35 protein-coding genes, 1 tRNA gene, 2 rRNA genes and 1 pseudogene (2 of these 39 cut by a window edge) are annotated in these 42,753 nt (G+C 53.0%); 24 read left to right on the top strand and 15 right to left on the bottom strand.

Annotation, left to right across the window (positions count from 1 at the left end):
* The 3 genes from TRICHSKD4_RS11920 to TRICHSKD4_RS11910 form a co-directional block, all read left to right on the top strand.
* Positions 1-1,143 (top strand): 23S ribosomal RNA (locus tag TRICHSKD4_RS11920); it begins 1,581 nt to the left of the window's first position.
* Between the two features lie 246 nt (positions 1,144-1,389).
* Positions 1,390-1,504, top strand: a 5S ribosomal RNA gene (gene rrf / locus TRICHSKD4_RS11915).
* A 114-nt stretch (positions 1,505-1,618) separates the two neighbouring features.
* Positions 1,619-1,695, top strand: a tRNA-Met gene (locus TRICHSKD4_RS11910).
* A gap of 1,091 nt (positions 1,696-2,786) precedes the next feature.
* On the opposite strand, the gene TRICHSKD4_RS11900 is transcribed toward TRICHSKD4_RS11910, so the two are convergent.
* Positions 2,787-3,443 (bottom strand): GntR family transcriptional regulator, encoded by a 657-nt coding sequence (locus tag TRICHSKD4_RS11900; protein ID WP_009467508.1) that lies wholly within the window; start codon positions 3,441-3,443, stop codon positions 2,787-2,789.
* Between the two features lie 175 nt (positions 3,444-3,618).
* Between TRICHSKD4_RS11900 and TRICHSKD4_RS11895 the strand changes: the two genes are divergently transcribed.
* From TRICHSKD4_RS11895 to TRICHSKD4_RS11840, 12 genes are all read left to right on the top strand, one after another.
* Positions 3,619-4,713 (top strand): Gfo/Idh/MocA family protein, encoded by a 1,095-nt coding sequence (locus tag TRICHSKD4_RS11895; protein WP_009467506.1) that lies wholly within the window; start codon positions 3,619-3,621, stop codon positions 4,711-4,713.
* A gap of 112 nt (positions 4,714-4,825) precedes the next feature.
* Positions 4,826-5,839: a TRAP transporter substrate-binding protein DctP gene (gene dctP / locus TRICHSKD4_RS11890; protein WP_009467505.1), complete on the top strand. Its 1,014-nt coding sequence runs from the start codon at positions 4,826-4,828 to the stop codon at positions 5,837-5,839.
* Between the two features lie 29 nt (positions 5,840-5,868).
* Entirely contained in the window at positions 5,869-6,429 is a 561-nt protein-coding gene (locus TRICHSKD4_RS11885) for a TRAP transporter small permease (protein WP_009467504.1), read from the top strand.
* Positions 6,426-7,721, top strand: coding sequence for a TRAP transporter large permease (locus TRICHSKD4_RS11880; protein WP_009467503.1), 1,296 nt, complete (start codon positions 6,426-6,428; stop codon positions 7,719-7,721). Before TRICHSKD4_RS11885 ends, TRICHSKD4_RS11880 begins: the two co-directional genes overlap by 4 nt.
* On the top strand, positions 7,721-9,607 hold the full coding sequence (locus tag TRICHSKD4_RS11875) for a bifunctional sugar phosphate isomerase/epimerase/4-hydroxyphenylpyruvate dioxygenase family protein (RefSeq protein WP_009467502.1): 1,887 nt from the start codon (positions 7,721-7,723) through the stop codon (positions 9,605-9,607). The genes TRICHSKD4_RS11880 and TRICHSKD4_RS11875 overlap by 1 nt, the downstream gene beginning before the upstream one ends.
* Positions 9,604-10,410: a citryl-CoA lyase gene (locus TRICHSKD4_RS11870; RefSeq protein ID WP_009467501.1), complete on the top strand. Its 807-nt coding sequence runs from the start codon at positions 9,604-9,606 to the stop codon at positions 10,408-10,410. Before TRICHSKD4_RS11875 ends, TRICHSKD4_RS11870 begins: the two co-directional genes overlap by 4 nt.
* A 42-nt stretch (positions 10,411-10,452) precedes the next feature.
* Positions 10,453-11,604: a Gfo/Idh/MocA family protein gene (locus TRICHSKD4_RS11865; RefSeq protein WP_009467500.1), complete on the top strand. Its 1,152-nt coding sequence runs from the start codon at positions 10,453-10,455 to the stop codon at positions 11,602-11,604.
* Positions 11,605-11,607: 3 nt separating this feature from the next.
* Entirely contained in the window at positions 11,608-12,264 is a 657-nt protein-coding gene (locus tag TRICHSKD4_RS11860) for a hypothetical protein (RefSeq protein ID WP_009467499.1), read from the top strand.
* A 9-nt stretch (positions 12,265-12,273) separates the two neighbouring features.
* On the top strand, positions 12,274-13,461 hold the full coding sequence (locus tag TRICHSKD4_RS11855) for a Gfo/Idh/MocA family protein (protein WP_009467498.1): 1,188 nt from the start codon (positions 12,274-12,276) through the stop codon (positions 13,459-13,461).
* Between the two features lie 191 nt (positions 13,462-13,652).
* Positions 13,653-14,531 carry a sugar phosphate isomerase/epimerase gene (locus tag TRICHSKD4_RS11850; RefSeq protein ID WP_009467497.1) on the top strand — a complete coding sequence of 293 codons (879 nt, stop codon included), beginning with the start codon at positions 13,653-13,655 and terminating at the stop codon, positions 14,529-14,531.
* Between the two features lie 23 nt (positions 14,532-14,554).
* On the top strand, positions 14,555-15,964 hold the full coding sequence (locus TRICHSKD4_RS11845) for an aldehyde dehydrogenase family protein (RefSeq protein WP_009467496.1): 1,410 nt from the start codon (positions 14,555-14,557) through the stop codon (positions 15,962-15,964).
* A complete protein-coding gene (locus TRICHSKD4_RS11840; protein ID WP_009467495.1) occupies positions 15,964-17,745 on the top strand; it encodes a thiamine pyrophosphate-binding protein in 1,782 nt (593 codons plus the stop codon). The genes TRICHSKD4_RS11845 and TRICHSKD4_RS11840 overlap by 1 nt, the downstream gene beginning before the upstream one ends.
* A gap of 337 nt (positions 17,746-18,082) precedes the next feature.
* On the opposite strand, the gene TRICHSKD4_RS11835 is transcribed toward TRICHSKD4_RS11840, so the two are convergent.
* The 12 genes and pseudogenes from TRICHSKD4_RS11835 to TRICHSKD4_RS11780 form a co-directional block, all read right to left on the bottom strand.
* Positions 18,083-18,919: a DMT family transporter gene (locus TRICHSKD4_RS11835; RefSeq protein ID WP_247642811.1), complete on the bottom strand. Its 837-nt coding sequence runs from the start codon at positions 18,917-18,919 to the stop codon at positions 18,083-18,085.
* A gap of 60 nt (positions 18,920-18,979) precedes the next feature.
* Positions 18,980-19,882, bottom strand: coding sequence for an NAD(P)-dependent oxidoreductase (locus tag TRICHSKD4_RS11830; RefSeq protein ID WP_009467492.1), 903 nt, complete (start codon positions 19,880-19,882; stop codon positions 18,980-18,982).
* A gap of 21 nt (positions 19,883-19,903) precedes the next feature.
* Positions 19,904-20,989, bottom strand: coding sequence for a Gfo/Idh/MocA family protein (locus TRICHSKD4_RS11825; protein WP_009467491.1), 1,086 nt, complete (start codon positions 20,987-20,989; stop codon positions 19,904-19,906).
* The gene (locus tag TRICHSKD4_RS11820) at positions 20,986-22,494 is read right to left on the bottom strand and encodes a UxaA family hydrolase (protein WP_009467490.1); all 1,509 of its coding nucleotides are present in this window, start codon (positions 22,492-22,494) and stop codon (positions 20,986-20,988) included. The genes TRICHSKD4_RS11825 and TRICHSKD4_RS11820 overlap by 4 nt, the downstream gene beginning before the upstream one ends.
* A gap of 7 nt (positions 22,495-22,501) precedes the next feature.
* Complete coding sequence (locus TRICHSKD4_RS11815; protein ID WP_009467489.1) at positions 22,502-23,449, bottom strand: phytanoyl-CoA dioxygenase family protein; 948 nt, start codon at positions 23,447-23,449, stop codon at positions 22,502-22,504.
* A gap of 15 nt (positions 23,450-23,464) precedes the next feature.
* Entirely contained in the window at positions 23,465-25,093 is a 1,629-nt protein-coding gene (locus TRICHSKD4_RS11810; RefSeq protein ID WP_009467488.1) for a TRAP transporter large permease subunit, read from the bottom strand.
* Positions 25,093-25,938, bottom strand: coding sequence for a TRAP transporter small permease subunit (locus tag TRICHSKD4_RS11805; protein ID WP_009467487.1), 846 nt, complete (start codon positions 25,936-25,938; stop codon positions 25,093-25,095). Before TRICHSKD4_RS11805 ends, TRICHSKD4_RS11810 begins: the two co-directional genes overlap by 1 nt.
* 14 nt (positions 25,939-25,952) lie before the next feature.
* Positions 25,953-27,119 carry a mandelate racemase/muconate lactonizing enzyme family protein gene (locus TRICHSKD4_RS11800; RefSeq protein WP_009467486.1) on the bottom strand — a complete coding sequence of 389 codons (1,167 nt, stop codon included), beginning with the start codon at positions 27,117-27,119 and terminating at the stop codon, positions 25,953-25,955.
* A 63-nt stretch (positions 27,120-27,182) separates the two neighbouring features.
* A pseudogene (gene dctP, locus TRICHSKD4_RS31675) lies at positions 27,183-28,030 on the bottom strand (TRAP transporter substrate-binding protein DctP).
* Positions 28,031-28,356: 326 nt separating this feature from the next.
* Entirely contained in the window at positions 28,357-29,127 is a 771-nt protein-coding gene (locus TRICHSKD4_RS11790) for an SDR family oxidoreductase (protein WP_009467483.1), read from the bottom strand.
* On the bottom strand, positions 29,124-30,158 hold the full coding sequence (locus TRICHSKD4_RS11785) for a (R,R)-butanediol dehydrogenase (RefSeq protein ID WP_009467482.1): 1,035 nt from the start codon (positions 30,156-30,158) through the stop codon (positions 29,124-29,126). Before TRICHSKD4_RS11785 ends, TRICHSKD4_RS11790 begins: the two co-directional genes overlap by 4 nt.
* Positions 30,155-31,270, bottom strand: coding sequence for a mandelate racemase/muconate lactonizing enzyme family protein (locus TRICHSKD4_RS11780; RefSeq protein ID WP_009467481.1), 1,116 nt, complete (start codon positions 31,268-31,270; stop codon positions 30,155-30,157). The genes TRICHSKD4_RS11785 and TRICHSKD4_RS11780 overlap by 4 nt, the downstream gene beginning before the upstream one ends.
* Before the next feature lie 267 nt (positions 31,271-31,537).
* Here TRICHSKD4_RS11780 and TRICHSKD4_RS11775 point away from each other — a divergent pair, with 267 nt between their 5' ends.
* From TRICHSKD4_RS11775 to TRICHSKD4_RS11745, 7 genes are all read left to right on the top strand, one after another.
* Positions 31,538-32,275 carry an FCD domain-containing protein gene (locus TRICHSKD4_RS11775; protein ID WP_009467480.1) on the top strand — a complete coding sequence of 246 codons (738 nt, stop codon included), beginning with the start codon at positions 31,538-31,540 and terminating at the stop codon, positions 32,273-32,275.
* Between the two features lie 116 nt (positions 32,276-32,391).
* Positions 32,392-33,306 (top strand): NAD(P)-dependent oxidoreductase, encoded by a 915-nt coding sequence (locus TRICHSKD4_RS11770; RefSeq protein WP_009467479.1) that lies wholly within the window; start codon positions 32,392-32,394, stop codon positions 33,304-33,306.
* 3 nt (positions 33,307-33,309) lie between these two features.
* Positions 33,310-34,179 carry a sugar phosphate isomerase/epimerase gene (locus TRICHSKD4_RS11765; RefSeq protein WP_009467478.1) on the top strand — a complete coding sequence of 290 codons (870 nt, stop codon included), beginning with the start codon at positions 33,310-33,312 and terminating at the stop codon, positions 34,177-34,179.
* A 273-nt stretch (positions 34,180-34,452) separates the two neighbouring features.
* Positions 34,453-35,802, top strand: a complete 1,350-nt coding sequence (locus tag TRICHSKD4_RS11760) for an IS5 family transposase (protein ID WP_009465529.1) — start codon at positions 34,453-34,455, stop codon at positions 35,800-35,802.
* 226 nt (positions 35,803-36,028) lie between these two features.
* Positions 36,029-36,511 carry a YHS domain-containing (seleno)protein gene (locus TRICHSKD4_RS11755; RefSeq protein ID WP_009467476.1) on the top strand — a complete coding sequence of 161 codons (483 nt, stop codon included), beginning with the start codon at positions 36,029-36,031 and terminating at the stop codon, positions 36,509-36,511.
* An 86-nt stretch (positions 36,512-36,597) separates the two neighbouring features.
* Positions 36,598-37,368 (top strand): response regulator transcription factor, encoded by a 771-nt coding sequence (locus TRICHSKD4_RS11750; protein WP_009467475.1) that lies wholly within the window; start codon positions 36,598-36,600, stop codon positions 37,366-37,368.
* On the top strand, positions 37,365-38,492 hold the full coding sequence (locus TRICHSKD4_RS11745) for an ATP-binding protein (protein ID WP_009467474.1): 1,128 nt from the start codon (positions 37,365-37,367) through the stop codon (positions 38,490-38,492). Before TRICHSKD4_RS11750 ends, TRICHSKD4_RS11745 begins: the two co-directional genes overlap by 4 nt.
* Before the next feature lie 5 nt (positions 38,493-38,497).
* On the opposite strand, the gene TRICHSKD4_RS11740 is transcribed toward TRICHSKD4_RS11745, so the two are convergent.
* Positions 38,498-39,514, bottom strand: coding sequence for a substrate-binding domain-containing protein (locus TRICHSKD4_RS11740; protein WP_009467473.1), 1,017 nt, complete (start codon positions 39,512-39,514; stop codon positions 38,498-38,500).
* A 46-nt stretch (positions 39,515-39,560) separates the two neighbouring features.
* The gene (locus TRICHSKD4_RS11735; RefSeq protein ID WP_009467472.1) at positions 39,561-40,589 is read right to left on the bottom strand and encodes a LacI family DNA-binding transcriptional regulator; all 1,029 of its coding nucleotides are present in this window, start codon (positions 40,587-40,589) and stop codon (positions 39,561-39,563) included.
* 178 nt (positions 40,590-40,767) lie between these two features.
* Between TRICHSKD4_RS11735 and TRICHSKD4_RS11730 the strand changes: the two genes are divergently transcribed.
* Entirely contained in the window at positions 40,768-41,850 is a 1,083-nt protein-coding gene (locus TRICHSKD4_RS11730; protein WP_009467471.1) for an ABC transporter ATP-binding protein, read from the top strand.
* Between the two features lie 28 nt (positions 41,851-41,878).
* On the top strand, positions 41,879-42,753 hold the 5' portion of the coding sequence (locus TRICHSKD4_RS11725; protein ID WP_009467470.1) for an extracellular solute-binding protein. The gene runs 454 nt beyond the window's last position; the window shows 875 of its 1,329 coding nt (coding positions 1-875); the start codon lies at positions 41,879-41,881; the stop codon falls past the right edge of the window.

The raw sequence follows: 42,753 nt of genomic DNA, 5'->3' as shown, positions 1-42,753 counted from the left end.
TGGGCAACCACGAGGGGGTGGCACAGACCAGGGGGTGGCGACTGTTTATCAAAAACACAGGGCTCTGCGAAGTCGCAAGACGACGTATAGGGTCTGACGCCTGCCCGGTGCTGGAAGGTTAAGAGGAGGTGTGCAAGCACCGAATTGAAGCCCCAGTAAACGGCGGCCGTAACTATAACGGTCCTAAGGTAGCGAAATTCCTTGTCGGGTAAGTTCCGACCTGCACGAATGGCGTAACGACTTCCCCGCTGTCTCCAGCACAGACTCAGTGAAATTGAATTCCCCGTGAAGATGCGGGGTTCCTGCGGTCAGACGGAAAGACCCCGTGCACCTTTACTACAGCTTCACACTGGTATTCGTAATGACATGTGTAGGATAGGTGGTAGACGTTGAAGCCTTGGCGCCAGCTGAGGTGGAGTCACCCTTGAAATACCACCCTTGTCCTTATGGATATCTAACCGCGGTACAACAATATCCGGGACCGTGTGTGGCGGGTAGTTTGACTGGGGCGGTCGCCTCCCAAATGGTAACGGAGGCGCGCGAAGGTGGGCTCAGAGCGGTCGGAAATCGCTCGTCGAGTGCAATGGCATAAGCCTGCCTGACTGCGAGACTGACAAGTCGAGCAGAGACGAAAGTCGGCCATAGTGATCCGGTGGTCCCTCGTGGAAGGGCCATCGCTCAACGGATAAAAGGTACGCCGGGGATAACAGGCTGATGATGCCCAAGAGTCCATATCGACGGCATTGTTTGGCACCTCGATGTCGACTCATCACATCCTGGGGCTGGAGCAGGTCCCAAGGGTTTGGCTGTTCGCCAATTAAAGTGGTACGTGAGTTGGGTTCAGAACGTCGCGAGACAGTTCGGTCCCTATCTGCCGTGGGTGTAGGAGAATTGAGAGGATCTGTCCCTAGTACGAGAGGACCGGGATGGACGTACCTCTGGTGGACCTGTTGTGGCGCCAGCCGCATTGCAGGGTAGCTATGTACGGAAGGGATAACCGCTGAAAGCATCTAAGCGGGAAACCCACCTCAAAACCAGTTCTCCCTGAAGAGCCGTGGAAGACCACCACGTCGATAGGAAGCGTGTGGAAGTGCAGCAATGCATGAAGCTTAGCTTTACTAATAGCTCGTTCGGCTTGATTACTCTCATTACTCTATGTTCATCTATACTTGCACTGCCGGCCATAGGCCTACTTGAGTGCGAGACCAAAGCGCCCCAGGCGCTTTGAAAAAACTCATCGACAATATAAGACCAGTTCACGACATATTCTCACGGATCCACTTCAAATCAACAGTTTGAAGCGTCCAACGGACGCCGCCCGTCGGGCGCGCATTCGCAGGCAAGCGGCAAAGCCGCGACAAGCCGTGAGAACTATCTGTCCTTCGCCGGCCTGGTGGCCCAAGCGGGGCGCCCCCACCCGATCCCATCCCGAACTCGGCCGTGAAACGCCCCAGCGCCAATGGTACTTCGTCTCAAGACGCGGGAGAGTAGGTCGCCGCCAGGCCCGCAAATGACAGATAATAAAATGCGCTATCGCCTATCGGCTACTTGGGCGCTAACAACTCTTCAACAAAAACTCCCCATTCGACCATAAAGGCCGAAAGGCGGACAGAAATAACGCGGGATGGAGCAGCCCGGTAGCTCGTCAGGCTCATAACCTGAAGGTCGCAGGTTCAAATCCTGCTCCCGCAACCAAATATAAAAACCCGCCATCAAAAATGATGGCGGGTTTTTTGCATGAAAAGCATCAAAATAGCAACAATGAAAGGTTGAGCACGGGAGTGGAAAGGCGCATCAATGTGGCACTATAGAAGGGTGGCGCTATAAGATCCTAACTTCACGGATTTGTGGCGCCTATGCACGCTGTTCTAGCAACAATTCTTTGATCGTAATCTTCTATTTCCGAGTTGAGGTGGAACAGCGGGTTCAACCCAAAGACAATTGCGAATTTGAATTAAAGAGACAGTGTGACCGTTACACCAATGTGACTGAACGATCCACGTTCAACTATACTCCACAAAGAAGAAGGTGCCTTAGCGAATGCTTATCGCTGCATACTTCTGTTGCGACTAGATAGCAGAACTTACGCAATGTAAGCGAGTACCCCGCACCTAACGCGCACGTCGTTGCTTCGCCTCTTGCAGAGTTACGGCAATCAGTCGAATGCCAGATGTCGAAGGAACGAAGCCAAAGAAGTAGTTCAATGCCTAACCGATCTGGTACTTTGACATCGAAAATGCTGAGGTCTGGACACACTAGGGAATTTCTGCATTCTTGTTCCCATATGTGGGACGAGCATATACGCGTTCGACGAGTTGCATCAACGCGACTCGGGGTTCACCGCAGCGGTATTTTGCTGCCGTCTAATTAACTCGATTCGGTACAAAGCCCATACGGTGTTGACCGCCAATATGACGCGCTTGGCGGGCCCGAAGAGCAGTATGAGGACCACGACCGAGTCCTGTGAACTGTCGTAGCCGAATAGCCCTTTCCGGTACCACGTCTTCGCGTTGGCATTCGCCCAGAGCAACATCGAACACCGCCTGGCAAACCAAAACCATCGAAGGACCAACGGTCAAGGTCGAACGTATGAACCGCACGAACAAAAACGCTACCGTACGGCGGTATCATTACAAACCTACGACGGGTTCCGAGACCACGTTGCGACGTTTCTCAATGCCTACAATTTTACAAAGCAAATGAAATTGCTTCGGGGCCTCATTTCGTCCGAGTTAATTGCGCAAAAGTGGTGTTCATCCAGTCAATTTCATCCCGGGACCGAACATTCAGTCCATTTGTGCGAGCGTGTGTTGTAGTCCGTTGTCGATATGGTGCTTGAGGACTTTGGTTGCTTTTTTTGCGTCCCGTTCAAGTGCGGCTTCAAATATGGCACGGTGTTCATTGACTGCTTCTTCGCCGCGTTCTGTCAGAACCAACATCTGGTATCTAAGGTACTTGTCGTAGAGAATGGCATGAAGAGCTAGCAGGTTGGCTGAACCGCAGGCCTGGATAGTCGCGAGATGAAACTCCCAGTCAAAGCGTTTCCACTCTTCGCGACTGGAGGTGTCGCCGGCCAACATGCGCTTTTCCATCAGGTGAAGTTTGTGGTGGGCCGCGACCAAATTGCCTTCCCATTCGGTATCGCCATTTGGAATTGAAAGTGAAAGCGCGTGGCACTCCAACAAGATGCGCAAGTTTGCAACTTCGATCAGGTCTTCCTTCGAAACTGCTGTTACAAAAAAACCACGCTGTTCTTCGGCGGCTACGAAACCTTCGCTGGATAATCGGCTAAGGGTCTCACGCAAGGTTGACATGCTGGCTTCATACCGTTCGCGCAAACGATCCAGTTTTAGTTTAGAGCCGGGCGCCAATTCACCAAAAATGATGTCCCGCTTGATGCGTTGATAGGTCGTGGACCCGACCGTGTTTGGTGATTTTGTCATGCGCCGATCATCTGAAATTCTGTCTTCTGACCTGTTTCTAAATGCTCTGTCATTGCTGCGCAAGATTCAGAGAGAAACTGTTGAATTAAAAAACATCAGATAATATTGAAAACATCATTTATTTAGTTTACGCATCAGAGACTGCTGCAAAGACGCGCAAACTTGGAATGTTGAAATGTCAGAAAAGACCCGCCTCGCTGTTGCCGGATACGGACTGGTAGGCAAGCGCCATGTTGAATCGCTTTCGAGAACTCCTGAAACTGAGTTGGCAGCGATCGTGGAGCCAAACGAATCCGTTCGCGCGAAGGCCCAAGAATTGGGTGTGGCTTGTTTTGAAAGCCTGTCCCAAATGTTCGAGGCAGACACTCCTGACGGCGTGATCTTGGCAACTCCGACACCCCTCCATGTTGAGCAGGGGCTTGAATGCGTGGCTAACCAGTGTCCGCTGCTCGTTGAAAAACCAATTGCAGTCACCTCAGCGGAGGCTCGACATCTGGTTGATGCAGCCGATCGAGCAGGGGTGCCAATGCTCATTGGTCACCATCGGCGGCATAATCCGCTCATTCGCTCTGCCAAAGCAGCGCTCGACGCCGGGGAAATCGGCGATATTCGTGCCGTTCAAGTGACCTGCTGGTTCTATAAACCCGATAGCTATTTTGACGCTGCTCCCTGGCGTAAGCGCAAAGGGGCGGGGCCGGTTTCAGTCAATCTGGTTCATGATGTTGATCTGCTTCGGCACTTCTGCGGCGATGTTATTCGGGTGAGGGCTGTATCGACACCTTCAGTCCGTGAATTTGAAAACGAAGATCTATCAGCAGCTATCCTTGAGTTCGCTTCCGGTGCCGTCGCCACGTTGACCGTGTCGGATTCCATAGCTTCGCCTTGGAGCTGGGAACTGACTGCGCGAGAGAATCCCATTTATCCAGCCACCGATCAAAGTTGTTATCTGATCGGCGGCTCCAAGGGTTCGCTCTCCATACCGGATTTAAGGGTCTGGCATCACGATCAAGGTCCGGATTGGTGGAGTCCGATTTCCGCTACGTCTCTCCTTGCCGATGCTCGAGATCCTCTGGTTTCTCAGGTGTTGCATTTTTGTGAAGTCATCAAGGGGCAGACGAAGTGCCTGGTGTCTGGCGAGGAAGGGCTACGGTCACTGCAAGTTATTGAAGCAATTGAAGAAGCTTCAAATAGCCTCCTTCCGGTTGAAATCGAGAGTTTTCAAGTTTGTTCACCAAATGAAGCGCAGCAAGTAATCGCGTCGATTGCATAATCGAGTATATCCAAAATATCATATATTTTTAAAAAAATATTGCAATTATTAAAAAATCAATTAAGCGTAAGAGTATCTGTTCCCTACGGAACGCTTTTTGGGAGGAACTGAAATGCCCTTGAAAATCTCGCGCCGCACTGTCGTCGCAACGTTGACAGCTTTGGGTCTTGCCACTGGTGCGGCGGTGCCGTCTTTTGCTGCCGATAAGGTTAAACTGCGTCTGGCAACTTCGGGCTCTGAAACAGACCAGCGCTCTGTCGCAATGGCAGAAGTCTTCGCTCCGATGGTTGCTGATTTCGCCACCTATGAGCCAAGCTACAACGGCACCATCTTCGCGCAGGGCACCGAACTGGACGCGATCTCTCGCGGTAATCTGGAAATGTCGATCACTTCAGCGCAGGAACTGGCACAGTTCTTCCCGGAGTTTTCCATCTTCACTGCTGGTTATGTTCACCAAGATGCAGCCCATCAGGTCGCCGTCTTCAACGATCCGTTGATGGATGCGTTCAAGGCGAAGGCTGAAGACGAGCTCGGTGTCAAGCTGCTGTCTGTTATGTATCTTGGTCGGCGTCAGGTGAACCTTCGCCAGTCGAAGGACGAGCTGACCGTCAAGACCCCGGCTGATCTGGCCGGTGTGAACCTGCGCATGCCAGGTACCGATGCATGGCAGTTCCTCGGCAAGGCGCTCGGTGCAGCCCCGACTCCGATGGCATTTGCCGAAGTCTATACAGCTTTGTCGACCGGTGCGGTTGATGGTCAGGACAACCCACTGCCGACCGTTGTTGATGCTAAGTTTTACGAAGTGACAGGCCAGATCGTCCTGACCTCTCACCTCGTAGATCTGAACTATATCGCGATTTCAAAATCCGTTTGGGACGAGCTGTCCGCTGAACAGCAGGCAAAGCTTCAGGAAGCAGCTGATGCAGCGGCAGAATCTGGCCGTCAGAAGCAGCTGGAAAAAGAAGCGAGCCTTGTAGCGTTCTTGGAAGAGCAAGGCATGGCTGTCTACGAGCCAGATCTCGCTGCATTCCGTGATCAAGTTCAAGGCATGTATCTGGAAAGTGAATTTGCTGCCAGCTGGCCTGAAGGCGTTCTGGAGCAAATCAACGCTCTGGGTAGCAAATAAGAGCTGACCATCGCTACGGGAGGAATGCGATGAAATCCGTTCTTAGATTATTTACCCGTGGTGCAGAATTCATCGCCGCCGCTATGTTGGCGGCGATGTTCCTGACCTTTTTGGTTCAGATCTTCTCGCGCTACGTTCTTCTAACGCCCTTTGGCTGGACGCTCGAACTTTGTCTCATCCTTTGGGTCTGGATTGTCTTTTTCGGTTGTGCCTTCGTGGTCAAGGAGAAGGATCACGTTACCTTTGACATCTTTTATCTGGCTGCGCCGACTAAGATCCGAAAGGTTTTGGCTTTCGTTTCTGCTGCAGCCATTGTCATCGGAATGGCATGGTCGTTTCTGCCGACATGGGACTACATCGACTGGATGAAGATCCGGAAGACCACGACGGTGGTAGACCCCTTTACCGGCAAGAAGATCCCAATGAGGACCATCTTCTCAATCTACGCGATTTTCATGCTGGCGGTGATCGTGCGCTATTCATGGCGATTTGTTGATGTTCTGCGCAAAGGTCCGCCGGACGATGACCACGCAATTCCGGGTCATGAATCCGAACCACCGCATCTCAGACACGGGGAGGACGTGGTATGAGTATTGAACTCGCTCTTTGCCTGATCACCCTGTTCGGACTTGCCGGTATCGGGACACCGATCGGGTATTCAATCATTCTGGCATCCCTCGTCTATCTTGGCATGGCGGGTCTTGATGTTGCGCTGGCTGGAGAAAAGATCTTGCAGGGCCTCTATAAGAGCTTTGTTCTCTTGGCCGTGCCTCTCTTCATCGTCGCTGCCAACATCATGAATGCTGGCACCATTTCCGACCGTCTCCTAAACTTCTGTGTCGCTTTGGTCGGTCGGTTTCGTGGTGGCCTTGGTCATGTGAATGTGGTCGCTTCCTTGATCTTCTCGGGCATGTCGGGATCGGCTGTCGCCGATGCTGCTGGTCTAGGCAAGATCATAATCGGCATGATGACAAAGGAAGACCGCTACAGCCGTGGTTATGCAGCCGCCATCACTGCTGCGACGGCAACGATTGGTCCGATCATTCCACCTTCCATTCCAATGGTGCTTTACGCTCTGGTGTCGAACAGCTCGATTGGCGCATTGTTCCTGGCCGGTATCCTGCCCGGACTGGTGATGGGAGCGGTGATCATGGCGATGAACACCTACATTTCGACCAAGCGTGGCTTTGCCATGGAAGCGCCGGTGCCGCTTAAGGAGATGCCCAAAATCACATCCAATGCCTTCCCGGCATTGTTGATGCCGGTCATTCTGCTTTATGGCATCTATGGTGGTGTGACGACGCCTACAGAGGCTGCGGCTGTCGCTGCATTCTATGCCTTGTTGCTCGCGGCAGTGTTCTACCGGGCTCTCTCGATCAAGTCGCTTTACAGCATCCTGGTTGAAAGTGCGCGCTCGTCGGCTGCCGTCGGTGTGGTGATTGGCGGTGCCTTGATCCTGAACTTTGTTGTCATCTCGGAAAATATTCCGGGCTTGATGTCGGAATATTTGAGTGGCTTGGACGTTCATCCAATCGTCTTCCTGCTGGCGGTCAACCTTTTGGTTCTGCTGCTCGGGTGCGTTCTGGATGCGACGACTATCATCCTGGTGATCGTGCCGTTGTTCATCCCAACCTGTAAGGCGCTTGGAATTGATCTGGTTCACTTTGGCGTCTTGGTCGTTGTGAACTCCATGATCGGTTTGATCACTCCGCCCTATGGCATCTTGTTGTTTGTAATCAACGCGGTCACGGGTATTCCGCTCAAAGAGATTATCTCAGAGATCTGGTCTTTCCTTGTTGTACTGATTGCAGCGCTATTGTTGCTGATTATGGCGCCTGACCTTGTGCTCTGGCTTCCACGCTTGTTTGGATATCAGGGCTGATGAGACTGACCGTAGCCACGACTTCGGTTCCGGGAGATTTACCGGAGAAACTGTCTGCTATTGCCGCGGCCGGTTTTTCCGGGGTCGAACTCTATGAACCCGATCTAACGGGCTATGGTGGGGCACCAGAAAACATCAGAGTAATGGCCGATAAACTTGGTCTGAGCATCGATGTCTTCCAGCCGTTTCACGATTTCGAAGGGCTTCCAGGAGCCCTTCGAGACCAGGCTTTTGAGCGTCTTAGTCACAAGCTCGATCTCATGACGGCTCTTGGCGGCAAGATGTTATTGGTCGGGTCGACCGGACACCCGGACGCGCAGGACGACCTTGCTTCTCATGTCGAGGATCTGAAACAGCTTGCTCAGCACGCTCAATCGCATGGCTTGAAGGTGGCTTTGATTGCCTTGCCATGGGCGAAACTGATCCAAACAGATCAGCAGGCGCTCGAGGTTGTCAACGCAGTCAACGAAGACAATTTTGGGCTGGCACTAAACAGTTTCTTTTCACTGGCCGACGGATCCATGCCGTCCCGATTGCGGGATGTGCAGGGAAAGAAGCTCTTCCACGTTCAACTGTCCGATGCACCAGCATTTGACTTTGATATTCGCAAGCTGAAGCGGGAGTTCGGAATGCTGCCTGGGCAGGGCGGCCTGAAACTTGCGGGTTTTGTACGTGTACTTGCTAAGTCGGGTTATGAAGGTCCTTGGTCTATCGCCCGTGTCAGTACAACAACGCTGGCAGGCACTGAAAGCTTCGCCCGGGATGCCTATCGGTCTCTGGTCAATCTGCTGGACGACGTTTCCAGAACCGAACCAACTCTGGATGCGCCAATTGGAGATCTTCCGAAACGGGTACATGCCACGGGTATCGAATTCATTGAATTCGCAGCAGACGCAATCACGGGTGCAGAACTCAAGACAATGCTTGGTTCCATGTGCTTTCGCATGGAAAGGCGCCATATTTCGAAGAATGTTGAGCTGTGGCGTCAAGGCGCTGTCAACATTGTGGTCAATATGGAAACCGAAGGGTTTTCGGCTGAGACCTTCCGGGAACATGGGCCTTCTGTCTGCGACATGGGGCTGCGGGTGGCAGATGCTGCAAAGACGGTTGCCCGAGCAAAGGCTCTCGGGGCACCGGTGTTTTCGCAGCCCGTTGGAACCGGCGAGCTTGACATCCCAGCCATCAAGGGGGTGGGCGGAAATGTTGTCCACTTCATAGATGAAAGGTCAGATCTGCATCGTGTTTGGGATATCGAATTTGATGCTGTTCCAAATGCTGAGGCAATCCAACCTGCTGGGTTGAGGCGCATCGACCATGTTGCGCAGACCATGCGCTACCAGGAAATGCAGAGCTGGCTGACCTACTACACGTCCACTTTTGAAATGGACAAAAGCCCGATTGTCGATGTAGCCGATCCCCTCGGAATTGTTCTCAGCCAAGCGATCTCAACTCCGGAAGGGGAAGTTCGGCTTAACCTGAATGGGGCGGGACAACGCAGAACCTTTGCAGGGGCCTTCCTTGCGGACAGGTTCGGGGCGGGCGTTCAACACATCGCTTTTTCGAGTGACGACATTTTTGAAACATCCGAGCACCTTGAAAAGGCTGGGTTTGAGAGGTTGTCGATGCCCGACAACTACTACGCTGACCTTAAAGCGTGGTTCGGTCTTGAAGATGAGCTGATCAACAAGCTTCAGGCTGGTCACATCCTCTATGACCGCGATGGTCAATCGGAATATTTGCAAATCTATAGCGCGCCGATATTCGACGGCTTCTTCTTTGAAATTGTTGAGCGGCGACGTGGATACCAAGGCTATGGAGCCCGCAATGCACCGATCCGCCTTGCCTCTCAAATGCGCTATCAAAAACAACAAGGCTCAATGCAATGAGTGAAACGAAGGATGCACAGGCTGTTCGCCAATGGTGGCGAACGTCGATTATCAACATGTCGCCCGGCAAGATCGCCTTTCGCGGAACGCCGATCGAAGAGCTGATTGGAAATGTCAGCCTCGGACAAATGATCTGGTTGATGGTCGTTGGGGGAGAGCCCAGCCAGGAACAGGCAGCATTGTTGGAGTGTGCGTTGGTCGCCGGGGTTGATCATGGCCCGCAAGCCCCATCAATTGCAGCTGCTCGCATGTCAGCCACGTGCGGTGTTGGCCTCAACAATGTTATGGCGACCGGCGTAAACATGCTCGGCGATATTCACGGTGGGGCCGGAGAACAATGCGCTGAACTCTACTATGATATCGCGCGCCTGATAGATGATGGCGCGCCATTGGATGAAGCTGTGCGGGAAGGACTGGCGGCTTGGCGAGACGTTTATGGCAAAATCGTTTCCGGTTTCGGGCACCGCTTCCATAGGCCGGTCGATCCACGCGCGCCGCGTCTGATGGAAATTGTTCGTGAAGCTGCGAGAAATGGAACAGTTTCTGGCCGTTTTGCGGGAATTGGCGAAGCGGTTCAGGCGGCTATCGGCAGTGAGCGCAAAGTACCCATCGCGATGAATATTGACGGCGCAACAGCTGTTATCTTCTGCGAACTTGGTTTTCCAGCTCCACTGTCACGGGGTCTTTTCTGTCTGTCTCGATCTATTGGAATCCTGGCTCACGGTTGGGAACAGATCGAGCAGGGCGGCCGCAACAAGGGCCCGATGCCGCCCGCCTATTTGCCGAAATATGAACCTGTGTAATATCTCCTGATCTGACGTAGGGAGAACTTGGAGTATCGTTGGATGGAAGTGTTTCGCATTGGCTTGGTTGGATGCGGGCGGATCAGCGACATCTATCTTAAAAACTGCAAACAGTTTGAAGATCTTGATGTTGTTGCCTGTGCAAGTTTGAACTTGGAAGAAAGTCGAGCCCAGGCAGCGCAATGGGGCATTCCCAAAGCCTGTACACCTGACGAAATTTATACCGATCCGGAAATAGACTGCGTCTTGAACCTGACAATACCCGCCGCACATGCCGAGGTCAGCCGGAACGCGTTGAACGCCGGTATGCACGTTTACTCCGAAAAGCCATTCGTCACAGACTTGGCAGAGGGGCGTGAAATCCTCGATCTGGCCGCGAAAAAGGGGCTCCTTGTCGGCAACGCGCCTGATACGTTTCTTGGCGGTCGGTGGCAGACCGTCAGAAAGCTGATCGATCAGGGTGTGATTGGCGCGCCAACCGGTGTGTCGGCCTTTGTTCCGACCCGAGGAACGGAACGCCATAATCCCAATCCAGACTTCTATTACCAGTTGGGTGGCGGCCCACTTCTTGATCTGGGTCCCTATTACTTGACTGCGATGGTGTTTTTTCTGGGCTCAATTTCCCGAGTGGCAGGCCTGTCGCGGCGAACCTTTGATCAGCGGATGATCGAAAACGGTCCGCGTGAAGGTTTCATCATGCCGGTAGAAGTCGACACCCACTGTTTGAGCCTGATTGAGTTCGAAAGTGGTGTGATCGGCCAGATGATGATGAGTTTCGATGTCTGGGACAGTGAAACACCTCGCTTCGAAATCTATGGTGAAAACGGAACAATCTGCGTTCCGGACCCGGACCCAGTACATGGCGCGAATATCTTTCAAGGCGACATTTGGGTTCGGACACGCGAAACCGCACGGTGGACGCACCAGCCACGCCCAACTGGCCGCGACCACTGGCAAGTCGCCGAGAACACGCACGGTTACAATTATGATGCGCGTGGTCTTGGCCTTTTGGACCTTGCCCATGCTGCCAGAGCGAAGCGTGCTCCAAGAGCCTCCGGTGAGATGGCTTATCATGTCTATGAAGTCATGGACGCCATGTTGAAATCACCCGAGGCCGGGCGCTTCGTCGATATTGCAAGCCGGTGCGCGCGTCCTGAACCTCTTTCGGAAAATTTTCCAACCAGCGAAGCCTGATCCATGTCCATCCAAACTCTGGAATTTGCAGAGCCGTTTTTTACCGTCCGGCTCATCACTGATGAAACCCACCACTTGGTTAGCGGCAAAACTATCGTCCTGAACCTGTCTGACGACCCGATTCGCATACGGGAGCAAAAACTTGCCCATCTTCAGTCGGTTGTTGTCGCAGATGTCGAGTTGGAAGATGTGACCCATGCCGTCGTGATCGAGCGGTTTGCAGATCACGCCGATGACGACGAGCTCTTTACGAAGGTGAAAGAGATCTGGCCGTCCGCTTTTGAAGTCCGTCAGGAAGAGCGTCTACGCGGTGTAAGCCATTACATGTCTCCGAAAGTGTGGATCGGAAATTTGGGCCTTACCATGTATCACTCGGGTTCCGTTCCCTTGAAAGTCGGTCTTCACCAGGATCATGCTTTTTGCCCCGTCCCTGGTTTTCGGGAAGTGCACACGCAAATCGTTGGATTTGGAGTCATGCAGCAATGCCGCGAGAAGGATGTTTCTACACTCTATCTGGAAGAGCCAATGGCTCCGGGGACCACACATCGTCCCATGTACGACGAACACGGCAACTACCCGTGGCACCAGTTTGAAACAATCACCCCATCCATCTTCATGGCCGTAGAAATGCTGCCTGAGGGCGCAACCCCACCAGCGTGAGGCCTTGTCATGACACAAAAACTATTTGCTTCTGCGATTGATCCGAACGGCCCCTTTCCTAAGTTGACACGTCGTTTGCGGCTTGGGGTCGTTGGAGGAGGCCGAATTTCCGGGATGCAGGCAACAGCTGCCCGAATGACCGATCATTGGGAAGTGGTGGCAGGTGCGTTTTCATCCAAACCAGAAAAAGCAAGGGCGGCTGCGGCTGACTGGTTTGTTGATGAGGAGCGCAGCTATGCGTCGTTTGAGGAGATGGCGAAGGTCGAAGCTGACCGGCCGGACGGTGTTGATGCAGTGATGATCACCACACCCAATCATCTGCATTTCGCAGGGGCCAAGGCTTTCCTTGAGGCAGGTATCGACGTCCTTTGTGACAAACCGCTAACGAATGATGTTGCAGAAGCTGACGGCCTTGTCGAATTGACCCAAAGAACAGGGCAGATTTTCGCGGTCGGCTATGTCATGTCCTGCTTTCCGATGATCCGTCAAGCGCAGGAAATTGTCGCGAACGGAGGGGTTGGCAAAATCAATCAGATCCATGTCGAATTCATGCAGGATTGGATGACACCAGAAGGTGTTGCTGATGCTCCACACGTGAAATGGCGGCTCGATCCAAAAGTTTCAGGGCCTACAAGCTGTGTGGGCGACATTGGAACCCATGCGGCTCACCTTGCCAGCATGGTGTCTGGTCTTGAAATGACGGACCTGCGAGCTGAATTTCATGTCTGCGGCTCGCCCAAGCCGCTCGAAGACACTGCGTTCATGATGACCCGGTTTGTGGGGGATGTTCCAGGGACCTTAATGGCAACTCGGTTGGCTCCCGGAAATCGTGGTGGTTTGCGGCTGCGCATTTTTGGGTCGGAAGGTGGTCTGGAATGGGACCTTGAGAAGTCGGAACAGTTGAAATTCAACAGATTTGGAGAGCCGGATCGTGTCCTCAGTCGGGGTCAGGGACACGGTGTGTCACCTTCGGTAGAGAGGTTAACACGGACTGCGCGCGGGTTTCCGGAAGGCATTATTGAGGCTTGGGCCAACCTCTACACAGAGTTCGCAATCGCAATCGCAGCACGAAAAGATGGTGTGACGTTGCCGAAGGGGTACCTTGGAATGCCTCGCGTTGCGGACGGCGCTAATGGTGTTCGCTTCATCGATGCAACTGTTCGTTCCAACATGAGCGGGGAGTGGGTACAGCTCTGATTTTCCTGATAGTTTGCAAGTGAATAGGGCCTTCCAAGTGGAAGGCCCTTTTTTGTTGGCAAGACCCACCAGCTTTTATTCGGATGTCTGGGGTATCCGTAAATAGAAAAGTTGATGAAATAGAAAATATCTGATATTTTATAAAAAATAATCTGAAAAAGGCTCTATGAGCCCGAGCGGGAGCTTCTGCCATGCCTGGCAGACTGAACGATAATCAGTCCGAACCTTTGTATTCGTTGGCGCATTTGACCTTGATTGGCGCAACAGCGCCTGAGCTCGTCTATATTGCCGCACGAGCCGGCTACGATGCGGTTAGTCCGCGTTTCATCAAGATGAATGTTCCGGGAGAGTTCCCGGAATCGCCGATTGATCCGTCGCAGGTGCAGGCAACCAAAACGGCGCTTGCGTCAACCGGCCTGAAGGTCCTCGACATCGAGCTTGCCCGCGTTACCGAAGACTGCGATCCGCGAAATTTCGAGCGTGCTTTGGAGCTCGGCGGCGAGCTTGGGGCCAGCCGCATGATTATGAGTGCATGGACAAAAGCGCGGGACGACAGGAACTTTATCGTCGATGTCTACGCAGAAACTTGCGACATCGCCGCGCCTTACGGTCTATCTGTTGATCTCGAGTTTCCGAGCTTTTCACGCCTCAGAACGCTGGATGAGGCGCTGGATATCGTCCGGGCGGCGGATCGGCCAAACTCCGGCATTTTGGTGGATACGCTTTATCTCCACCTCAGCCGTGTGGATCTCGGCGAGTTGCTGCACGTACCGCCGAACCTTCTGCATTTCCTTCATATTTCAGACTGTCTGCCCGGTATCGCCGACACGCGCGAAGGCATGATCCAGCTGGCCCGCGATGCGCGCCTTTACCCCGGTGAGGGCTGGATCGACTTTGCCGGCATCATCGAACGCATTCCGCCGGTCGACTACTCCATCGAACTTCCGAACCAGAGTCGCGTGGCCGAACTCGGCTACGAGGAACACGCCAGACGTTGCCTGACCCACGCAAAGAAAACCTTCGGGCAGGCCCGATCCAAACGCCGCACCCTTGAACAGGTTGCCGCCTGATTTTCAAATGAAAGAGGGACCCCATGGGGAAAGAACTGACTGACGACGAACGTCAACTCGTCGACGATATGCTGGTACGCGCAAGAGCGGCCATGGCCGAGATTGAGGACTGGAGCCAGGAGAACCTCGATCGGCTCAGCCAAGCAATTGCTTGGTATGCGGGGAACGAGAAGACCTTTACCCGGCTGGCCCAGCAGGGTGTGGATGAAAGCGGCATTGGCGACCGGGACGGGCGCCCGGCAAAGCGTTTCAAGATCCACATGGTGCTGCGCGATGTACTTCGCACCCCATCGACCGGCATTGTCGAAGTGGATGACGCCAAGGGTCTAGTCAAATACGCAAAACCTGCCGGTGTCATCGCGTCCCTGATCCCGATGACCAACCCGGCCATGACCCCTCCGGTGACCGGTGTCTCCTCCGCCAATGCACGTAACGCCGTGATTTTCTCGCCGCATCCGCGCACGGCGCTGACCACTTACGAGATGGTGGAAGCAATGCGGGCTGCTTGCCGGGCTGTCGGCGCTCCGGAAGATCTGTTCCAGTCGATCCGCAAGCCCTCCATTCCGATGACCAACTATCTAATGTCTCAGGCGGATCTGACACTGGCAACCGGAGGCAAACCTATGGTGAAGGCCGCCTACAGTTCGGGTCGCCCGGCTTATGGCGTTGGCGCAGGTAACTCCTCCATCGTCATCGATGAAACAGCTGACATTGAGATCGCAGCGCAGAACACCCGTATTTCCAAAACCTCCGATTTTGGCTCGGGCTGCTCTGCAGACGGCAACATCATCATCCAGAAGTCCATCTATGACCAGATGGTCAAGGCACTGGAAGCTGAAGGCGGATATCTCTGCAGCTCGGAAGAAAAGGCCCTTCTGGAAAAGGCCATGTGGGACGAGAAGGGCAACCGGACATTCCCGACCATTGCCTGCCGCCCACAACAGACAGCCGAAGTTGCCGGGTTCTCAATTCCGGACGACCGCAAGTTCCTGATGGTTGAAAATCAGGGCCAGATTGGCCCGGAGCACAAATTCTCCAAGGAAAAGCTGACCACCTTGATGGCGCTTTACCTCTTCGAGACATTTGATGATGCTCTGGAAACCGTTCGTCAGATTTATGAAACAGGCGGCAAAGGTCATTCCTGCGGCATCTACAGCCACAATGACGAGAACATCGACCGTCTGGCCCGTCTCGCTCCTGTTAGCCGTATGATGGTTCGCCAGCCGCAATCCAAAGCCAATGCTGGTGCCTGGACAAACGGCATGCCGATGACCTCATCGCTCGGCTGCGGCATCTGGGGCGGCAACATCACCAATGAAAATGTCACCATCAAGCACATGATGAACTACACATGGGTGAGCCGACCAATCCCGGAAGATCGCCCGTCCGAAGAAGAGCTGTTTGGTGAGTTCTTTGGCAGGGAGGTTGCGTGATGCTGGACAAGACATCGACAGAACGAACTGTTGCCGAGCATATCGTCAGCTTTCTGGAACGCCGGGGGGTGGAGCATGTCTTCGGCCTCTGCGGCCACACGAACATCGCCGTTCTGGCGGCCCTTTCTGAAAGCCCGATTGATTTCGTCACCGTTCGCCACGAACAGATCGCCAGCCACGCCGCCGATGCCTATGCCCGGGTGAAGGGCAAGGCATCCGTGGTTCTGTCACACCTGTCTCCGGGGCTGACCAACTGCGCGACCGGCGTTGCCAATGCAGCATTGGACTGCATCCCGATGGTTGTTATCGCCGGGGACATTCCGACCCACTATTACGGCAAGCATCCGCATCAGGAGGTAAACCTCCATGCCGACGCGGCGCAGTGGGAGATCTATCGTCCCTTCGTGAAGCGCGCCTGGCGCGTCGACCGTGCCGACCTGATGGCGGAAATCCTTGAAAAGGCATTCCATCTGGCCGAAAGCGGGCAGCCGGGACCGGTGCTTGTCAACGTGCCGATGGACACCTTTTCGGAAGTGATTTCCTCAGAGAGCTTTGACCGCATCCTCGATAACACCCGCGCCCTGGTGAAGCCGTCTCTCGACGATGAAACCGCCCGCGAGATTGTAACAGCGCTGGCTAATGCCAAGGACCCGGTTGCCTATGTTGGCGGTGGTATTCTTCTTGCCAAGGCATCCGAGGAGTTGCGCGAGTTCGTTGATCACATGGGTCTGCCGATTGCACACAGCCTGATGGGAAAGGGGGCTCTGTCGGATGCCCATCCGCTTGTGCTCGGCATGACGGGGTTCTGGGGCACCGAACTGGTCAACCAGAGCTGTCTCAATGCCGACTACATTTTCGCCATCGGTACTCGCTTCAAAGAAGCCGACTGTTCCAGCTGGTATCCGGGCTACACGTTCAACATCCCCGGATCTAAGGTGATCCATATCGATATCGAGCCGTCAGAAATCGGGCGTAACTACCCGACCGAAATCGGCGTGGTCGCTGATGCGAAATCCGCACTCAAGGTTCTGACACGGGTGGCGAAGGAACTGTATCCGAACGGCTTCCAGCGTCCGGACCTAGTAAAGAAGATTTCCGATTTCCGGGCAAGCTTCAAGGCAGGAAATCAGGAGATGGCAACGTCTTCCGCGTTTCCGATGATGCCGGAGCGCATCCTTGCGGATGCCAGAAGTGCGCTGCCGGAGAACGCGATCATCACGACCGATGTGGGCTGGAACAAGAACGGTGTCGGCCAGCAATTCGATATTCTGACACCGGGCTCGATCCTGACACCGGGCGGCTTTGCGACCATGGGATTTGGCCCTCCGGGCGCCATTGGTGCCAAGTTGGCAGCGCCCGATCGGATCGTCATCAGCCTTGTCGGTGATGGCGGGTTTGGTCAAAATCCGTCCATGCTGGCAACGGCTGTCGAGTTGAACCTCGGTATCGTTTGGCTGGTGATGAACAACAACGCGTTTGGGACTATTGCCGGCCTTCAAAAGGCGCATTATGGCCTAACCTATGGAACGACGTTTCCGGGTACGGCGGCCGAGCCGACGAACGGTCCGAGCTATGCTGACATTGCCAAGGCATATGGTGCGGTCGGTGTTCGCATCAAGAGCGCTGAAGACCTCCTGCCGGCGCTGCAAGTTGCGATCGCCAGCGGCAAGCCGACGGTGTTGGACGTCCCGATGATCAACAACCCGACACCAACCACGGGTCATTGGAACATTCTGGACATCTATTCTCCGGACAAAGACGTTTCGCACGTCTCAACATGACACAATCAACAGAGGCGATGGCACAATGACCATCGCCTCGAAGCATTACAAGTCTCAGCGCAATCAGGCTCCCGCAACCAAATACAAAAACCCGCTATCTCAAAAAGATGGCGGGTTTTTTGTCTCTTTGCAGAACCGAATGTCAAACCGATATCACCAAGAAAGAATTGAACCAGCAATCTGGGTAAGGCGACGAAATTGTCGAAAAAGCCAACATTGCCAGAACAAGTGAGCAAATCATGCATGCTAAAAAAGGGCGCGCGGAGCCGAACGAATTGATGCTCCCTCCGCGATTGTGCGGTTTGGGGAGAGCCCAATAAATGGGCCGCATATGACACTATCCCCTCTGCAGTTCGCGAGCCCAAATAATCAATCCAGCAACGACAATGACGAGTGCGCCAATTACCGTCCAGAAATCGGGTAAGGTGTCGAAGACGACGTAGCTCCAAATAGTCAGATAGATAATAAACGAATATCCAAATGGCATGAGCAGATTAGCTGGCGCGTGGCGAAGGGCATTTGTGAGAAGCTGATGCCCTGCCCAACCGAAAAAGCCTAATGAACATAATACAAGCCACTGAAAGGAGTTGGTGGGATTTTGCCATTGGAGGAGGGCAAATGGAGCCAAAATGATTGTGCCAACCAAACCGGCATACATCTGCTGAGTATCGGTCGATACTCTGTTTGCCAATTTCCGGGTCAGGATCGAATAGAGGGCAAACATAAACGCTGCGCCCAGAGAGAGGAGCATGGCCCAGTGAAAACTCTCTCCGAGCGGGCGGATGACAATTATTACCCCGCAAAACCCGAGAATAATGGCTGACCATCGAAACATGCCCACCCGTTCCCGCAACAGTGGCCAGGATAGTGCACAAATCAGGAGCGGGGCGGAAAACAGGATCGTGGAGGTAACGGATAGGGGCAGATGCCTCAGTGCTACAAAGTTCAAAACAGTTGAAGCGGTGAGAAACACAGCTCGAAGCAGCACCAAAAACGGGTCCTGACATCTGAGTGTGTCGGCAGACAATCCCGACGTTCCTGCGAGCCCAACGGATATTGCTAAATGTCCCAAGTAGCGCACAAAAGCTAGTTGCAATGCTGGCAAACCCAATAGGGCCAGCCACTTGGAACCTGTGTCTATGAATGAGAAAAGGAAATTGGCGGCGAGGATCAATCCAATGCCGAGCACCGCGAGGTTACCCTCTCCATCAGAATGAAACCTACGCACCCAGACTTACCCTGGGGCCTTGGTGCTTCCATAAAGTTCTGTGAAGAAATCGACCTGTTTTGGGACAAACTCTTCGCCCCTGCCTGAGGCTATCGATAGCCCAAGTGCTTGCTTGGCTCCTGTTGCCATAAGGCTTTCAACACCCAATTGTTCTGCCATGAGTGCATAGTAACCTACATCTTTGCGGGCATTTTTTATCGAAAACGCCAGGTTATCTGGATTTCCCTCAATGGCATAGGCCTTGATGAAATCCATCATTCCGCTAGCCAATGGCCTAGCCGACATGACGTCATACAAGGATTGTCGATCTACGCCCGCCTTGTCGGCGATTGCGAAAGATTCAGCCATGGCATTGGCAACTGTTTGAGCATAGAAATTGTTGATCAGCTTGATTGTATGGCCGGTTCCAAGTGCACCTAGGTGAAATACGTTTTCTCCTACATCCTCAAGCACCGGCAACACCTTATCAAATCCGCTGCGTTCGCCAGAACACATGAGGTTTAACTTGCCTTCAAGAGCATGGCTGGGTGTCCGTCCAATTGGACTATCGAGATATGTTGCGCCTTTTTCGGCGACAAGTGCTCCCAGTGCTCTGGTTGAGCCGGGTAATGATGTTCCAAAATCTATGACAACCTTGCCGTTTGAGAGCCCTGCCAAGATGCCATCGCCGCCTTGCATTCGCTGCTCAACGGAAGCTGATGTATCAATGCAGATCATGACGATATCGCTCGCTTCTGCCACCTCGCGAGCCGTGCTGACTTCATGGGCGCCTCGGCCCACCAATGCGTCAACGCGTTCTCGCGAACGATTTGCAACGATAACCAAGGAGCGGCCCTTGTCGATGAGGCGGTTGCACATTGCAGCACCCATGAGGCCGATGCCAATAAAGCCGATGGTTGGGTTTGACATGTGTGCGTCTCCAAAACTGGGTCAGATATGAGCGCTGACCTTTGATGTGTTTCTGTTTCCAGGTCGGATAGTTTGGCTCGGCTTGGCCGCGTTCAGGACTGCCTCAACAAGTTCAAGAGCGGCCAGACCGTCTCTCCCACTCACCAAGGGAGAGTCGGTATCACCGCGCACAAGTGCCGCGAAATGAGAAAGCTGAGCTTCTAGCGGAGCGATTTTGGACATTGGAATTTGATCCATGGTGAGTGGCTTTGACCAATCACCTTGCCCGCCTTCCGCATCCTTCCAAACATTCAGGCTTGGAAAATCAAAACTGCCTTGTGTCCCGCCAATGCGCCAAGAGGAGATGCCAGTTTCGGCGATTGTCGGGTTTTCACCGCTGGCGCCTTCAAAACTCCATGGTGATAAAGAGGCATCCGTTAGAATGATGGTGGCCAACATTCCGGATTTGAACCGAATGTTGACGGCGGCGGTGTCCTCAACAGGTTCCTCCCGAACAGCGTTGCTCGTCATCGCTTGAAGCTCCTCCACCGGTCCAAACAAGGACAAGAGCAGATCAGCCTCATGGATGAAGTTGATCATCAATGGTCCACCGGATGCCCCTTTGCGCCATTGACTGGCAGCGAAATAGCTATCGGGTTTGCGAACAGCCCACAGGATTGACGCAAAGACAGGAGTTCCAATTTTTCCGGATTGCAACAGGCCTTGAGCCTCAGGAACAAACGGATGGTAGCGTCTGTGGTGGCCGATCAGCAGCGGTAGTCCTGCTTCCTGAAAAGCACTGATCAGGGCCTTTGCGTTTGCCTGAGTATCTGCAATTGGTTTTTCAATCAGGCAGGGCCAACCTCTTTCAGCACATTGCAACCCACTTGGAAGATGATCGGAATTGGGTGTGGCAACAATTGCAGCATCACAACTGCCAGCGGGGACATCCCTCAAACTCGGAGCCCAGTTGCTGCCGGTCCGCTCAGCGATCAGTCTGGTTTCCGGGTTTGGATCAACGATCCAGCTGAGTGTGGTTTCAAGGTGTTGGTGCACATGTTCGGCATGCCGAGCACCCACCAAGCCTGCGCCCAAAACAGCCAGACGAATTTGCGCTGCAGAGGTCACATCACAGCCCCTATTTGCCAGGGAACAAACTCATAATCGCCAAGCCCTTGCGCTTCCGATTTGGTTTGCTCGCCGGACGCAACCCGCAAGAATAACTCATAGATCTCGCGCCCCTTGTCTTCCAAGCTGACACCATTGCTCAGCATGGCTCCAGCGTTGACATCCATGTCTTCAACCATCCGCTCAAACATAGGGGTATTGGTGGCAATCTTGATTGAAGGGGACGGCTTGCATCCAAAGGCAGAGCCGCGCCCTGTGGTGAAGGTCACCAGATTGCAGCCCGACGCGATTTGGCCAGTCACCGAGGCCGGGTCATAGCCCGGGGAATCCATGAAGGTGAACCCCTTGGTTGTGACTGGTTCGCCGTATTTGTAGACCCCCGTCAGAGGTGTTGTGCCTCCCTTGGCCGCAGCGCCAAGTGATTTTTCGAGGATCGTTGTCAATCCACCCTTTTTATTACCGGGGCTCGGATTGTTATCCATCGACCCTTTGTTGCGCTCGGTGTAATCCTCCCACCACCTGATGAGGTCGATCAGTTTTTCGCCAGTTTTCCGATCTATAGCCCGTTGGGTCAGGAGATGTTCTGCTCCATAGATTTCTGGCGTTTCCGCCAAGACGCCAGTCCCGCCCTGGGCGACAAGAAGGTCACACGCATAGCCGAGCGCCGGGTTTGCTGTCACGCCGGACCATGCATCAGATCCGCCACATTGCAACGCAACCGTTAATTCGGAAGCCGGGCATACTTCCCGGCGTGCTTCATTGGCGATCGGCAACATTGCGCGCACTTTTTCAATGCCCAATTCGACAGTTTTGCGCAGGCCTGCCACATCTTGAATGTTCATGGTTTGGAACAGCGGGCCCTTTTCGATCCCGTAAGCTTCAAGAAGCCAGTCGATCTGGTTCATTTCACAGCCGAGGCCAACCATCAGAACTCCGCCATGGTTGGCATGGCGCGCATAACCCCACATCACCCGCTGAAGCGCGCTGAAACCATCTCCAGAACCGGCCATACCGCAGCCCGTGCCATGAACAAAAGCCACGACGCCGTCGACATTCGGATAGGCTGCAAGTTCCTTTGGGCCAAAGGCGGCGGCGATCTTGCGAGCGGCAGTCGCAGAGCAATTTACCGACGTCAGGATTGCAATGTAGTTGCGTGTGCCGACCTGACCATTTTTGCGGCGATACCCCATGAATGTGTCACGTTGCGTCTCGGGAACCATATCGGCAGAGCGAAGGTTCGTCGAAAACTCATAGGTCCCAGAGACGTTTCGAAATTCTATGTTGTGCGTGTGAACATGACAGCCGGCGGCAATGTCAGTGGCTGCGTATCCTATAATTTGAGCGTATTTGCGGATTGCGTGGCCAGCTGCAATCGGCTGTATCGCAAGCTTGTGTCCTGTTGGTACTGCCTCTTTAAGCGTGACTCCATCAACGGTTTCACCACTTTCGAGCCTCGACCGAGCGACGGCGACATTGTCCGAATTATCCAAGCAGATGGTTTTCATGGGAGCTCTATGCGCAATAAGGGCTGTTTGAATCCCAACGGTGTTGTGGGATGTGTTCGCTCCGTGCCAATCGATACCTAGCGTCACTCCACAATTGACGCCACTCTTGCCAATCCTTGAGTTCGTTTTCAGGATTGGATCTTGAGCGAGCAACAAATTCGGGAAAGTGACTGCGGCCTGTCGGTTGACCGGTCACATTGTATCGCAGATCAAAAGACCACCGGTATCCATCCGAATTGTTAGACAAGGAGCCGTGAGGTGTAAGCGGATGGAAGATGACGGCTCCGCCAGCTTTTACCGGCAACGGTGTCGCTTTGTCAGTTGGTATGAATTGATCCGCAATTCCTGTTTGCTTCTTTGTGCAATGAGGCAACATTTCTTTGTAATTGCCTGTGGCGACCTGAAGGCAGCCATTTTCGATTGTTGCGTCTGTTATGGCCAGCCATACGGTGACGAATTTGGTGTTATCGGCTTCTGGGAGGGTGACACCCATATCCTGATGCCAGTCTGTCGCGACAACATGAGCGCGAATTTCTGAGGCATCGACGGCTTTTTGCGGTGGTTTGATACGAACATGCTGGATGGGATTGGAGGTGATTTCCGAACCGATCAATGTCTCAACAGCATCCAGTATCTTCTTGCTTCGGACCAGGCTGAAAACAGCAGGACCGAAATGCATCGGTGTTTCGTCAGTAATGTTGTCATGCGGCAGGCTGATATCGAATGGTTGATACCAATCGAACCCACCTCGAAAGGCTATGTCCAGCTTGTCCCAAAACTCCATGCCGGGCGTTGGAGGCGGCACTTTGCCCTCGGCAGCCCACCCGGCATAAAGCTGATCCATCAACTTTGAATACTCTGCCCGAACATTTTCCAGCGTTTCCTGATCAACCAAATCCTCGACTACGAGATAACCGTTGGTATTGAAGAATTCGACTTGGCTTTCTGTCAGCATTGGTCTTCCCCTTCCTCAGAGCAGCAGTGTCACGATTGACGGCCAGATAAGCAGAACGGCCAGTGCGAGTATTTGAATACCGATGAACGGCAGGAAGCCGCGGAAAATATCGGTGAGGGATATGTGCGCTGGAGCAACCGACTTCAGATAGAAGGCAGCAGGGCCAAAGGGCGGTGACAGGAAGCTGACCTGCATGTTCATGCAGAACAAAACACCGAACCAAACAGCCACGTGCGTTGGATGTAATTCGCCAATCAAGCCGATTTCCTCGACCGGCAAGCGCTGAACGATAGGCAAAAACACTGGTATGATCAGAAGCACGATCCCGACCCAATCCATGAAGGCGCCCATGAAGAGCAGGATCAACATCATGGTCAAAATGACCAGCATGGTCGGCATTTCAGCGCCAATGATGAGCTGAGCAATGTAGGTTGGGCCGCCAGCAAGCGTATAGGCGCCGGCCAGGGCGGCAGCCCCTATGGTCACCCATATGATTGTGCCTGTTGACCGCAAGGTACGCATCATTGAGACCCAGAGAAGGTCTACGGAAGCTTCACCTCTGAAGAGGGCTATCAGGAAAACAGCCAATGCCCCCATTCCGGCTGCTTCGGTAATCCCGGTTACGCCCCCATAAATTGATCCAAGAACAATCCCAATGACCGTGATAGGTGGAACCAATCCCTTGCCATGCTTCCAGCCTGCGGATGTGCGTTCGCGTCCAACAAGAAAGAATATGATTGTGAGGCAGACGGCTAGTAGGCCGAGGATCAGAGGCAGATCCGAGACCATTCCAAGAGTGGGCGGTTCGAAGCGGTCATTAACCGCAACATTCCGTCCTGTTGCGCTGTAAAAAGCGATCCGCGCTAACAAGGCTGCACAGATGCTGGCAATGACAGCCGAAACAAACCCGAGGAACATAAGTCCTTTTTCAGCGCCTTGTGGGTCATCTGGACGGGGTTCGGGCAAAGGCGCCTGGCTTGGATCGAGTTGGGTTCTGATGACAATGTAGAGGATGATGAATGTTGCAAGCATGAAGCCTGGAATGAACGCACCCGTAAAAAGCGCCTTGATCGACGTTTCCGTGATCAAGCCAAAGATGATCAAAACGATGGATGGGGGGATCATGGTGCCCAAGGAGCCAGATGCGCAGATCGTTCCAATCGCAAGGTTCTGATTGTATCCAAGGCGCAGCATTTGCGGTAATGCAATGAGACCCAGCAGGACGACCTCTCCGCCAATGATCCCGGACATGGCGGCCATTAAGACGGCCATGATCGAGGTGACGATCGCCACTCCGCCGCGCACCCTGCTCAACCAGAAGTCCAAGCTATCGTACATTTGCTTGGCAATGCCTGAGCGCTCCAAAAGTGCAGCCATGAAAATAAACAAAGGCACGGAAATGAGAACGTACTCAGTCATCAGATCGAAGATCTTTTGAGTGAGAATATACAACGGCCCAGTGCCTGGATTGCGGGTCAGCAAGCCTTCTCCGAAACTGAAGGGATCGGTCAAAAGAGCCGGCTCAAACTTCATCACCATGACGAGCGCAGCCAGAATTGCAGATGCAAAGCCGAGCGGCATACCAATCGCGAGCAGAAAAAGTAATCCGAAAACAAGGATTATGGAGATTGTGCCGATATCCATTAGCTTGACCCCACACTTTTCTTGATTGCTTCCAGTTCTTCTTCGTCAACCAACTCATCTGGAATGTCGTCGGGGTTCTGATGCCAATCTGCGATCAGATTGAGAACGGCTTGAAGTGCAACAAGACAGACAACCACCAGAATGGCAGGCTGGATGGTGGCCGGAATTGGAGGATCAAATGCGGTTCCGAACATCTCCCAGCGGTGGAACTTGATGCCAAACACCTGTTTGTAGCTGCCAAACACAAGGAAGAAGGCGAAAAGGCACAACAAGACAGTCGAAAGCACATCACATGCTTTTCGAATGGGTCGCGGGAAGATGTCGTACAATATGAAGATGCGGATGTGGCAACGCTGCTGCATTGCATAGATCCCAGAGATCAAAAACACGAAACCGGCAATCCAGAGCGTAAGCTCATTTGCCCACAGGGTCGGTGCCTCAATCACATATCGCAGGAATACCTCGTAGAGCATCACAAGCGTCATCGAGATGATCAGGATCATGGTGACCCTTCCCAGGAAGAGTGCGAACAAGTCGAACCTTGTATAGTCGGGATACTCCATGTGGGCGTGCACAACGTTTCGCATCCCCAGGACCAAGATAACGGGCAACAGCAAAAGCGCTGTCCAATCAACAAAATCCATGATGCCGCCAAACATGCCGGGAAGTCCCGGTGACACATCCTTGCGCTCATGTAATTCGGTAATTTGTGCCGTCATGCTTTCATTCGCATGAGGAAAGAAATCGAGGATATAGGCAGGGCCGTGCCAAATCACCCAACCAGCGCAAAGAGCGAATGCGAAGGGAATGATCCATTCACGTATGCCTCCGGACTTTTTTGCCATTCTTCCCCCCTCAATCAATGAATTGTGTGATGCGCTATGAAATCGCGATCCGGTTCAATGCCAAGGCCTGGTCCTTCAGGAGCGCATGCATACCCTCCCGACGCCTTGATTTGACCCTGGATGTCGAGCGGCTGTTTCAATAGGCCATCGCGAAAATCATTATGTGTTGTGTCGAATTCCAGCATTGGCTCCCATGGATGAAGCCCGCCGGGCAAAGCAGGCATTGCAGCCAGCAAATGCAAGTTGGTTGCGACCGCGACTGCAGACCCCCAAACGTGATTGACTACCGGGGTGAAGTGCGCGTGGCAGAGCGCCAAAACGCGCTGGTATTCGCTGATACCACCAAGCGCACAGACTTCGGGCTGGGCGATCCCCAGACCTCGACTTTCCAGAAGGGTTCGCCATCCCCAGCGGTTAAATTCAGCTTCTCCACCGGCAATGTTCGTTTTGAGTGAGCTGCGCAATTCGCGATAGCCATCATGGTCTTCCGGTGCGACCGGTTCTTCAAACCAATAGGCATCCAGCTCATCAAGCGCTCGGCCCACTGCCAGAGCATCACTGGTCGTGTAACAATGATTGGCATCGGCCATAAACCGATAGTCGTCGCCAACACCTTCCCGAACGGCTGTCGCAAGTTTGATATCGTCTTTAACGCCGAGACCGAGCTTCATTTTCGTGGCAACAAAGCCCGCATCGCGAATGCTGGCTGCTTCGTCGCGAAATCGAGCGATCATTTCGACTACCGGTTCTGGCCTCAGCATCATGCCATAGCCATAAACTTCAATTCGATCACGGTGTTTGCCGCCTAACAGCGCATAAACTGGTAAGTTGGCGACTTTCCCGACGATGTCCCAAAGCGCGATATCAACGCCAGACAACGCCTGGAGCGGCATGCCTTTTTGTCCGTGATCTCGCAGAAGGTTGTACACCTTGTGCCAAATCACATCCTTGTTCAGAGGGTTATCGCCTTCAATGATCGGTGCTATCACGCCTTCGACAATTGCCTTGTTCGCCAGTGCCACTGGTCCCGGTCCAAAACACTCTCCCCAACCAACCACGCCTTCATCCGTCTGCACCTCGACGAGATGTGCAGTTCGGTGCGTGTAGAATTGCTGCGAATAGCCGAGCGTTTCAGGAAGCGCGTAACGCAAAACGTGGCTTTTGACGGATGTGATCTTCATTAATCGTCACGCGGAAGAGTACGGCGGGAAAATCCCGCCGCCTCATCGCCTAATGTGTGCGACTTATTTCATCGCACCCAAGTCACGAAGGAAGGCCAAGTGGCTTTCCAGAAGAGACTTAGCTTCCGGAGTGGTCGCAAACTCAGCCCAAGACTCTTGAACAGCCTGACGGTATATCGCCAGGTCTTCGTCAGACCAGGTGTTCAGCTTCACGCCTTTTTTGCGCAGCATTTTCGCTGTTTGGGCGTTTTTCACTTCGTTGATCGTGGAGTTCTTGAGGCCCAGAGCCTGCATACCAACTTTGAGGATTGCCTTATGATGGTCCGGCATTGCGTCCCAGATATCCTTACGACATGCAAGGTGGTCTGCTGGCATGGAGTGGAAACCGGGATAGTTGGTTTCTGTCGCGATATCATACAGACCGAGGCCAACGTTGTTGGTGATGTTGGCTGCGTCCGCACCATCGATGATGCCGGTTTCAAGCGCCGTAAAGATCTCGTTGAAGTCCATCACGATTGGAGACGCGCCGAGCTTCGTGAAGATATTTGTGATGACGCAGGAGCGACGGACTTCCAACCTTTCAGATCAGCAACACCGGTGAAGGATTTTGTTGATGAGAGAGACTCAGGACCTGGATCCACCAACCAATAAACTCCATGTTGTTGCATGTAGAGTTCGTTCAAACGGTCATAACCGCCGCCATGCAGAAGCCATGCATATTGCTGATAAGGGTTTTGATAACCGCCGGTTAGGTCGCCAGCGAACTGGAAGGCCGGGTTTTTGCCGGTTTGGTAAGCCCCACCGGTCATGTCGCAGTCGAGAATGCCCGTGGCTGCGGCGTCGAACGTCTCGGCTGACTTCACAACGGAAGAGGCAAAGAACATTTCGATTTCGATCTCGCCATTCGACATGGCGGTCACGTCATCAATGAACTCTTGCGCCATTTGGCCAGACAGGGTTTCAGTCGAGAAGTGAGTTTGAATACGCAACTTGGTTTTGGCATGTCCGTCAGCTGACGCATCACTTGGCATTGCAACTACAGCAAGACCAAGCGCGGCGACGCCTGCGCCTGCCATCATCAAGTTCTTCAGTTTCTTGAGCATTTGTTCCTCCCAATTACTCTAGTGAACCGGGCCTTGTTTCCGAGGTCCGGGGTCGCCATGAAATAGCGTATTGTCGGCCAGCTATGTCCTCCCAGCCAGCCGGCGTTCTCGGGCCTCCAAAACCCGAAAAGCACTTATCGTCCCATCCACCCACCATCCACGGTGAGAATCTCGCCATGTACATAGTCTGAGGCAGATGAGGCCAAGAAAACAGCTGCTCCGCCAAAGTCTGCGGGCGTCCCCCACCGACCAGCGGGGATGCGTTCCAAAATGGATTTTGATCGGACAGAATCGTTGCGCAAAGCTTCTGTGTTATCCGTGTCGACGTAACCTGGAGCGATTGCGTTCACATTCACGCCCTTTCTAGCCCATTCGTTGGCGAATGACTTGGTCAATTGGCCAACACCACCTTTCGACGCCGAATAACCGGGAACTGTGATTCCGCCTTGATAGGTAAGTAGCGATGCGGTGAAGATGATTTTGCCGGACCCTCGCTCGATCATCGACCGCCCAATTTCGCGCGTCAGAACGAACTGAGAGGACAGGTTCGTTTCGATCACTTCGTCCCAAAGAGCATCATCATGTTCGGCAGCCGGTTTTCGCCTGATTGTACCGGCGTTGTTGACCAGAATGTCTATATGCGGGTTTTCGTTGAGCACTTGAGCGGTAAAATCCGTGACGTCCCGCCGTTTTGAAAAGTCGCATCTGTACCCTTTGAAGGAGCGGCCAAGCGCGGTTACCTCCTTTTCAATATCACTTCCAGCGCTTTCCAATGAGGCGCTGACCGCAATGATATTTGCCCCGGCTTCCGCCAGCGCGACAGCTATTCCCAAGCCGATACCTCGACGTGCGCCAGTCACAAGTGCTGTTTGTCCGGTTAGCTTGAAACGATCAAGTACGCTCATGTGAGGTTATTTCCGACTTGGATCATGGATTTGATCGCTCTTGAGTTGGAGGCAAGGGCTTCAAATGCTGATTGAATGTCATCGAGGCCTCGTATGTCAGTTATGAATGTTTCCGCATCCATTACCTTTGAAGTCAGAAGTTCGATCGCTTTGTCGTAGTCTTCCGGGCGATAAACGCGGGCACCCAACAACTCGATTTCTCTCCAGAAAAATCGGAAGAGATCAATGCTGGGTTTGGTCGCGTGGATCGCAACCATCACGATGCGTCCGCGAGCTGCAACAACCTCGGTCATAAGGTCGACACCTGCCTGACTTCCGGATACTTCGAAAACAACATCAGCACCTTTGCCTTTTGTCGCTTTGTCAATGGCCTCTGCGGCGTTGGTGCTGGCTGGATTGATCGTAGAGAACCCGAGTTGGGCTGCGTATTCCAACCTGCTTTCCGAGATCTCGCTGATGGTAACCCTAGCCCCTGCATGGCGAGCGGCTATCGCTACAAGTAGGCCGATTGGTCCACCGCCAATGACGAGCACATCTTCACCGGGGGCGACCCTCCCTCGTCCAACGTCATGGCAAGCCACAGCTAATGGCTCAATCAAAGCGGCATGCTTTAGTGGAAGGTCATTCGGGAGAACGTGAATTGTGTGTGCTGGTACATTCCACTTTTCCTGAAATGCCCCGTCCGTATCGATCCCGATGAAGGTCAGGTTGTGACAGATGTGATCGTTTCCAGCCTCGCAAGCGGGGCATTCCCCACAAGATGAGAGTGGCCGAACGACCACGTGTTGGCCGATTTGTAGTCCGGTAACATCGGGTCCAAGCGCCGAGATTACGCCAGACATTTCGTGCCCGATGGTTCTCTGGAACCCGACGCGTTGGTCCATATGCCCGAGATAAATGTGAAGATCTGTTCCACATATGCCGCAATAGGCTACGTCAATTTGAACTTCACCCGCGCCAGGCTGAGAGTGGATTTTGCGTTCGACCGCAAAGGTTTTATCGCCGCGGTAGACGGCTGCAGAAATCGTCACGCCACCCTCCTTGATTGGTTAGACAGAAGGTCAGCGACTTCGAGCTTGGCCCAATCGAACTCAACACCAATGCCCGGTGTATCAGGGGCAATGGCGCGAGCGTTCTTGGTCTGGAGTGGTCTGTGAGTGTATTGATCGATGGGGAATGAGTGAACCTCAAGCCAGCCTGCTGACCCTAGGCCTGCGAGGAGGCTAACATGCAGTTCCTGCATGCCATGGCTGCAAACTGGAATATCATAAGTTTTAGCCAGTTTGGCTGCCTGCAGAAATCCGGTAATTCCTCCGCAATTGGACGCATCTGGTTGAATGAAACTTAGGTCTGACTGCTGGAGGGCATATCCAAACTCGTGGATCGTATGGAGGTTTTCCCCCATTGCCAGCGGCACTCCAGTTGTTTTCGCGATTTTAGCGTAACCCGCATAGTCATCGGGTATGGTTGGCTCTTCGAACCAAAGGATGTCGAACTTTGCAAATGCCTCAGCTGCCTTGATGGCCTCCTCAACGCTCATGGAGTAATTGGCGTCGACCATAAAGACTGTTTCTGGACCGATCGCAGCGCGGACTGCAGCGACCCTCTCGATATCCATGTCAAGGCTGGGTTGTCCGACCTTGATTTTAACGCCGTTAAATCCGCGATTTAGATAACCCTCTGCACTGCGAACCAGTTTCTCTAATGAATATCCGAGGTCGATGCCGCCGCAATAGGCCTTGCAAGTTGTGTCATGCCCTCCAACCATTTGGCTGAGGCTTTGTGCTGTGCGTTTTCCGCGAAGGTCCCAAAGTGCAATATCAAGCGCGGAAATCGCGAAAGAAGCGATTCCGCCACGGGCCACATAGTGAACATGCCACTGCATAGCCTCGTAGAGGCGTTCGACGTCTTCACTGTTGCGGCCAATCAGCATCGGGGCAAGATCATGCTCGATCATTGCCGCTATCGCGTGGCCACCTTTGCCGCCGGTATAGGTGTACCCGGTCCCAGTGCTTCCATCGGTCAGGGTAAGTGTTGTGGTGATAAGCTCGAAATGAGTGTGGTCGCCGTGTTTTGCGTCAACCAGCACTTCTGAAAGCGGAATATGGAATAGCCGAACGCTTACACTTTCGATCTCAGTCAATCGGCCCTCCCGTTTGGCGGTAATTTGGTCATACCAAACTAGAGAAGTGAAGCGAACTTAGCGTAACGAGTCAAGTGACTTAATATAAATGGATTGTAAAAATATATGCTGTATCGCGGGATGTCGATGTTGCGTTGCGGTAATTCTCCGAAACTAAGGTGGCAATTTACGGGTGATTTGTGTGATAGGGAGAAATGCAGTTGCGATTGGTGCTGAAGTGGCGTTAAACTTTTATCTGACATAAAATGTAGTTTGGTCTGATTAAAAATGAATGCAGGCAGTGAGCCTACTAATCTCCGCCGCGCGGCTGACGAAGTTGTTGCCGATATTGAGGCGCGAATTGCTTCCGGAGAATTGAAGAACGACAAGCCATTACCGACCGAACGAGAGTTGATGGAAGAGTTTGGTACGAGTCGGACGGTCATTAGGGAAGCAGTGGCCCAACTGGCCAACAGGGGGTTGGTTGAAGCGCGTCCGCGATTTCGCCCGGTTGTCAGGCGGCCGGATTACTCGACAGTGATTGATGCAACCGGGACTATCGTCCGCTACATGCTGAATGAACCGGATGGGGTATTAAATCTCTATCGCAGCCGTGTGTTCATCGAGCGAGGCTTGGTTCGAGATGCTGCGCTTCATGCAACAAAAGAGGATATCGCGGCACTGAAGGCGGCGTTGGCGCGAAACAAGGCTGCGCTCGATGACTCGGACCAGTTTTTCGAAAGCGACATGGCCTTTCACGAGGTGCTGTTTAACACCAGCCGAAATCCAATATTCCCAGCCGTTCACAAGGGGTTTAGTGCTTGGCTTGCCCCGCATTGGGCAAAGATGGATCGCTCCAGAGAGCGGAATCTTGCAAATTATCGGGCGCATAAGGCGATTTTTGACGCAATTTTGGAGCGTGATCCTCTTAGAGCAGAAGAGGCTTTGGTTGAGCACCTTCGAGGTGCGTGGGAGTTTGTAAAGGATACCTTCGCCGAGGACGGAGTGGACGTTCCCAGTTTGTAAATCGGTGAAGATCGGGCAGCGGGTGTCTTCCGGACGCGCCCGGCGTCAGTCTCCAAAACGACGTATGAAACCCCGCTTTTGGTGTCGCTAAGCGACAGACTTAAGAGGAGGGCACTATGCGTGCAGGTGTTATTGGTTTGGGAGATATGGGGTCCGGTCTGGCAAAGAACCTCATTCATCACGGCTTTGAAACTTGGGGTTTCGATGTTTCCCAAAAACGGTTGGATGACTTTAAGGCTTTGGGTGGACATGCAGTTACATGCCCTGCCGAGTTAGGAGCCAAGGTAGATGCCGTATATGTGATGGTTATGAATGGGGAGCAGGTAAAGGATGTTCTCTTTGGCCCTGACGGTTTGGTTGAACGTTTGAAGCCGAAGTCCGCAATCATCATGACTGCGACGATCAAGCCAAAAGAGATGCGGGAGATCGGTGGTCGTCTTGAAGATCGGGATTTGTACTTGATCGACAGCCCTGTTTCAGGAGGGTTTCCCGGTGCCCAGGGTGGAACATTGACGATGATGGCCGCTGCACCTCATGCGGTATTGGACCAATTTGCGCCCGTTATGCAGGCTGTTTCGGCGAACATTCATCGAGTGGGCGATAAACCGGGTGACGGACAAACCGTAAAAGCGTGCCTTCAGTCGTTAATCGGTGCCCAGTTTTCGGCAACTTTCGAAGCTGCAGCCCTTGCTGCAAAAGCAGGGGTATCTGGTCAAGTGATTCTGGATGTCTTTTCAACATCGTCAGCCGGATGTGGGGTCGTTAACAACGCTCTGCAGAAAATCATCGATAGGCAGTTTGTCGGAACTGGCAGCCACATCAACACAATGCACAAGGATCTGACAATTTCAATGAACCTTGGTGAGGAGTTGGGAGTTCCACTTCACACTGCTGCAGCTGCCATGCAGGTTTTTCATGCTGGCAAAACAAAGCATCCGGAAGGTGACAATTGGGTTTGTACCCGTGTCATTGAAGACATTATTGGGGCTGAATTGCATCGCAGTGCTGCCAAGAAAACGCGGGGTGCTTGAACGATGGAGCTGGGCGTTATTTGCGACGGCATCAGCCGTGATCTTCGACATGCTGTCAACGTGATGGATGAATATGACCTCAAGTATGCCGAACTTCAGTTTATTGGTGAAAACGAGGTCGGGGACTTAAGTGCAGCAGAGGTCAGAGAGGTGGATCAATTGCTGCGGGACCGGGGGAAGCCTGTTTCCTGTCTGTCTCGGCACGTTTTTGCCGGTATGACAGGCGCTAACAAGCCCGGAGATGAACTGCATATCAAGCACATGGATGCCCTGAAGCGGGTTATGGAAATGGCGCATACGGTGGGCGCTCCACTTGTGCGGATCATGACACCGAAAAAAGAGCAGATCCTATGGGGGCGAAATGGTGCAGAAAAATGGAATGTCGCTCACGGAGCTTGGGACGGCATTTTACCGCTGATTGCACCGGCTGTGGAGCTTGCTCGCCAAGAAACACTCACGCTTGTTGTTGAGACCGGTAACGGCACCATGGTCAACTCTAACTTCACAGCGCGCAAATTGATTGATGATCTGGGTGCCAAGGGTGTGCTGAAGGTGTTGTGGGACCCGGCGAACAATTGCTGGTGTCATGAGCGCGCCTTTCCTGAAGGTTACCGCGAAGTGGCTGACGGATACCTTGGGCACATCCATATCAAGGATGTGTTCGTCGACACACCCCGTGCGACCCTCGAAGTGAGGCAAATGGGCAAAGGGCAGCTGGCTCCCTTGTTTGAGCCCATGGCAAATGCACTGAGGCAGGATGGCTATTCAGGTGTTGTCTCGTTTGAGAGCGTCTACCATCCTGGAAATGGTGATTTTGAAGCAGGTTTCCGGGCAAACATTGATACCTTTAAAGCTCTGTTTGGAGGCTCCTAATCACTTAAGTGGCATTTTACCTTCGGCCTCATTTAGATCGGCAGATGAACTACCTTCGTCAGCTGGCCTTGAGTGCCGAGGGTAAACTTCGCTAATGCTTGAGCCACATCAACCGCCTGGCTGTCATGCATGATTGCCGTCATTTATTTTTGACGCCTTAGTTCGCGCTGAAAAACCCCTTAACTGATTGAAGAGTATGGATACCCATTGGGTTTTGGATGTGTGAATATGCCGGTTAGTTGATCCGAAGCACGCATTTTCTGGCATATTCTCATGAGACCTTCAAAACGCAACAAACGGTGTGGCGATCTGTTCAAGGAACGCCTGGCCGCAATCATCGATATGAACCATTCGTTGGTGCGGCTGTCTGGTCTGATGCCTTGGGATGAATTTGATGCGGAGTTCGGCAGGCATTATCGCCCCTTGGGACGACCGGCCAAACCAACGCGTCTGATGGCCGGGCTGCACTTTCTCAAGCACATGTACGATCTTTCCGATGAAGAGACGGTTGAGCGTTGGGTTGAAAACCCCTACTGGCAGTCTTTCTGCGGTTTTGAGTTTTTCCAGCACCAATTCCCCATTGATCCCTCAACCATGACCCGCTGGCGCAAACGGATTGGTCCTGAGGGAATGGAAAAGCTTCTTTCTGCTACGGTAGGTGTTGCGATTGAGAGCGGGACGATCAAGAAGAGCAGCCTTGAGCGGGTCTTGGTTGATACGACCGTTCAACCCAAAGCCATTGCCCATCCCACCGATAGCCGTCTTTATCACAAGGCCTTGCAGCTTCTGGTGCGCCAGGCCAAGAGGGCCGGCATCATCTTGCGTCGCAGCCATACCAGAGTTGCCAAAAAGGCGGCCTTGATGGCGGGCCGTTATGCCCATGCCAAACAGTTCAAGCGGATGCGCCGGGAACTCAAAAAGCTGAAGACCTATCTGGGCCGGGTCTATCGCGACATCTCCCGCAAGATCGCAGGCAACGAAGGTCTTGAGCACCGGTTCTCCCGTCTGCTGGGACTGGTGGAGCGGCTTCTGGCCCAGACCCCCAAGGACAAAAACAAGATTTATTCCATGCATGCGCCGGAAGTGGCCTGTATTGCCAAGGGCAAGGCGCGAACACCTTACGAGTTCGGGGCCAAGGTTGGCATTGCCACGACCAATCGGGAAGGATTGGTTCTTGCGGCGAGGGCTTTTGAGGGCAATCCCTATGATGGGCACACCTTGAATGACACCATCAGTCAGGCTGAGAAAGTCTGCGGCACCAAAGCTGAGCGTGTCTATGTGGACCGTGGCTATCGGGGGCATGATTATGAGGGCGACGCCAAGGTCATGATCTCCGGCCAGAAGCGCGGGCTGACGGCACAGATGAAGCGTGAGCTGAAACGACGATCAGCGATCGAGGCCACCATCGGCCACATGAAAACAGATGGACGACTTGACCGGAACTTCCTCAATGGCAAAAATGGCGATGCCATCAACGCCCTGCTGGCCGCAGCCGGTCATAACCTGCGTCTGATCCTCAATGCACTGATCATTTTGCTGCTCTGGATCACAAACCCCATCCCCAAACCGGTCAAATCGAATATTTGCGTATTGCTTCGGCCACGCGCAACATCAATGGCTTAGACGTTGTTCAGGGCGGACGCCTTAGCTCTGGTTTTTTGGGTAATGTTTGACACATTTTTGCTCGGGAAGTCCCGCAGTATGGCCGTCCTGCTTGTGATCCTAACCAAATCCTAACGCCGCCCAAACCGGCTCAAAAACTTGGCGCATTATACCCAGTCCTCGAGGAAGGAAGCGCGATGTCCTTTCTTCTTTCAAGTTTTCAAAGCTCACACCCGAGGACACAAAAATGAACGCTTACGGAAAAAAACTCGCGACAGTTTCAATGGCTATGGCTTTCAGCTTCGTGGCTCATCAAGCACTGGCCGTTGATGAGCATTTCGTCGATGGTGGTGCGGTCGTTGGAGGAACGGATGTCGTGGCATATCACACCGTCGGTAAGCCAACACCCGGTTCGTCTGAGTTTGCATCCAAGTATCAAGGCGCAACATGGCACTTTGCGTCTGCTGAAAACAAAGCTCTGTTTGATGCAAACCCGGCAAAATATGCGCCAGCTTATGGTGGATGGTGCTCTGCGGGCGCAAGCAAAGGCAAAAAGGTGCCTACAAACCCCGAGCTTTGGGCCATCGTCGATGGGCAGCTCTACCTCAACAGTAGCCCGGCGGCCCATAACAAACTTTTCCTGGCTGATACAGACACCATCATCTCCAAAGGCGAGACAAATTGGAAAGTGATCTTTGCGACTTCTCGCGAGGATCTTCTTAAAAAGTAAGACTACGCTGAATGCGCCGTTGCCCCTCTGTAGCAACGGCGCAGTTTTATTCACGTAGTAGTCGCCAGATCGTTATTGGACGCACTATGCAAACACATGCACCTTTTTTCCCGGACGAAAACGCAGCCGGGGAGGTGGGTGACATCACTGCCAAAGCCAAAATCCTAGTCGTTGAAGACGATGAGAATATCCTCAACCTTCTGAGTGCCTACCTTGAAAGTTCGGGCCACGAAGTTGTCGAGCATCGCGATGGTCTTTCAGGGTTTCAAGCTGCGCTCTCAGATACATTTGACATGTGTATCTTCGATGTGATGCTACCACACAGAACTGGTACAGAGATTGCCGAGGCGATGCGGTCGCAGGGTGCGTTAACCCCCATTCTATTTCTGACGGCCCTCGGTTCAGAAACCAATGTTCTTCAGGGATTTGCTGCCGGTGCAGATGACTATGTCGTCAAGCCATTTTCACCGCGTGAGTTGATTGTTCGCATTAAGGCAATTTTACGTCGCAGCCAAATGGCTAACGAGGCAGAAGCTCAGCTGCTGGAAGTTGGGCCAATACAATTGGATCTGGAACACCCAAGTTGCAATTTGTCTGGTCGTACAATTTCTTTGACGCCTTGTGAGTACAAAATTCTACGCGGACTTCTGGAGCGGCCAAGGCGAGTTCTATCCAGAGGGCAACTCATTTCATTGCTTTACGGAAATGACGTTGCAGTTGGGCCAAAAGCAATCGATGTTCACGTACACAACTTGCGAGCTAAAATCGGTGATGATGCAGGTGTAATCATCGAGACAGTCCGAGGATTTGGCTACCGCATTTCAATTTCTGGCGATGCGGGACGCAAGCTACAGTGAGCTATCGTCTGCGTCGCTTGCCCTGGCTTTCAATTCAAATGGTGGCTGCCAACGCGACCATTGTCATCATGCTGGGCGCTGCTTGGTATTGGCTGTTCATGGGGCAAAGCCAGACTTATTCTGATCGGTTGATGTCGACCTTCAACATTGAGCCAGGGCAGGTTCATGCCATGTTTGTGGAGGACGTCGAGCGTCAGCTTTGGGCGAGTATACTCGTTGGCTTGGTATTCGCCGTGGTCGCATCCATTGGCGTAACGCTCCTGATTGTCCGCCCTTTGGGGGTGCTTGTAAAAGCGACAGAGAGGCTTCGCCAGGGTGACTATAGCGTTCGCGCGAAAACCCAATCAGGTGAGGTCGGACGATTGGCAGATACCATCAACGCGCTCGCTGCTGCACTTGGGCAAGAAGAAGAACGACGAGCCCGATATTTGGCAGACCTTGGTCATGAGCTGCGAACCCCGATCACCAGTTTGCGTGGCTACACTGAAGGTCTGGAGGACGGGGTTTTTCAAGCTGATCCAAAGTTCTTCTCGCTGATGCTAGACGAGCTTCGCCATTTGTCAGCTCTGACGCACTCCATTGAGGCTTTGGAGATCGTTCCCGAAGATACCGACCCTCAAAACTTGGGCGTAGATTTGTCCGCTGTGCTGGAAGATGCGTTATGCCGGTGGGAGCCTCACTTTTTGGCTGAGGGTCTCTTTTTGAGAGTTTGGAAAGATAAATCCACTTCCGGAAAATGGATTTCCATTTCTCAAAAGTCGTTCCGTCATATCATAGATAATTTGTTGTCAAACATGCTGAAATACGCAAGTGCCGATGGCGAGTGTCGTGTGGCAATCACTTTGGCGGACGCACGAGCAATCGAGTTGACATTCAGCAACGACGCGCCTGACCTGCAGCCGGAGAGCGTTCCTCTGCTTTTCGACCGCTTCGTTCGCGTATCTGATAGTCGAACAAGACGCGGCAGTACTCATTCGAGCGGGTTGGGCTTATCCATCGTGAAGCAAATGTGTATTGGGTGTGGCGGCTCGGTAGATGCTGCATTGCGGGACAAGACGTTGAGTGTAACGGTTCGGCTTCCATTGAACCTGTCGAAAATGAGAACGCGTAGCAAAGCTCATTGAGTTGCCTAAAATCGGGTGTTGGTCGTCTCACGCATCAAAATTTGATAGGGCGTGTCGGTGGATTGCAGGTCTGATGTCGGGTTGTTTCGCAGGGCCGATATGAGGGATGCGGTTTTCTGTCCGATCTCATGAGGTTTGGCATCGACTGTTGTAATTGTCGGACAGGCACAGGCTGCGATTTCAAAGGCTCCGAATCCGGCTATAGCCATGGTTTTTGGAACCTCTATGCCCGCTCTTTGGCAGAAGCTGAGCGCCCCAAAAGCGTATAGGTCAGATGCGCAAAGGATCGTTTTTGCCCCTTTGAACTGCGCCATCAGCTCCGCCATCGCGTCCAGAGATTCTCGAATAGACAGATTTGTACTGCTGGTGTTGATGAGCCGAGAAGGGTCTAGTCCATGGTCCGATACAGCCTCTAAAAAGCCGTTTCGTCGATCTTGTGCACGCGTATCACTGTCAGGACCGCCGCCAATAAATGCAAGTTCAGTGTGGCCCAGTTTAATCAATTGAGCGGTTAAGTCCCGCATGGCTGCAGTGTTTGAAAAACCAACGCTGTGTGCTGTGGGGGAACTCGGTTGATCCCACATTTCGATTACGGGAATTTTCGCTTTCTCCAACAGACGGTGAGCACGTTTCGAATGGCGATGTCCTGTAACAACGATTGCTTCCGGGCGCCGCTTCAAAAACTGCTCAATTAGCTCTTCTTCCTTTTCCGGGGAGTAGTTCGTGTAGCCGAGGAGCGGTTGTAGATTTTGTTCCGCCAGTTCATCAGAGAGGGCGGTTACGGTGTCGGCAAAGTTTGAATTGTTCAAAGATGGGATCGTGACTGCGACAAAGCCTGACTTCTGACTGCGTAGATTTGAAGCTGTGCTGTCGAAAACATAGCCAAGTTCATCAGCAGCCTTGAGTATCTTTTGGCGCGTCTCCTTGTTGACCGAGGCGTCTTCCTTGAAGGCGCGCGAGACGGTCATGGGTGATACGCCGGCCTTTTGGGCCACGTCTTTCATCCTGATGGTTTTGGTCATTAACTCTGCAAAATTGTTATCGATATCAATTCAGCATAGCGATCTGTCAGGACTGCTGCAAACGAGTTGTTTGGCCTTCCACCAACTCAACCGGGAGAACAGTGACCCGCTCCGTTTTTGCTCCATGGATCCGTGCAAGCAGGTTGCGGGCGGCTGTCAGCCCCATCATACGACGCGGTGTGCGAATTGTTGTCAAACTCGGTTCCAGTACATGGGCCAGATCAAGCGAGTTGAAACCAAATATTCCAACGTTGTCCGGGACCGATTTGGAAAGTTTGGCACACGCTGTCATGCCACCGAAGGCTACGTGGTCATTTAAGTAAAAGATGATGTCCGGGTTTGCTTGCTCAAAAAGATCCAGTGTTCCGCTGTGGCCAACCACAAAGTTGTTGCGGTCCATGATCCGAGCGATGTGCACGCTCTGGCCCGGCTGACTTAGTGCAAATCTGCTTTGAATACCGGACAGGCGTGCATCTGCGCGTGGATCGCGCCCTTCAGGAACGCCGACAAAGGCTGGAGATTTATAACCCAGTGAAAGGGCGTGGTCAGCAGCTCGCTGGCCTGCGGAGAAATGGTCAATACCTACGCAGGTGTCTATGGGAGTGTTGGTCGTATCCCAAATCTCGATAATCGGCACCTTAGTGCCTTTGAGTGCTTCTTGGAGTTCAGAAGAATGAGTTGTGCCGGTCAGGATCAGACCGGCTGGACGCCAAGACAGCATGCGTTCGACCCAAGCCAATTCAGCCTTAGGATCGTACTCAGTTGTGTCGATCACGCTTGCATAGCCGGCTTGCTGAAAGGTCTGTCTCATGCCGTCAATAATTTCAGAAAAGACATTGTTGAACAGCGTTGGAATTGAGATTCCAATGAGGTCAGATTGGGTCGTCGCAAGGGATCTTGCATTGCTGTTCGGACGGTAGCCTAACTTTCTTGCAACAGATTGGATTTCCTTACGCTTCTTCTCCGATACGCCTTCTATACCGCGTAGGGCGCGTGAGGCGGTCATAGTGCTCACCCCAGCTGATTTCGCAATGTCCTTTAGCCCAGTTTCTTTGTTGTTTTTTCCTCGAGCCAACCTTTTCGAAACTCCGTAAATTGAGGCGAACTAACGCATGAAACCTACATCTATCTTTGCGTTAGCGCTAACGTTATTTCTTTTCTTTTCAGTTTTATCGCAACTGTTCCCTATGGCAGTGTTATCGATAACAAGATGATAGTCTTGTCAGACGGCTGGTATTGCTTGGGAGGAAAGAGTGCCGGAAATCGTCTTTGACAAAGTCGAGAAAAGCTTTGGGTCGGTGAAGGTGTTGCCACCGATCGATCTCACATTGGCCGACGGAGAGTTTACCGTACTTGTGGGGCCGTCCGGTTGCGGAAAATCGACCACCCTTCGCATATTGGCTGGTCTGGAAAGCCTTTCGGGTGGTGAGATCTACTTTGACGGAACTCCGATCAGTCGGTTGGAGCCTAAAGAGCGTGATATCGCAATGGTGTTCCAAGATTATGCGCTCTACCCGCATATGAATATCGCGCAAAACATGTCCTTTGCGCTCCGTCTTGCCAAAGCCCCTAAAGCGGAGATCGATGAGAAGGTTCAGCGGGTCGGGAAGATGCTTGGCATTGCGCATCTTTTGAACCGCAAGCCAGCAGAACTTTCTGGCGGTCAGCGTCAACGGGTGGCCATGGGGCGTGCTCTGGTGCGGGATGCGGGCACTTTCCTGTTCGATGAACCGCTTTCCAATTTGGATGCGAAGCTGCGCGGCAAGATGCGCACCGAGCTCGCTGAAATGCGCGATAGCATCGACAAGAACATGGTCTATGTCACTCATGATCAGGTCGAAGCCATGACCCTTGGCGACCGGATTGTGGTGATGAAAGACGGCATCATTCAGCAACAAGGAACGCCTGAAGAGCTCTTTAAATCTCCGGTCAATCAGTTTGTCGCCGGTTTCATCGGTAGCCCTCCGATGAACTTTCTGGAAGGTGAACTGATTGAGGAAAAGGGCAAGCTCTGGATACGGGGTGAAGGCTTCCTTGTCCCGATTGCGAAAGATGCGCAAAGCCGTTTGCAGGATGCAAGTGATCGAAAGGTGATAGCGGGCATTCGGCCGAGTTCGTTCACAACGGACCCCACCATCGGAGCGCCCATCGACCTGCAAGTCATCGTGTCGGAATACCTCGGGGCCCTTTCAGTTCTCGCGACCAAGTGCGGGGAAAACGAAGTGCTTGTCGAAGTTCCAAGCGCATCGCCTATTCCTTCAGGGGCAGCCCACACCTTTGGGATCAATACAGAGGATTTGATGATCTTCGACCGCGCGTCCGGCGTGCGGCTTTAGAAATCGTGCAAGTTTGGGAGGACGTTTGATGCACAAGTTACTCGGTTATCTGACTTCAACAGCTGCTGGTCTGGCCATGTTGGCCGGGTCTGCCTTTGCAGGACCCTATGATGAGTACGAGGGTACGACGCTTGTCGTCAATTTCCCTGCTCATCCGCATTTCAATGCGGTGATGAAAATCCTGCCGGAATTCACCAAGGAGACCGGAATTGAAGTTGAGGTCGACCAACTTCCTTACCTCAAGATGCGGGAGCGTCAAACGCTGGAACTGGCGCAAGACGAAGGGGACTATGATCTGATCGCCTATGTCGTCTTCTCCAAAGCTGATTATGTCTATGCTGATCAATTGGAGAACCTGGCGAAATATTTCATGAACCCGAAGCTGGCTGATCCCAGCTACGATGCTGGCGATTTGATTGATGGGTATGTCTATAACATCGGCTTTGCTGGCGGGGAGAAGGGCTATCTCCAAGGAAAAACCGGGTCGCTCTTTGGCATTCCTTACGGCTCTGAAACCTCAATTCTTGGCTATCGGAAAGACATTTTCGAAAAGCACGGTTTGAATGTACCGGAAACCTATGAGGAATTGCTCGAAACTGCCTGTAAAATACCTGAGCTTGAGCCAGGCATGGGTGGTCTCAGTTCTCGGGCAGCTTCTGGTCACCATGCCAGCCATGCGTTCCTTCTTCACCTCGCACCGCTCGGTGGGCGTGTTTTTGATGACCAGTGGAATCCCATCGTCAACAACGAAGCGGGTGTCGAAGCTGCAAATGCTTTGAAAAAGATCGTTGAGTGCGGACCGGAAGGTGCGGCCAGCTTTGGCTTCGGCGAAGCGCTGGGCTCATTCCTGAATGGCGACACCGCCATGTTCCTCGACACCACGGTTGTTGCAGGCCAGATCGA

The organism is Roseibium sp. TrichSKD4 (genome assembly GCF_000148725.1).
Lineage (GTDB): Bacteria > Pseudomonadota > Alphaproteobacteria > Rhizobiales > Stappiaceae > Roseibium.
This window is presented reverse-complemented; position numbering and strand designations above follow the sequence as displayed.

Excerpts from the sequence above, each read along its gene's own strand:
- TRICHSKD4_RS11900 (WP_009467508.1), bottom strand. The coding sequence starts at position 3,443 with ATGACAAAATCACCAAACACGGTCGGGTCCACGACCTATCAACGCATC.
- TRICHSKD4_RS11820 (WP_009467490.1), bottom strand. The coding sequence starts at position 22,494 with ATGAAAACCATCTGCTTGGATAATTCGGACAATGTCGCCGTCGCTCGG.
- TRICHSKD4_RS11775 (WP_009467480.1), top strand. The coding sequence starts at position 31,538 with ATGAATGCAGGCAGTGAGCCTACTAATCTCCGCCGCGCGGCTGACGAA.
- TRICHSKD4_RS11870 (WP_009467501.1), top strand. The coding sequence starts at position 9,604 with ATGAGTGAAACGAAGGATGCACAGGCTGTTCGCCAATGGTGGCGAACG.
- TRICHSKD4_RS11810 (WP_009467488.1), bottom strand. The coding sequence starts at position 25,093 with ATGGATATCGGCACAATCTCCATAATCCTTGTTTTCGGATTACTTTTT.
- dctP (WP_009467505.1), top strand. The coding sequence starts at position 4,826 with ATGCCCTTGAAAATCTCGCGCCGCACTGTCGTCGCAACGTTGACAGCT.
- TRICHSKD4_RS11850 (WP_009467497.1), top strand. The coding sequence starts at position 13,653 with ATGCCTGGCAGACTGAACGATAATCAGTCCGAACCTTTGTATTCGTTG.
- TRICHSKD4_RS11760 (WP_009465529.1), top strand. The coding sequence starts at position 34,453 with ATGAGACCTTCAAAACGCAACAAACGGTGTGGCGATCTGTTCAAGGAA.
- TRICHSKD4_RS11815 (WP_009467489.1), bottom strand. The coding sequence starts at position 23,449 with ATGCTGACAGAAAGCCAAGTCGAATTCTTCAATACCAACGGTTATCTC.
- TRICHSKD4_RS11750 (WP_009467475.1), top strand. The coding sequence starts at position 36,598 with ATGCAAACACATGCACCTTTTTTCCCGGACGAAAACGCAGCCGGGGAG.
- TRICHSKD4_RS11840 (WP_009467495.1), top strand. The coding sequence starts at position 15,964 with ATGCTGGACAAGACATCGACAGAACGAACTGTTGCCGAGCATATCGTC.
- TRICHSKD4_RS11770 (WP_009467479.1), top strand. The coding sequence starts at position 32,392 with ATGCGTGCAGGTGTTATTGGTTTGGGAGATATGGGGTCCGGTCTGGCA.
- TRICHSKD4_RS11800 (WP_009467486.1), bottom strand. The coding sequence starts at position 27,119 with ATGAAGATCACATCCGTCAAAAGCCACGTTTTGCGTTACGCGCTTCCT.
- TRICHSKD4_RS11755 (WP_009467476.1), top strand. The coding sequence starts at position 36,029 with ATGAACGCTTACGGAAAAAAACTCGCGACAGTTTCAATGGCTATGGCT.
- TRICHSKD4_RS11860 (WP_009467499.1), top strand. The coding sequence starts at position 11,608 with ATGTCCATCCAAACTCTGGAATTTGCAGAGCCGTTTTTTACCGTCCGG.
- TRICHSKD4_RS11880 (WP_009467503.1), top strand. The coding sequence starts at position 6,426 with ATGAGTATTGAACTCGCTCTTTGCCTGATCACCCTGTTCGGACTTGCC.
- TRICHSKD4_RS11865 (WP_009467500.1), top strand. The coding sequence starts at position 10,453 with ATGGAAGTGTTTCGCATTGGCTTGGTTGGATGCGGGCGGATCAGCGAC.
- TRICHSKD4_RS11875 (WP_009467502.1), top strand. The coding sequence starts at position 7,721 with ATGAGACTGACCGTAGCCACGACTTCGGTTCCGGGAGATTTACCGGAG.
- TRICHSKD4_RS11885 (WP_009467504.1), top strand. The coding sequence starts at position 5,869 with ATGAAATCCGTTCTTAGATTATTTACCCGTGGTGCAGAATTCATCGCC.
- TRICHSKD4_RS11895 (WP_009467506.1), top strand. The coding sequence starts at position 3,619 with ATGTCAGAAAAGACCCGCCTCGCTGTTGCCGGATACGGACTGGTAGGC.
- TRICHSKD4_RS11845 (WP_009467496.1), top strand. The coding sequence starts at position 14,555 with ATGGGGAAAGAACTGACTGACGACGAACGTCAACTCGTCGACGATATG.
- TRICHSKD4_RS11855 (WP_009467498.1), top strand. The coding sequence starts at position 12,274 with ATGACACAAAAACTATTTGCTTCTGCGATTGATCCGAACGGCCCCTTT.
- TRICHSKD4_RS11790 (WP_009467483.1), bottom strand. The coding sequence starts at position 29,127 with ATGAGCGTACTTGATCGTTTCAAGCTAACCGGACAAACAGCACTTGTG.
- TRICHSKD4_RS11805 (WP_009467487.1), bottom strand. The coding sequence starts at position 25,938 with ATGGCAAAAAAGTCCGGAGGCATACGTGAATGGATCATTCCCTTCGCA.
- TRICHSKD4_RS11830 (WP_009467492.1), bottom strand. The coding sequence starts at position 19,882 with ATGTCAAACCCAACCATCGGCTTTATTGGCATCGGCCTCATGGGTGCT.
- TRICHSKD4_RS11765 (WP_009467478.1), top strand. The coding sequence starts at position 33,310 with ATGGAGCTGGGCGTTATTTGCGACGGCATCAGCCGTGATCTTCGACAT.
- TRICHSKD4_RS11740 (WP_009467473.1), bottom strand. The coding sequence starts at position 39,514 with ATGACCAAAACCATCAGGATGAAAGACGTGGCCCAAAAGGCCGGCGTA.